This window comes from Cuniculiplasma divulgatum, assembly GCF_900083515.1.
In the GTDB taxonomy this organism is placed as follows: Archaea; Thermoplasmatota; Thermoplasmata; order Thermoplasmatales; family Thermoplasmataceae; genus Cuniculiplasma; species Cuniculiplasma divulgatum.
Genome location: NZ_LT671858.1, coordinates 863880 through 921550 on the forward strand (window position 1 = coordinate 863880; position 57671 = coordinate 921550).

At 36.1% G+C, this 57671-nt stretch carries 65 protein-coding genes and 1 tRNA gene (2 of these 66 cut by a window edge); 33 read left to right on the plus strand and 33 right to left on the minus strand.

Annotated elements, in window-relative coordinates:
* From CSP5_RS04245 to CSP5_RS04260, 4 genes are all read left to right on the plus strand, one after another.
* Positions 1 to 43, plus strand: partial view of an NAD(P)/FAD-dependent oxidoreductase gene (locus tag CSP5_RS04245; RefSeq protein WP_021788697.1) — the 3' end only. The gene continues 1004 nt to the left of window position 1, outside the view; the window shows 43 of its 1047 coding nt (coding positions 1005–1047); the start codon falls outside the window, past its left edge; the stop codon is at positions 41 to 43.
* 121 nt (positions 44 to 164) lie between these two features.
* Positions 165 to 1211, plus strand: a complete 1047-nt coding sequence (locus CSP5_RS04250; RefSeq protein ID WP_021788698.1) for an NAD(P)-dependent alcohol dehydrogenase — start codon at positions 165 to 167, stop codon at positions 1209 to 1211.
* Between the two features lie 77 nt (positions 1212 to 1288).
* Positions 1289 to 1360 (plus strand) — tRNA-Cys (locus tag CSP5_RS04255).
* Positions 1361 to 1409: 49 nt separating this feature from the next.
* The gene (locus CSP5_RS04260) at positions 1410 to 2699 is read left to right on the plus strand and encodes a site-specific integrase (protein WP_148689706.1); all 1290 of its coding nucleotides are present in this window, start codon (positions 1410 to 1412) and stop codon (positions 2697 to 2699) included.
* Between the two features lie 973 nt (positions 2700 to 3672).
* Here CSP5_RS04260 and CSP5_RS04265 read toward each other — a convergent pair.
* The 12 genes from CSP5_RS04265 to CSP5_RS09725 all read right to left on the minus strand — a co-directional run bounded on the left by CSP5_RS04265 (position 3673) and on the right by CSP5_RS09725 (position 9465).
* Entirely contained in the window at positions 3673 to 3978 is a 306-nt protein-coding gene (locus CSP5_RS04265) for a hypothetical protein (RefSeq protein WP_145983970.1), read from the minus strand.
* Positions 3923 to 4105 (minus strand): hypothetical protein, encoded by a 183-nt coding sequence (locus CSP5_RS09720; RefSeq protein WP_077076364.1) that lies wholly within the window; start codon positions 4103 to 4105, stop codon positions 3923 to 3925. Before CSP5_RS09720 ends, CSP5_RS04265 begins: the two co-directional genes overlap by 56 nt.
* Complete coding sequence (locus tag CSP5_RS04270) at positions 4102 to 4413, minus strand: hypothetical protein (protein WP_148689707.1); 312 nt, start codon at positions 4411 to 4413, stop codon at positions 4102 to 4104. Before CSP5_RS04270 ends, CSP5_RS09720 begins: the two co-directional genes overlap by 4 nt.
* 1 nt (position 4414) lies before the next feature.
* Complete coding sequence (locus CSP5_RS04275) at positions 4415 to 4921, minus strand: hypothetical protein (RefSeq protein WP_148689708.1); 507 nt, start codon at positions 4919 to 4921, stop codon at positions 4415 to 4417.
* Positions 4918 to 5142 (minus strand): hypothetical protein, encoded by a 225-nt coding sequence (locus CSP5_RS04280; RefSeq protein WP_148689709.1) that lies wholly within the window; start codon positions 5140 to 5142, stop codon positions 4918 to 4920. The genes CSP5_RS04275 and CSP5_RS04280 overlap by 4 nt, the downstream gene beginning before the upstream one ends.
* Before the next feature lies 1 nt (position 5143).
* Complete coding sequence (locus tag CSP5_RS09965) at positions 5144 to 5266, minus strand: hypothetical protein (RefSeq protein WP_277868670.1); 123 nt, start codon at positions 5264 to 5266, stop codon at positions 5144 to 5146.
* Complete coding sequence (locus CSP5_RS04285) at positions 5250 to 5561, minus strand: hypothetical protein (protein ID WP_148689710.1); 312 nt, start codon at positions 5559 to 5561, stop codon at positions 5250 to 5252. The genes CSP5_RS09965 and CSP5_RS04285 overlap by 17 nt, the downstream gene beginning before the upstream one ends.
* 13 nt (positions 5562 to 5574) lie before the next feature.
* Complete coding sequence (locus tag CSP5_RS04290) at positions 5575 to 5829, minus strand: hypothetical protein (RefSeq protein WP_148689711.1); 255 nt, start codon at positions 5827 to 5829, stop codon at positions 5575 to 5577.
* Entirely contained in the window at positions 5822 to 6103 is a 282-nt protein-coding gene (locus tag CSP5_RS04295) for a hypothetical protein (protein ID WP_148689712.1), read from the minus strand. Before CSP5_RS04295 ends, CSP5_RS04290 begins: the two co-directional genes overlap by 8 nt.
* A complete protein-coding gene (locus tag CSP5_RS04300; RefSeq protein ID WP_148689713.1) occupies positions 6100 to 8112 on the minus strand; it encodes a hypothetical protein in 2013 nt (670 codons plus the stop codon). Before CSP5_RS04300 ends, CSP5_RS04295 begins: the two co-directional genes overlap by 4 nt.
* Positions 8099 to 9115, minus strand: a complete 1017-nt coding sequence (locus CSP5_RS04305) for a bifunctional DNA primase/polymerase (protein WP_148689714.1) — start codon at positions 9113 to 9115, stop codon at positions 8099 to 8101. The genes CSP5_RS04300 and CSP5_RS04305 overlap by 14 nt, the downstream gene beginning before the upstream one ends.
* Positions 9116 to 9306: 191 nt before the next feature.
* Positions 9307 to 9465, minus strand: a complete 159-nt coding sequence (locus CSP5_RS09725; RefSeq protein ID WP_172399402.1) for a plasmid mobilization protein — start codon at positions 9463 to 9465, stop codon at positions 9307 to 9309.
* A 73-nt stretch (positions 9466 to 9538) separates the two neighbouring features.
* Between CSP5_RS09725 and CSP5_RS04310 the strand changes: the two genes are divergently transcribed.
* Positions 9539 to 10456 (plus strand): hypothetical protein, encoded by a 918-nt coding sequence (locus CSP5_RS04310; RefSeq protein ID WP_148689715.1) that lies wholly within the window; start codon positions 9539 to 9541, stop codon positions 10454 to 10456.
* A 208-nt stretch (positions 10457 to 10664) separates the two neighbouring features.
* Here CSP5_RS04310 and CSP5_RS04315 read toward each other — a convergent pair whose 3' ends face one another.
* The 7 genes from CSP5_RS04315 to CSP5_RS04340 all read right to left on the minus strand — a co-directional run bounded on the left by CSP5_RS04315 (position 10665) and on the right by CSP5_RS04340 (position 17028).
* Positions 10665 to 10847, minus strand: coding sequence for a hypothetical protein (locus CSP5_RS04315; protein ID WP_148689716.1), 183 nt, complete (start codon positions 10845 to 10847; stop codon positions 10665 to 10667).
* Positions 10848 to 10901: 54 nt separating this feature from the next.
* Positions 10902 to 12134, minus strand: a complete 1233-nt coding sequence (locus CSP5_RS04320; protein WP_148689717.1) for an MFS transporter — start codon at positions 12132 to 12134, stop codon at positions 10902 to 10904.
* Between the two features lies 1 nt (position 12135).
* A complete protein-coding gene (locus CSP5_RS04325) occupies positions 12136 to 13206 on the minus strand; it encodes a radical SAM/SPASM domain-containing protein (protein ID WP_148689718.1) in 1071 nt (356 codons plus the stop codon).
* Positions 13185 to 14213 (minus strand): radical SAM/SPASM domain-containing protein, encoded by a 1029-nt coding sequence (locus CSP5_RS04330; RefSeq protein ID WP_148689719.1) that lies wholly within the window; start codon positions 14211 to 14213, stop codon positions 13185 to 13187. The genes CSP5_RS04325 and CSP5_RS04330 overlap by 22 nt, the downstream gene beginning before the upstream one ends.
* Before the next feature lie 43 nt (positions 14214 to 14256).
* Positions 14257 to 14379 (minus strand): hypothetical protein, encoded by a 123-nt coding sequence (locus CSP5_RS09970; RefSeq protein ID WP_277868671.1) that lies wholly within the window; start codon positions 14377 to 14379, stop codon positions 14257 to 14259.
* An 861-nt stretch (positions 14380 to 15240) separates the two neighbouring features.
* Positions 15241 to 15573 (minus strand): hypothetical protein, encoded by a 333-nt coding sequence (locus CSP5_RS04335; RefSeq protein WP_021788714.1) that lies wholly within the window; start codon positions 15571 to 15573, stop codon positions 15241 to 15243.
* Between the two features lie 207 nt (positions 15574 to 15780).
* On the minus strand, positions 15781 to 17028 hold the full coding sequence (locus CSP5_RS04340; protein ID WP_021788715.1) for an MFS transporter: 1248 nt from the start codon (positions 17026 to 17028) through the stop codon (positions 15781 to 15783).
* 305 nt (positions 17029 to 17333) lie between these two features.
* On the opposite strand from CSP5_RS04340, the gene CSP5_RS04345 reads away from it, so the two are divergent.
* From CSP5_RS04345 to meaB, 5 genes are all read left to right on the plus strand, one after another.
* Positions 17334 to 18383, plus strand: coding sequence for a glycosyltransferase (locus tag CSP5_RS04345; RefSeq protein WP_021788716.1), 1050 nt, complete (start codon positions 17334 to 17336; stop codon positions 18381 to 18383).
* A gap of 273 nt (positions 18384 to 18656) precedes the next feature.
* Positions 18657 to 19088, plus strand: a complete 432-nt coding sequence (locus CSP5_RS04350; protein WP_021788717.1) for a hemerythrin domain-containing protein — start codon at positions 18657 to 18659, stop codon at positions 19086 to 19088.
* Between the two features lie 99 nt (positions 19089 to 19187).
* Positions 19188 to 20906, plus strand: a complete 1719-nt coding sequence (locus tag CSP5_RS04355; protein ID WP_021788718.1) for an acyl-CoA mutase large subunit family protein — start codon at positions 19188 to 19190, stop codon at positions 20904 to 20906.
* Positions 20875 to 21321 (plus strand): cobalamin B12-binding domain-containing protein, encoded by a 447-nt coding sequence (locus CSP5_RS04360; RefSeq protein ID WP_077076200.1) that lies wholly within the window; start codon positions 20875 to 20877, stop codon positions 21319 to 21321. The genes CSP5_RS04355 and CSP5_RS04360 overlap by 32 nt, the downstream gene beginning before the upstream one ends.
* Complete coding sequence (gene meaB / locus CSP5_RS04365; protein ID WP_148689720.1) at positions 21293 to 22270, plus strand: methylmalonyl Co-A mutase-associated GTPase MeaB; 978 nt, start codon at positions 21293 to 21295, stop codon at positions 22268 to 22270. The genes CSP5_RS04360 and meaB overlap by 29 nt, the downstream gene beginning before the upstream one ends.
* Positions 22271 to 22280: 10 nt before the next feature.
* On the opposite strand, the gene CSP5_RS04370 is transcribed toward meaB, so the two are convergent.
* Positions 22281 to 23207 (minus strand): glycosyltransferase family 2 protein, encoded by a 927-nt coding sequence (locus CSP5_RS04370; RefSeq protein WP_148689721.1) that lies wholly within the window; start codon positions 23205 to 23207, stop codon positions 22281 to 22283.
* A 121-nt stretch (positions 23208 to 23328) separates the two neighbouring features.
* Between CSP5_RS04370 and hsp14 the strand changes: the two genes are divergently transcribed.
* The 7 genes from hsp14 to CSP5_RS04405 all read left to right on the plus strand — a co-directional run bounded on the left by hsp14 (position 23329) and on the right by CSP5_RS04405 (position 28472).
* The gene (gene hsp14 / locus CSP5_RS04375; protein ID WP_021788722.1) at positions 23329 to 23718 is read left to right on the plus strand and encodes an archaeal heat shock protein Hsp14; all 390 of its coding nucleotides are present in this window, start codon (positions 23329 to 23331) and stop codon (positions 23716 to 23718) included.
* Positions 23719 to 23797: 79 nt separating this feature from the next.
* Positions 23798 to 24178 (plus strand): hypothetical protein, encoded by a 381-nt coding sequence (locus CSP5_RS04380; RefSeq protein ID WP_021788723.1) that lies wholly within the window; start codon positions 23798 to 23800, stop codon positions 24176 to 24178.
* 97 nt (positions 24179 to 24275) lie between these two features.
* Entirely contained in the window at positions 24276 to 24878 is a 603-nt protein-coding gene (locus CSP5_RS04385) for a hypothetical protein (protein WP_021788724.1), read from the plus strand.
* A gap of 5 nt (positions 24879 to 24883) precedes the next feature.
* Positions 24884 to 26077 (plus strand): ATP-binding protein, encoded by a 1194-nt coding sequence (locus tag CSP5_RS04390; RefSeq protein WP_148689722.1) that lies wholly within the window; start codon positions 24884 to 24886, stop codon positions 26075 to 26077.
* A gap of 8 nt (positions 26078 to 26085) precedes the next feature.
* Positions 26086 to 26742 carry a hypothetical protein gene (locus CSP5_RS04395; protein ID WP_148689723.1) on the plus strand — a complete coding sequence of 219 codons (657 nt, stop codon included), beginning with the start codon at positions 26086 to 26088 and terminating at the stop codon, positions 26740 to 26742.
* Position 26743: 1 nt separating this feature from the next.
* Positions 26744 to 27343 carry a hypothetical protein gene (locus CSP5_RS04400; RefSeq protein ID WP_148689724.1) on the plus strand — a complete coding sequence of 200 codons (600 nt, stop codon included), beginning with the start codon at positions 26744 to 26746 and terminating at the stop codon, positions 27341 to 27343.
* Entirely contained in the window at positions 27336 to 28472 is a 1137-nt protein-coding gene (locus CSP5_RS04405) for an ATP-binding protein (RefSeq protein WP_148689725.1), read from the plus strand. Before CSP5_RS04400 ends, CSP5_RS04405 begins: the two co-directional genes overlap by 8 nt.
* Here CSP5_RS04405 and CSP5_RS04410 read toward each other — a convergent pair.
* The gene (locus CSP5_RS04410) at positions 28469 to 30631 is read right to left on the minus strand and encodes a YncE family protein (RefSeq protein ID WP_148689726.1); all 2163 of its coding nucleotides are present in this window, start codon (positions 30629 to 30631) and stop codon (positions 28469 to 28471) included. The two genes, CSP5_RS04405 and CSP5_RS04410, sit on opposite strands and share 4 nt — an antisense overlap.
* A 252-nt stretch (positions 30632 to 30883) precedes the next feature.
* Between CSP5_RS04410 and CSP5_RS04415 the strand changes: the two genes are divergently transcribed.
* The 7 genes from CSP5_RS04415 to bgaS all read left to right on the plus strand — a co-directional run bounded on the left by CSP5_RS04415 (position 30884) and on the right by bgaS (position 39105).
* Positions 30884 to 32746, plus strand: coding sequence for an ABC transporter substrate-binding protein (locus CSP5_RS04415; RefSeq protein ID WP_241869839.1), 1863 nt, complete (start codon positions 30884 to 30886; stop codon positions 32744 to 32746).
* A gap of 15 nt (positions 32747 to 32761) precedes the next feature.
* Positions 32762 to 33781, plus strand: a complete 1020-nt coding sequence (locus CSP5_RS04420; protein WP_148689727.1) for an ABC transporter permease — start codon at positions 32762 to 32764, stop codon at positions 33779 to 33781.
* A complete protein-coding gene (locus CSP5_RS04425) occupies positions 33774 to 34736 on the plus strand; it encodes an ABC transporter permease (protein WP_241869840.1) in 963 nt (320 codons plus the stop codon). The genes CSP5_RS04420 and CSP5_RS04425 overlap by 8 nt, the downstream gene beginning before the upstream one ends.
* Positions 34733 to 35530 (plus strand): ABC transporter ATP-binding protein, encoded by a 798-nt coding sequence (locus CSP5_RS04430; protein ID WP_148689728.1) that lies wholly within the window; start codon positions 34733 to 34735, stop codon positions 35528 to 35530. The genes CSP5_RS04425 and CSP5_RS04430 overlap by 4 nt, the downstream gene beginning before the upstream one ends.
* Entirely contained in the window at positions 35531 to 36508 is a 978-nt protein-coding gene (locus CSP5_RS04435; RefSeq protein ID WP_148689729.1) for an ABC transporter ATP-binding protein, read from the plus strand.
* Positions 36509 to 36579: 71 nt separating this feature from the next.
* Entirely contained in the window at positions 36580 to 37596 is a 1017-nt protein-coding gene (locus CSP5_RS04440) for a TrmB family transcriptional regulator (protein WP_148689730.1), read from the plus strand.
* Between the two features lie 54 nt (positions 37597 to 37650).
* Positions 37651 to 39105: a beta-galactosidase BgaS gene (gene bgaS, locus CSP5_RS04445; protein ID WP_148689731.1), complete on the plus strand. Its 1455-nt coding sequence runs from the start codon at positions 37651 to 37653 to the stop codon at positions 39103 to 39105.
* Positions 39106 to 39108: 3 nt separating this feature from the next.
* Here bgaS and CSP5_RS04450 read toward each other — a convergent pair whose 3' ends face one another.
* The 4 genes from CSP5_RS04450 to CSP5_RS04465 all read right to left on the minus strand — a co-directional run bounded on the left by CSP5_RS04450 (position 39109) and on the right by CSP5_RS04465 (position 40961).
* Positions 39109 to 39402 (minus strand): hypothetical protein, encoded by a 294-nt coding sequence (locus CSP5_RS04450; RefSeq protein ID WP_021788739.1) that lies wholly within the window; start codon positions 39400 to 39402, stop codon positions 39109 to 39111.
* 84 nt (positions 39403 to 39486) lie between these two features.
* Positions 39487 to 40017, minus strand: a complete 531-nt coding sequence (locus tag CSP5_RS04455) for a CBS domain-containing protein (RefSeq protein WP_021788740.1) — start codon at positions 40015 to 40017, stop codon at positions 39487 to 39489.
* 66 nt (positions 40018 to 40083) lie between these two features.
* A complete protein-coding gene (locus CSP5_RS04460) occupies positions 40084 to 40404 on the minus strand; it encodes a hypothetical protein (RefSeq protein WP_021788741.1) in 321 nt (106 codons plus the stop codon).
* Positions 40405 to 40433: 29 nt separating this feature from the next.
* Entirely contained in the window at positions 40434 to 40961 is a 528-nt protein-coding gene (locus CSP5_RS04465; protein ID WP_021788742.1) for a TRASH domain-containing protein, read from the minus strand.
* 74 nt (positions 40962 to 41035) lie between these two features.
* On the opposite strand from CSP5_RS04465, the gene CSP5_RS04470 reads away from it, so the two are divergent.
* Genes CSP5_RS04470 through CSP5_RS04480 form a run of 3 tightly spaced genes read left to right on the plus strand, consistent with a single transcriptional unit; the run spans position 41036 to position 44280 of the window.
* Complete coding sequence (locus CSP5_RS04470; RefSeq protein WP_077076208.1) at positions 41036 to 41176, plus strand: YHS domain-containing protein; 141 nt, start codon at positions 41036 to 41038, stop codon at positions 41174 to 41176.
* A gap of 10 nt (positions 41177 to 41186) precedes the next feature.
* The gene (locus CSP5_RS04475) at positions 41187 to 43256 is read left to right on the plus strand and encodes a heavy metal translocating P-type ATPase (RefSeq protein ID WP_021788743.1); all 2070 of its coding nucleotides are present in this window, start codon (positions 41187 to 41189) and stop codon (positions 43254 to 43256) included.
* A 55-nt stretch (positions 43257 to 43311) separates the two neighbouring features.
* On the plus strand, positions 43312 to 44280 hold the full coding sequence (locus CSP5_RS04480; RefSeq protein ID WP_241869841.1) for an alpha/beta hydrolase-fold protein: 969 nt from the start codon (positions 43312 to 43314) through the stop codon (positions 44278 to 44280).
* 23 nt (positions 44281 to 44303) lie between these two features.
* Here the strand turns inward: CSP5_RS04480 and CSP5_RS04485 are convergent, their stop codons facing one another.
* Positions 44304 to 45809: an MFS transporter gene (locus CSP5_RS04485; protein WP_148689733.1), complete on the minus strand. Its 1506-nt coding sequence runs from the start codon at positions 45807 to 45809 to the stop codon at positions 44304 to 44306.
* A gap of 2 nt (positions 45810 to 45811) precedes the next feature.
* Positions 45812 to 46246, minus strand: coding sequence for a MarR family winged helix-turn-helix transcriptional regulator (locus CSP5_RS04490; RefSeq protein WP_021788746.1), 435 nt, complete (start codon positions 46244 to 46246; stop codon positions 45812 to 45814).
* Between the two features lie 170 nt (positions 46247 to 46416).
* On the opposite strand from CSP5_RS04490, the gene CSP5_RS04495 reads away from it, so the two are divergent.
* Positions 46417 to 47082: an O-methyltransferase gene (locus CSP5_RS04495; RefSeq protein ID WP_021788747.1), complete on the plus strand. Its 666-nt coding sequence runs from the start codon at positions 46417 to 46419 to the stop codon at positions 47080 to 47082.
* A gap of 276 nt (positions 47083 to 47358) precedes the next feature.
* On the opposite strand, the gene CSP5_RS04500 is transcribed toward CSP5_RS04495, so the two are convergent.
* On the minus strand, positions 47359 to 47625 hold the full coding sequence (locus tag CSP5_RS04500) for a hypothetical protein (RefSeq protein ID WP_148689734.1): 267 nt from the start codon (positions 47623 to 47625) through the stop codon (positions 47359 to 47361).
* Positions 47626 to 47816: 191 nt separating this feature from the next.
* On the opposite strand from CSP5_RS04500, the gene CSP5_RS04505 reads away from it, so the two are divergent.
* Both CSP5_RS04505 and thpR read left to right on the plus strand, forming a co-directional pair.
* The gene (locus CSP5_RS04505) at positions 47817 to 49484 is read left to right on the plus strand and encodes an MFS transporter (RefSeq protein WP_277868677.1); all 1668 of its coding nucleotides are present in this window, start codon (positions 47817 to 47819) and stop codon (positions 49482 to 49484) included.
* Positions 49481 to 49996: an RNA 2',3'-cyclic phosphodiesterase gene (gene thpR / locus CSP5_RS04510; RefSeq protein ID WP_148689735.1), complete on the plus strand. Its 516-nt coding sequence runs from the start codon at positions 49481 to 49483 to the stop codon at positions 49994 to 49996. Before CSP5_RS04505 ends, thpR begins: the two co-directional genes overlap by 4 nt.
* 42 nt (positions 49997 to 50038) lie before the next feature.
* Here thpR and CSP5_RS04515 read toward each other — a convergent pair whose 3' ends face one another.
* Complete coding sequence (locus CSP5_RS04515) at positions 50039 to 50365, minus strand: methylated-DNA--[protein]-cysteine S-methyltransferase (RefSeq protein ID WP_148689736.1); 327 nt, start codon at positions 50363 to 50365, stop codon at positions 50039 to 50041.
* A gap of 119 nt (positions 50366 to 50484) precedes the next feature.
* Between CSP5_RS04515 and CSP5_RS04520 the strand changes: the two genes are divergently transcribed.
* On the plus strand, positions 50485 to 51222 hold the full coding sequence (locus CSP5_RS04520; protein ID WP_148689737.1) for a carotenoid biosynthesis protein: 738 nt from the start codon (positions 50485 to 50487) through the stop codon (positions 51220 to 51222).
* A gap of 56 nt (positions 51223 to 51278) precedes the next feature.
* Here CSP5_RS04520 and CSP5_RS04525 read toward each other — a convergent pair whose 3' ends face one another.
* The 3 genes from CSP5_RS04525 to CSP5_RS04535 form a co-directional block, all read right to left on the minus strand.
* The gene (locus CSP5_RS04525; protein ID WP_148689738.1) at positions 51279 to 52349 is read right to left on the minus strand and encodes a pyridoxal-phosphate-dependent aminotransferase family protein; all 1071 of its coding nucleotides are present in this window, start codon (positions 52347 to 52349) and stop codon (positions 51279 to 51281) included.
* A complete protein-coding gene (locus CSP5_RS04530) occupies positions 52346 to 53290 on the minus strand; it encodes an NAD(P)-dependent oxidoreductase (protein WP_172399403.1) in 945 nt (314 codons plus the stop codon). Before CSP5_RS04530 ends, CSP5_RS04525 begins: the two co-directional genes overlap by 4 nt.
* An 83-nt stretch (positions 53291 to 53373) precedes the next feature.
* Positions 53374 to 54552 carry a DUF1015 family protein gene (locus CSP5_RS04535; RefSeq protein WP_148689739.1) on the minus strand — a complete coding sequence of 393 codons (1179 nt, stop codon included), beginning with the start codon at positions 54550 to 54552 and terminating at the stop codon, positions 53374 to 53376.
* A 427-nt stretch (positions 54553 to 54979) separates the two neighbouring features.
* On the opposite strand from CSP5_RS04535, the gene CSP5_RS04540 reads away from it, so the two are divergent.
* A complete protein-coding gene (locus CSP5_RS04540; RefSeq protein ID WP_148689740.1) occupies positions 54980 to 56092 on the plus strand; it encodes a diphosphomevalonate/mevalonate 3,5-bisphosphate decarboxylase family protein in 1113 nt (370 codons plus the stop codon).
* Positions 56093 to 56554: 462 nt separating this feature from the next.
* Here CSP5_RS04540 and CSP5_RS04545 read toward each other — a convergent pair whose 3' ends face one another.
* On the minus strand, positions 56555 to 57283 hold the full coding sequence (locus CSP5_RS04545; RefSeq protein ID WP_148689741.1) for a hypothetical protein: 729 nt from the start codon (positions 57281 to 57283) through the stop codon (positions 56555 to 56557).
* Between the two features lie 174 nt (positions 57284 to 57457).
* On the opposite strand from CSP5_RS04545, the gene CSP5_RS04550 reads away from it, so the two are divergent.
* Positions 57458 to 57671 carry the 5' end (the start) of a hypothetical protein gene (locus CSP5_RS04550; RefSeq protein WP_148689742.1) on the plus strand. The gene runs 437 nt beyond the window's last position, so 214 of the gene's 651 nt are visible here — the first part of the coding sequence; the start codon lies at positions 57458 to 57460; the stop codon falls past the right edge of the window.

Here is a 57671-nt window from a genome sequence, read left to right on the forward strand (position 1 = left end):
CATGCCAAAGAAGATTAAGATGAGAGTTTTCGGTGGCTTGTAATTTAATATAACCAAATTACTTTTTTAATTTTCGCTATTAATAATAGAATTGTAATGGAAAAGTAGCTTTCCTAATTAGGACTTAAAAGAATGTTTATAAGTAATTTCGATATTTTGAAGGTATGGAAGCAAAAGGATATGCAGCAGGAGAAGCAGGAGGAAAATTATCACCATATAACTTCGAGAGAAGAGAACTTGGTGAAAAAGATGTCTTAATTGACATAAAATACTGTGGAATTTGTCATTCAGACATTCATCAGGTCAATAATGATTGGGGAGGAGCTTCATACCCCATGGTGCCTGGACATGAGATAGTTGGAATTGTAAGAAATGTTGGCAGTGGTGTAAAAAAGTTCAAGCAGGGAGATAGGGTTGGTGTTGGTTGCATGGTTGATTCGTGTGGACAATGTGGACCATGCAAGAGTGGACTACAGCAGTATTGTGAAAATGGTGCAACATTTACCTACAGTTCAAAGGACAAAGTAAGTGGGGGTGTTACCTATGGTGGGTACTCCGATAAGATTGTGGTCGTTGAGGATTTTGTTCTTAAAGTTTCTGAGAAACTAGATTTTGCGGCCACTGCTCCCCTATTGTGTGCAGGAATTACAACATATTCTCCACTGAAACACTGGAATGTGAAAGCCGGTCAAACAGTAGGCGTGGCAGGATTAGGAGGGCTTGGTCATATGGCAGTCAAGTTAGCCAAATCAATGGGTGCAAATGTTGTTGTAATGACGACATCTGAGAAGAAAAAGGATGAGGCAAAGAGACTTGGAGCAGATAAAGTGATTATATCCAAAAATATAGAAGAAATGAAGAAAAACAGGATGTCGATGGATCTGATAATAGATACAATCCCGGCGCCACATGATATGAATCTTTATATTTCACTTTTGAAAATTGATGGAAGCATAGTTCTTGTCGGATTACCGGAAAAGGAATCTCAACATGTTATATCTGCGGGATCGCTTATCAATGGAAGAAGGTCAATTAGTGGATCAAATATAGGCGGTATAGAAGAAACTCAGGAAATGTTAGATTATTGTGATAAGCATAATATTGTTTCTGACATAGAACTCATACCCATGTCAAAAGTCAATGAGGCATATGTAAGAACAGTTAATTCAGATGTCAAATATAGATTCGTTATCGACATGAGTACATTATAATCATTTCATTTTCCATAATTTTGAAACCGTTCTTATAAAGAAAGGTAAATATGCAATATTCTATTACGGAATTTTATGGATAGGTGGCAGAGAGGTTATGCGTAAGACTGCAGATCTTATTTATTAGGGTTCAAATCCCTACCTATCCTCTACCAGAGATGGTACAATAATTATTATACCATAGATGGATATGCAAGCATGAACCCATTAACAAGACATAGAAAACTGCTGGAAAATAAGAAGGTTGAAAGATGGTATTCGAATCTGAAAGCAAGATCTCAAATCACTTCTGACACTTATATTCGAAATTTTGGGCTGTGGTTGGAGTATCTAAATCTCGATCCTGATTCTATTATTTCTATGGCGAGGGATAACTTTGACGAATTTAAAGGGGCAGTTTCGGATGTTATAAGGGATTTAGAGAAAAAAGGTACTATGGGATCTTCTATATCTACAAGTCTTAAAGCTGTTTTATCCTACCTTAAGTTCAATAACGCATCTGTTAAATTAGGAATAAATATTACTAATGAAAACCGCAATCTGAAGGCAGAAAAGGAAGTTATTCCTACGAAAGATGAAATTGCTAAGGTCCTGAGGATAGCAACCTTAAGGGAGAGAGTTTCGATTTCTCTTATGGCATTTACAGGGTTAAGACCCGAAGTCCTAGGGAATATAGACGGTACCAATGGCCTAACGATAGGAGACATTCCAGATCTAAAGATCAAAGATGGAAAAATAGTCTACGAACACATGCCAGTTCAAATAAGCGTTAGGCCAGAGCTGTCTAAAATTAGAACCGCATATTTTACGTTTCTTGGTCCGGAGGGATCTGAATACCTTAAAGAATACCTTGATGCACGAATGACTTCAGGCGAAAGACTTACGACAAAATCCCCTGTAATATTACCTATAGAAAAGCAGTCATCAGAGAAAAAGAATCGGTTTTTACTTACTACATTGCTTCTAAGAAGGATTAAGAAAACAATCGCTAAGGCGGGTTTTGAATGGAGACCATATATTTTTAGAATATACTTTGGGACTAACCTTGATAGCGCTGAGGCAAAAGGACTTATTTCACATCCATGGCGTCAGTTCATTATGGGGCATAAGGGAGACATTGAGGAAACATATACAAAGAGGGAGGGAAAGGTCGACGAGGGAAGAGAGCAGTATTCAAAATGCCTTAGCTTCATAGAGACTGTTGAACATAGCAAATCGCAAGGAGATATTAAGAAAAGTGTTATGGTTGAAATTCTTTCTCTGGTCCTTGGATATACTCAAGACAAGATAGACCAACTAGACTTAGATAAAATGAGCAATGAGGACTTTCAAAACCTAATTAAAAAAGGACTTCTCGGAAATATGACTGGTAATGGAACAAGGCAAAAGATCGTTAGTGAAAAAGAAATAGAGCAATACATGAATCAGGGATATGAGGTTTTTACAACTCTTCCATCTGGTAAAATAGTTATGAAACTCTCTTTATGATTCATTCTTTATTTTAGTCCTTATCTTATCGCCCTTTCACACTAAGACAATATAATTACATTAAGAAGTTTTAGCAGTTCTTCAAACAAAGTAGATGAAGGCAATATTTTTAAAAAAATAAGTAGATGGATTCATTTTAATTATAATACCTAAGGCATCATGAATTTATATTAAGATCATGGCCAAGAAGATCTCATGGATCCTTACCATGAGATCCTTATAATTCACTCAGATCCTTTTTAAATGCATGTAACATGTCAGTGATATAGGCTTTCGATGAAAGTATCGGGAAATACAGGTTTCCTTTCGGTGTGCCTTTCGGTGTTCTTTCGATGGTTCATGTTATGCATTATATTTTTACTCTTTACCTGGAAGAATCAGGGCTTCTTCCAGAGAAAAAACAAAAATTTAGAGCGCCTTTATATCTATATATGCCCAGGGGGAGGGGGGGGTCATTCCATGGTAATGGCTAATTCAGATTGGTATCAATTCTATCAGCCCTAAGAGTCATGGTTAATTAATAATAGGGTTCGCCGCCACCACCACATGTGATTTTACTGAATTTATTCTTTAATTTACGAGATTTATAACAATGTCATGCCAATGTAACATGACATATAACATGAGATTACGCATTACAGATATGCTGAATATTCCGGTAATTCTGCGAATACAGATTAACATTACAAAATTACTGTACTCAATCATTTCTGAATATACCCTCATTCTATGAGAAGGACCATATAGCAATAACAAAGCCTATGGTTCAGCCTTGGGAAATGATCGGGTTTCATCTTATGTAATACGCCCGTTGAATTAATTAAGGGAGGGGACCCCCATACTAGGGATATTTGAGATATTGCTTCCCTATGCCCAATTTCAGGCAACATAATGACATTTTTAGATGACACTTTTAAAAATTATATCCTTATTTGGGAAGTTTCCAGGAATATAATAGCACGGCTGACCCGGCTTAGTCCTCATCCGTAACGGCATGCTCTATGGCCAGTTTGTACCTGTAAACTCTGCATCCCCTTTCCCTGGTTACAAGTCCCATTCTAGTCATGTTGATCAGGGCCCTGGACACACTATAACTGGGTACATCCATGCCCCTGCCTTCCAGGTAGTAACGGATCTGTTCGGTTGTCTTGCTCCTCTTGGTTAGTGATTCAAGGATCAGCTCCTCCATGTCACTTAACCTGATCTCTATCTTCATGGTCCATCTATTTCCTTCTGGATGGTTTGCCTCTCCTGGATATGGAACTAACAGCAGCTGCAACCATGAGAATAAAACCCAATGCACCAAGCAACAATGGAATAAAAGGATATTCAGGCAACATGCCCTTTACGTCCAGGAAGAATGAAACCAGAATGATTAATAGGCCTGTTACAAAGAGCTTAATCATTCTGCAGCTCCCTCCCTTTCCTCATCATCCCATGGATCTGAGGGTATTTCTCCTGGATCGTCAGGCAGATATGGTTCATCGATTCCTGGCTCCTTATCCCATGGTCTTCCTGGAAGATCCCTTTCAGGTCCAGGAAACATGTGATCTGTTTTGTTGATTATAGTCCTTGTATTGAATATGCGATTTACCACTCTGTTTTTAACCATCTTCAAATTAGGTAATATAATTACACTGGAAAGGTTAAGCATACCTTCAAAGGTAGTAGTTGAAGGTATCATTTTGAAAGAATCAAAGTAGATGGCTTCCATTTTAGATCATCTCCCTGTATCGTTTCAGTGCATCGGATCTCTTCATGCCTTCCTCTTTCATCCTTCTTCTCTGTTGCATGGTAATCTCGGGATGTCCTTTTAGCCATGATTCTTCCCTTTCCCTGTAGAGCGATTCTATAACATTTTGTCCCTTTCGTTCAACACTTCCTGGTATGTCAGGATCAATTCCCTGGATTCCCTTCTTTACGACAATATCCCGGTTAAGCATCTCATATGTAAAGTAACCCTCAGATCCTTTTTTTGAGATCTTCCTCTGAGTTACAACAACATTGTGATCCTTAAACTTGGAGCTGCTGCATACATCCTCATTCGAATACCATGATCTGTGTTTGGCATTGGGATCCATGGGGCATATGGGAGCTGCACATCTTTCATAAAGGGGACATGCCTTAAAGGGTGTTTCTTCCTTATTCTGCAGCCTCTCGATAAATGATCTAACCTTTTCCTGGTCATCCTGGCTAAGCATGTATTCTGAAAGGGTTATCATTGAACCGCCTCCTTTGTTTCCCTCATTTCTGCATACATTCTCTGTACCATTTCCTGAACCTCTGGAAGTGTCCAGGAAAATTTCGCATGTGTGCAGCTGATGGAAGAATCAAGAACACAATACATTCTTATGATTCCATCCTGATCCGGCGCTGCCTCTACGGGATAGGGTGTTTTCCCTTCCCTGACTATTATACATTTTGTTTTGATTTCAGATTGCATTTTAGTTCACCTCATCTCTGAATATTTTGTTTCCAGCCCATACAATGACCCTTATAATGTAATAAGTAAGTCCGTTGTCCAGGATCCTTCTTATTGTTTCTATTCCGTTATTGCTCATTTTCAACTGAAACCACCTCCATCTTTGATCCGCATTCATCACAGTACTTCGCTCCTGGAAGGTTGTAATTTGAACACTCCTTGCAGATCCTCTTTAAAGCACTGCTCCGTTCAATCCTTATCTGTTCATTTCTCATTGCATAAACTATGTGAAAACAACTGTAAGAATTGCAAATCTCACAATGTAAGAGTCTTAGTTCCGGATCTAAAATTAAAGATCCCGTTCTTCCTGTATCGTTTTCATGCAGCGTGCAGATCACTATTTCCTTTCTTTCTTCCACTTTCAGTTTTCCATTTTCCATTTTCATTACCTCCTTAGATCTCCCTGAATACCAGGTAAAGTGATTCCTCATCCTCTATGCTTATCATGGTTAGGGATAATCCTCTTGTTTCAAACTCGGAAAGAAGTATTCTGAATATGCCTCCTGGCAATCCAGCATCATCAACTCCCTGTTTGTATTCCACATCTATTTCCTCATCCGTTCCTTGCTTGACCTCCAGTCCCCATCCATAAAGATGGAATATGCTGTCAGCCACTTTTTTCAAACTTTCTATACTCTGTTCATTCATTCTCTATCACTTCCTCTTTGGAGCATAAGGCCGCCCCTATGCCATCCTGTAAAAATTTTAGGATCTTAAAATCTGAGTCAAGCTCAGCTATAGATATCACTTTATCAAGTGGTATTCTATGGGTTCTTCCTGACTTCAACCCGTCAATTATAATTCTACTGAATGCGATTCTCTGAAACTCTCCTGTAAGTTTGTATGGTGCGTTCTTTGGTCCTATGTAATTTACACTTACAGTTGATCCCTGAAGATCCTTCCATGACATCTGAAGGATCACTGTTGATCGCCTCCTTTCAGTGGCCTGCTAAAAAAGACATTTGCCTCGCTTCCTTTATTGCCCCTTGTAAACCCTAGATCTTTCATCAGTCGATCGACGGTTTCACTGTTCTGGCGGTAGTATGCTCTCGGGATCGCTATGTTGAATTTATCCCCGTAGATGGAAACGCCGGTATCAGATGCGTTAAGATGAACTCCATGCTCTAGTAATAAATTGACCGATTCTTCTCCCTGTTCTTTAGTTAGAGGTAATCCATGGAGTGGTTCTTGATTCAGGTTCCTTTCGTCATTATTAGAGTTTTCATTCTGGACGTCGGGTTTTAAAGGGTCTCCTTGCAGGTCTGGACTAAGAGGACGAAGAGGACTATCATTTTGGAAGGGGGGTAACTGATCATTCTCCTTTTTTGATTGCTGAGGCTTTGATTTATTGGCTTTAATATCGTTTTTGCTGTTACTTTGAGTGTGGGGGCTTCCTTTCTCATCGTCCTCATCGTCCTCATCGTCCAAGATTGACTGCTGAGCCTGTTCTATACTGGATAATTTGGCAAGAACAAATTCAGTGTCATATCTCGATCTCAATTCACTGATCTTTTTTTCATCAGGGATCTTTACCACAGTGTAACGTTTTGTGTAGTCCTGATCGTTACCATCGTTTCCTTTCCTAGTCCTTGTTATTCTCGGTCTGTCTGTTTTTAGGCCTAATGCAGATAATATCTTCCCTGCCTGTTTCGCGTAATCCCTTCCAATTTCATCATAAATTGCGCTAAGATATATTCCGGTATAGCTTCTTCCTCCTATACTGTACTGAGCAGTGGCCTCAGGAGAGTCCATTAGCGTCAGGACTTCATTGGCGATAATCCCGTTAGGAGTTTCAGCTGCAACCTGTGCATTCCTTAGTATCTGAGATTTAAGCACGTCCCCTATTTCCGATTTTAGTTCAGGTATGATCTCAAGAAGATCCTCAAAAAATGAAATAACCTCAAAAAGCCTTGGTTCTGTATGAGACTCATACAATTTCAAAAAATTGCTTCCCTTGATTTCGTTTATTTTATCGTGCCATTTTACCTTGAAATTAAGGAGCATGCCCCTGATTCTTCTGGCATCTCCGGTAAATTGATCCAGCGTTTTTCCTTTGATTTTCCTAGGTACATCTTCTCTGGCAAGTTCAAAGTCCATGTTTATTTGAAAGCTCTTTGATTCGATGGCATCATCCCTGAACGGTGTCCTCCCGGCAAGAACCAACGGCCCAAAGATTCTATAACCTATTATAGCTGAGAATCCCTGCTGGATTTCATTATTTGCGTTGAGTACTAAGGCGTTCGCGTTATATTTTCCGTTGAGTATGGCAGCTAAGTCATTGTCCATCTGCCCTTTTTCATCCACGAAGAGAGGCGCACCGTACAGGTCAGAAATTCGCTTAAGAGCAGCTGATTTTATGTCAATAGAATAAAAGCCAAAAGGCGTTATCTCGCATGTTGTCGTTAGCAGTCTGGATTTTCCTTTACCGTAAGGCGCCAATATGTGAATAAAAGGAAAAGATGTATCCTTTAACGCATCAAATATCGCAGCCTTCATTACATATAGAGAAAGAATTATCTCATCCTCCGGTTTCAATTCCATGAAAGTGTGAATAAATGCTTTTATTTCGCAATATAGTGCATATTCGCTCTCATATTCAACTGGAGCGGGAGGGAATTTAACAGATTCGAACCTATCTTCCTTTAGTATCCGATCACGTTTTGTTTGAGCTATCTGCGGAGCAGGCAATATAGTGATTTCTGAATTTTCAGAATCAGGATCCGGAATTTTTACTTCCGGCACAACTTCCGTTTGTCCGTTCTTATATTTCAAAAACAACAACGATCCCTTTTCGTCGGTGAACTCACAATAGTGCCAGCCACCGTGAGAAAATCGTGTTTTGTATAGTTTTTGTTTCTCTTTGTTATCCTGGTCATTTTTCACTGCATCTCTTAGGTCTTTTCCATCTTTTTTAGTCCTATCGTTTGCCATCGCTTATTTCCCCCATAAGTTTCTCCAAGGTCCGGAATCCTTTAACTGGTCCATTCTTTTTAAATGCGTACTTGGCCCCTGAAATGTGGTCTCCACCCTTTCCTGTGATTCTTGCGAGTTCAGAAATTACAAATACGGCATCTGCCTCAGTGCCTCCAGAATGTGCGAGAAAGCCGGCAATTGCGAGTGTTAATTCGTTTCGTTTACCGTCTCCGTTTTTCCAGTAATATAGTAAAATTTTCACGATCTTATCGCGATCTATCTTGGCCGTACCAGTTGGCAATAGTGGTGATCTAGCACTTTTTGTTTTTCCACTGAATTTCATGACCCATTTTAGAAAGGGCTCTGGAATAGGTCTTATCTTGGTCATATTCAAAAATTCGTATCTGCCATACTGGCCCTGTGAATTCGGCAAAATTACGTAGCCACCATATCCTTTCAGGTCGAGACCTGGCAACGCAGCAACGTGATTGAATGATGGAATTCCTTCCGGCATTTGAAAATAAAAGTGAGTACCGCCAGATTGGGTCCTAACCGAGAGAGTACGCAGATGGTCCCCTGTTATGTTTAGTCCAAGAATAAGTTTCTGAAATGATTCCAGCCCTATGCGCTTGAGTAATCCGTTACTTACTAGCGGGCGCTTCTGCGCATCTTTTTTCACGTCACAGTCTATAACAATTAATTCAGGCGGAATCGCAAAACCAATTGCTGCGTCAGGATACCTGAACCAGGTCTTGGCGATAATTTTTGTGTCGCTTGTTGCATCCTTGACACCATGGATAAACCCAAGGGAAGGATCCACTATCGGGGCCTTAGTTCTATCGCACGGAAAGATTCGCCACCTTTTTCTGGTGTAGTTAACCGCCTTTGCAGCCTGTGTTTGATGCTTGTCAATATCAGTCGTCGAAAATGTAATAAACGATTTCTCACTACTTACATTTGAGGGTTCGTCACCTTGTATTAAGGGCGGGTTGCAGCCCCTCCCTTCTTCATTTAAGATCATTTTTTTAATTCCTCCTTGTCGTTTGATTCTGCAACACTTAGCCAAGTCACAACTTTGGCAACAAAATCTTCCGCACTTACCTGATCTGGTTCGTTGCGAATTATCTCGCAGATAGTGCGTCCGTGGTGTAATGATGATATACGTTCTTTTAACGGTCTGATGTTAATCATATATCGTTCTCCACAAGCTGTTTAGGCAACTTTTTGACTTTCATCGTTAAAATTCCTGATTTTTCCAACTGCTGAAAGAACAAGATACCTAGATGTGCTAATTCCAATTTTCCTAGCTTTCTCAGAGATAATCGCGTACTCTTCATCTGACATGTACAACATAACTTTTCTTGATAACATATATATGACAATATTAGAGTTGTATATTAATATTGCTGTATCTAAACGTTATTATATGCATATAAAATGTACAATGGTGAAAAAAGTAACACTATACTTGGGCGATGATCTCTTTTCAAGTATACAGAAGCTTAGAGCTTTTTATTTATTCGGGGGAAGCCATGTATCCGACTTACCGGACGTTTCAGATGTTATAGAAGCTTGTATCTATTATGAAAGATTCTATTTAGAAAAAGACCCGGAAGAAGCAACTATCCTTAAAAGATATGAATCGGAAGAAAATCCGCTCGAATCTTTAATTAAGCAAGGATCTAAGATCAAATCAAAAGGGGCTGGACGCCTGTTGTTTGCTATTAGAGAAAATACTCAGCTCGATTTAGATTTTATAAGAGATCTGTGGAAATATAAGGGGACAGATCCTCTTTTGATCAGGGATTTACTAGATAGAGTCTTTAATGAATATAATAAAAAAGACATACCCGATTGGGCTAATTTATTTTTAAGAACTTACATTGGCCACTTATACAAACTTAAATTGCGTGAAGCTTTAATCCTTAGTTTATGTAGTAGCGGTAAGTTACCTATCGAGACACTTACTACGTCTCTCACTGTGGATGCACTCGACATAATCAGGGAAATCGCTCTTGATGAAGGTAAAATAGAGAGACTTGAAGCAATTATGGGAGATGGGCAAGTAAAAATGAAAACCTCGGGGATTTTTAGCATAAAATGGCAAGATTTTAACGAATATAGAATTCTACTGTATAACAAGGAATACACTTTCAACTTTATAGATTCTTACTGGGGTTTCGCATTTGTAATGAAAGATCTTATAAAAACTGGTACAACTACCCCCACACCGCCTTCCTTTGTGTTTTTCTTGATAGGGATGATGCTGGATCCAACTGAACACAAATATGTTAAGCAGCTTTTCTTTAGAGAATTGAAAGGTGCCTTAAAAACAAGTATCCAATTCAACAAGCATCTTTAGTAAGTAGAATCACTGATCTATCGGTAACAAAAATATCTTTTTTTTATTTATCTATTAATATATTCTAAAACTACCCCCTGATAGGATAGGTTGTTTTATATACCATGAATTTAGAGTATATAAGACCAATAATAAATAGACCATCTTTGGTAGTGGATACCTACCTATCCTTTTAATTAAATAAACGGATACCTTGGTATTGACAATCTCATGATCCTTTGCATACTCCAAATAATCCCTCATCATCTAAACCAGTTATCTCAGTCTCATCAAGGTTTTTTGATTCCTTGCTGATGTATCTTATTCTGTCAGCACTAATGTGTTTCCCGACAACTAAGTTATCGATGTAATCGAATTTGTGATCATCATGCCTTACACATCGAACAAGCACATCTCGAAGTTCTGGATAAGGTATCGTGATGGTAAAACCCGGGGGTTCAGGTTATTAAGCATCACTTTGAAGTTCTATGTCTGAGCGGAGCGAAATAGATTTGAGCAAAATAAATTCAATGACGGAAATTATCATCGCTGAAAAACCAAAAATAAAGATTGTTAACCACTCATTGTAGTGAGCCAATAGAAATCCAACCAAAGGAAATGCAATAACCATCGGTATTGTTAGAACCAGGTCTTTTATGTTTATCACTTTAGCTCTTTTATCTCTAGGGACAAGTTTCTGGTACCATACTCTCAAAGGTATATTCAATAATTCAGAAAAAATGCCGTTGATAAGTAAAATTATGGCCATTACAACAATTATTATGCCTTCGGCGAGAAGAGAAAGACCCATTATTGACATGACTAGCCCCTCTCCAACCGAACCGACAAGTAAATAAGTTAGCAATTTCCCATTTCTCTTTCCAATTATTATGGACCCGCCAAGAAGCATTCCAACAAGTTCACAAATGTAAAATATGCTAAGAGAAACCGATCCTATAGATGTGTTTTCTACGGCTATAGTTGGTATAATGATTGCCATGCCAGATGTCAAGAAATTGAATGCAAATCCAAAAATAATCGTGTAAAAAATCATTTTTTGACTTTTTAAGAATGCGAATGTTTCTTTCGTCTCTTTCCAAAAGCGTATCTTTTCTATTTTTTCGAAACTGCTGTATTTCCTCAAGCCGATATATATGATTATCGCAGAAAGTAGAAATGAAGTTGCGTCCATAAGCAGTAATATACCCCAAGAAATAGAAGAAAATCCCAGTCCGGCTATTACATATCCTCCGATCATTGATGCATTTATACCCATAGACAGAAGTGCATTGCGTTTGTCAAGATCCTTGTGTACTATGTCTGGGAGTAGTGAAAAATTTGCAGGGTTGTAGAAAGTTTCGCCTATACTTGTTCCTATTACTGCAACCACAATAAAAAGCATAAAATAAGTATAAGCAAAAAAATATGACAGGGAAACGGAAAACATTAGGAGGAACATAATAAAATCTGAAAAGAAGAGTCCCTTCACTCTATTTGTTCTATCTATAAAATATCCACTAACTCCTGTGGATACAATCCAAACCAGAAATTCTGCAGAATAAATCAATCCAAACAGGAAAGTAGACCCTGTCACATACAGGATCACAAGTGGTATGACTAATGTTCTTATGCCATCGCCAATGGTTGAAACGGAAGATGACAGAAACAACGAGTAGAAACCGTGGCTTTCATTATCCATTTTAGATACCAGTTTCTTTCATTATTCTTTTGGTAAGATGGCAAATAAGCGGATCTGGACTGGCCGGTTTTCCTGACAAGATTGAGGTGTACGGACATCCCAAGCTACAGATATTCAGATATGAACATTCCATGCATGAGCCTTTCGTATACCTGGTAACAAGATCCATCCAATCTGAAAAAACAGGGGATAGATACAGTGTTTTAAGAGAATCAACATCTCCTATTGGTTCAGCATAAGGCGGCTCAGAAAGTGCAATGCATGGGGATATATTTCCGTTTGGATGTATTACAATTTGCCCGTCGAATCCTCCACAGTATAATGATGTTCTTCCTTCGAAAATTGGCTTTATAAAATTGTCATAGAATTCGCCTGTCACTAACCTATGTTTTTCAATGAGCTTCTTATTTACATCCATTATTGTATCGGTCAGTTGTTTTAAATTCATGTTTTTTAAGTAGTATGGATAATTTAAATTTACTGTTTTAACACGAAAATGATTCAACAAATATTCAATAGTGTGGAATAAATTATGTATATTATGTTCATCCAGAGTAACAGCGATTTGATAGTTAACGCTTTTAATTTCTAGAAGCCTAATCTTCGGCTCTATAAAATCATAAGAACCGTGTCCATTAGAGAACACCCTCATGGTGTCATTTGTTTCTTTGTCTCCATCTAAGGACACCATTACAGAAATGTTTTCTGCCTTTATGAAATCTACGATTTTATCTGTTAACAGGGTTCCGTTTGTGGCCAACGCAAAATCAGCATCCAATCCAATTTCTTTGGTGTATGCAACAATTTTTTTAATTTTATCAAAATGTAAAATTGGTTCACCACCGTAGAATCTTATACTCAAGTGATGCTTTTCTTTTACGATGAGGTCAAGTAATTTGTAAATCCCATGTATATCCAATTCGGTACTATCTTTCGGCATAAAACAGTATTTACAACGTAGATTACAGTCGTGCCCGAGAATTACATACAGATAATCTCCAAAGTGATTAAATTCATTAAACTTGAATATACTATTTCCGGTTAAGTTATTTATATCCTTGTCGAACTGCATAAAGGATCACGTGCCCCCACATCACCGGTTCTGGCTAAGGCTACAGCTGGACATCCAACGCAAATATCTGAATAGGTACATCCCTCACATTTATTTCTGTTTTGAACTATTTTTCTCCATTCAATTGCAGTTTTTGAACCCCAAATGCACTCTAAGTCTGTGTTCAATAAATTATCTGTCGGTTCTTGAATAAAATTACAGGGTAGTATATTTCCAGCCGGGTCAATGAATATTCTATTCGAAAATATACCACAATTATGTCTATTTTCCCACGTTTTTCTCTGTTCTCGAATTAATGGTACTAATACATTAGGGTCAACGAGAAAAGAAAATGGGTAATTTAAAGAGAGGTTAAAATTCTTCTCGTGAGACCTATAGATATTATAAAACATTTGAGTGAAAGTTTCTAATTGAGATGAAGTTATAAACAAATTTCTATCCAGTAACTTCCCGGCACCTATTGGTTCCAGAGTGGATATAGTCAAACCTTTAGCACCAATATCTTTACACAAATCAATCATTTTAGTCAAATGCTTATAATTATCGGATGTTAAATTCCAATTTATATCAAAATTAATATTTTCATTTTTCAAACTCCTTAAATTATAGATAGTTTTAGCAAAGGTGCCTTTTCCTCTCGTTCGGTCGTGAAATTCTTCATTATAACCATCCAGGCTCACTGATATATTACTTATCTTATCTGCGTATTTTTCTACGACTTTTATTATTCTGTCCGAGAAAAGCGTTCCATTGCTGTTAATACTTATGTCAAAGTCAAGATCACCCAATTTTTTAAGAATATCTTGCCAGTCCTTTGCTAAAAAAAACTCTCCACCAGTTAGCCCAATTTCCTTTATATTATAGGAAGAGAGTCTTTCAGCAACTTTGAACTTCTGATGCGTACTCAACTCTTCAACAGAATTTATATGATTACCCCTGTTGGCACAATAAATACATTTAAGATTGCATTTATTTGTAAAAGTCCAAGTTGCAACAGTAGGGAGCATTAAACATCTCTAACAAAAAAAGAAGAGAAATTTAAAGATGTAATTAAGCAATTTTTTGGCTTTTGCACTTCATACATGCTGTGACAAAACCTATCTCATTGAATTTCCCATATACTTCATGCAGTGTCTTTTCTCCCCATATCTCGTCATCTTTTTGTTTATTCATTTTTCATTACCGAAATATGATTGTAAACATATATATATAATTTTTCTTATGTGACATATGGCGGAAATATATGGCGTCAGAATCGGGTTAGATTTCCTGTCATTTCGTTCTGTAAGTGCACGTTAAAATTGCCTTAATAACGTGGTTTTTAATCGAACTCTCAAGTATATCGGTTGTTTATAATAGTAGTGTACATATAAACTACTACAATGTCATTCAAAAGAAGAATAAAGAGGGGTGACCGGATCTCTCACCGAACGAACTCCTTGACATTATAGAGAAGATGGAGTATCACGTGAGCAGGGATAACCCTAAGGCTCTCGGAATTAGTTACCGTTTTAAAAAAGGATATTACGCCTACCTTAACTAAGCCAGGAAATCGAGGATGCATAAAGATGCAGTGAATGCGAGAAAAACTTAAGAGCCTGAATACGAAGGAGAGGAAGGTAGATAACTTAAACTTCCAGATTAGTGATCTAAACTATATGTGGACTTTCGAACCCGGAAAAGACAAGCACTCTTTTTTTGGAGACAATTTTTGCTTCCATTTGAGCTATGGAAAATTCACTGAAGCAAATGACTTTAGAATCACAGTCTTTAATTGTGGCTGGGATTCAAAAATTAATCCTTGTGATGAATGTTAGAAGGAATAGGTTAATGGAGCATAAGCATTTAGTATCCACTTAATTAAATAATCTGCTCCCTACCTATCCTTTACCAATTAGTATCAAATACCCTTATGCCTAACACAGGTATCTTATATTTAGATTTCTGGAGTGCTGTTGATTCTATCACTAATAGTAATAAGGTGTGAAATCTCGTTTACTACGCCCTTGAAAATTTAGTTTTTTATTTTGTTTCCTAAAGCGATCGTAGGATATGAAAGCGTATGCAATCCATTATACGATCATGATGATTAGAATGATTTAGGGCTACATAGTCTAGAACTTCCCCTTTTAATGGAAGAACATTTGGATGAGCCATTATCTTTTCCCTTACTGAGTTTAGGTCAGGGATTTTTTGCACCTTATGTCCAGATACAGATTCTTTAATGAGATTATCTGTATCGATAATCCACTGTGTTATAATCCGTTCAATTTTCTCTTTATTCATTGCAAGCTTTTTACTAATGAATGCTACCGATTTGTTATCGCACCTTAGATTTGCAACATCTATTTCATTTTTAGTATTCATAATTGCAAAGTTAATGGTAAATAACAAGTATAAAATGATCCATAGCTTTGGTTTTATCTATACCTTCTATTCTTTGTTTACTAGGAGTATTTTTTACTTTCTAATTTCATTGTTAATGACCGATACTAAAAGATGATAAAATCTGTCACTTTGAAATAGAAAATTGTTAGATATACACGTTATTAAGCAAATTTATGGGATTATCATTTATTTAGTTTTATGAGCTAAATAAAGTATAGCTGCCCCTATCAAATAGAAAATTCCAGAAAGAGTGAATAACGCTGTGAACCCTTTGGAAGAGGTTTGACCAAAAAATAAGAGTACACTTCCGTAAATAAGAGGAGAAAAGGAGGAAGCTCCAGCAATTGAAAGATAGAAATATGACATATACTTCCCTGACTCATTTTCAGGTATTAGATCACTTGCGACGGCAAATGAAACGCTATAAAAAGTACCATAGGTTGCCCCAATTATTGACCCCAGAATGAGGAAGATATAGAAAGATCTAAAATAAGGAATAATGAATGTAGGGATCGATGCTGCAATTGCATCAGCTATTATAATATTCCACCTCCCCAATCTGGTTGAGAAATGACCTAGTACCATTGCAGAAGCAGATGATACAATGATGACCACTATTCCCGCAATTCCAACATAAATCGCAGCATTTGAAAAATTAAGAACCTCTTTGAAAAAGTACAATTCAAAGTATGTAAGCCCTGTTATTCCAGAAAAGACAAAAAAGCTTCCTGCAATTAGTTTCCCAAACTTTATCAAGTTAATTGGGAAGTTTCTTATGCTGGATATATGCGGTAAGGAGATACTGGTATAGTTCATATTGATGGATAAAAAAGTGTTTCTCCTGGCATGTAAAGCAAGTAATGTTCCAGTTCCAGTGATTGCTACACCAGCGGCAATGGCGTAAAAATCATAATTCACAAATGGAGATGATATCAGGTATGATGTAAGCCCAAATCCAAGACCTATTCCCATAAGGGAGAAAAGTCCATTTATTCCAGCTGATGTCCCTCTCTGATCCTTATTCTGAATTTCTGCCAACACTGGCTGTGTTGCCCCTATTGCCATGTTTGAAAATGCCTGGAGCAGGATATAACCCGAAAGAATTCCTGGTAAGGAGCCAGATATAAATGGCTCTAAAATTAGTGTAAGAATTACGACAACTACTCCCGCGATTATGTATGGGTATCTCAAGGATTTTCCATTTCTCAATCTGTCGCTGAGTATTCCGGCCAAAAGATTTCCCATCATTCCAAGAGCATTCCCCACAGATGCAGTAATTCCCAGTATAAACCCCACCTGACTTGGATCAACTACCGCTCCTATTTGAGTAGGAAGTATAAGTGATTCAAGTGAAATCCACAGATAATTAGATCCAAGATATAGCATATTATATCCGAACAAAAATCGATTTCTGACTCTTTGTAACGAGTCCATTTAAAAAATCAATATATTATGCTTCTATTAAACATTTTTAAGTATGATACTCAAATGCAATTTCTTAGTGATGATCCATGCTAAAATCAATAAGGAAAGCTGTGGAAAAAATAGAACGTTTTTAGAATTTGTAGTCAAAGAAAACCATTGCAAAGATAGATAATATATTGTACAATCAAATACTAGCATATTACCACTAAAAGGGTTGTAATATCCTTTTTCTATTAACAATAATGATATGAAAGGTTTTAGGGAAGATTAATCTATAAATGAACATAAGTGATCTAGGTAAGTAAAGTGATACTATGATTAAAATTATTACTGATTCTACCATAAAAACTGGGGTTGGGAGATATGCATTAAACCTCTCCATTGCACTTTCGGCAGAACTTATTTCCCTCAGAAAGGACAACAGCAAAAAATTGAGTGATTATGGGGGAACAATAATGAATGGTATAAGGACTGGAGGAATAACTTCTGGTTATTATCTTAATGAAAGATACTCAAAATTGGCGTTTAGAAATTGTGAGAGATACCTTAAAAAGAGTCAGGTCGATGATATGATACTTCACTATTCCAATCCAGGCATTAGGAAATTTGATCTTAAAGTCCAAGAAGTGGTTACATTTCACGATCTTTTTCCTCTGAAAAATAAAGGACCGGGGAAGATTGAGAAAATTAAGGTTAAAAATTTTTTGTCCTTTATGAATTCAGGCAATATATTAACAATTTCTAACGTTGTCATGAATGATCTTAAAAAGTATGGATTCAAAGGAAACATTCAGGTTATACATCATCCAGTATCTCAAAATTTTAGAAAATTATCAGAATCAAAGGAATCCATAAGAAAAAAACTCAATTTACCTATTAATAAGAAATTAATTCTCAGCGTTTCAACCGCGGCGTTGAACAAAAATCTTAATGTAGTTCAGAAAACCCTAAAACTCCTTGGGAACAACTACAATCTGGTAAGAGTTGGACCGGAATTAAATGACTCGATTAACTTCCAAAATATAGATGAAGAACAGTTAAATATGATCTATAACGCGTGTGATGTCCTACTAATTCCATCATCATCAGAAGGATTCGGTTTTCCAGTTATAGAGGCTTTTGCAACTGGTCTTCCTGTAGTTGCCTCAGACATAGAAATATTTAGAGAAATCACACGAGATAGTGCAATTTTATCCAAAATCGACCCAGAAGAACTCAGTCATTCCGTGGTTAATGCTATTGATCAAAGAGAAGCGTATTCAAATAAAGGCCTGGAAACAGCTAAATATTACAGTTTTGACAATTTTAAAAATAATGTTAGAAGTTATTATTCAAAGAACTTTGGGATAAATTTTAATGAATAGTAAGTTTTTATAAAACACATCCAACCTATATAAATTTTGAAGCAAGTACTTTTATTTAGTTTCCAATGGATTTTTACAATCTTCCAGTCTAATATATTTTGTTTGTAAAAATACCAAGTCTAGTGATGAGGTGTATACTTTTTGTAATCGACATGAATTCATTTATAGAGAAATTTATCGATTATAAACATTAGCAGCGATTTTAAATTGATAACTTATATGTACTATAATCAATTTAGATAATCGATAAATACGTAATAAAGATTCAAAGATATGGATACAGGAAACTACTCCAAAGATGTACATAAACAATCAAGGTTATGGTTAAAAAAGATTATGGGTGATTTAGAAGGAGGTACCTTGGATTTAGATCTCTACAATGATTTTCAAACAGAATTAAAGGATCACATTTTTGAGGAGGAAACTTTTATTTTTAAGATGTTTAAAGAAAATGGGAAATTAAAGAATGAAATCTTAGGATTAGAGACGGAACATGCAGCGATGTGGAGATTGACTAATCTCATAAATTCGGAGATTGAAACGAAAAGATTTCAAAAAATAGAGAAATATTTTGATGAATTATTTCGAATACTTACTCAGCATAATGAACGGGAAGAACAGCTAATATACTCAAACCTCGCCGATTCTATACATGTTGCTGCGAAAAGGCCACAGGATTGGGTTTGCAGAAAGTTAATATCGTAATTTAATTAAATTGAAAGCGCATCTAAGAATGCACAAAAAATAATCAATTCCGTTTTAAATTATGTTAAAGCATATATCCATTAATTAAATTAACTTATTATGACCCAGACAAATGACTTCTATAAAAGAAAATTAAATGAAGCTGTTGAGAGAAACAGCAGGAATCAAAGTTCAAAGGAAAAAAAATGGAGAGATTATACGTTAGAACCCTGGAACAAGAAGACTAAATATAAGGAGAAGAAATATGTTAATTCGTCTAATATAAATATAAAAGACCTTTACACAAAAGAAGACGTTCCACAGAATGAGGAATACTTACTGGGCTTTCCGGGAGAATATCCCTTTACCAGAGGAGTCTACCCTAATATGTATCGTGGAAAATACTGGACCATGAGGATGTTTTCAGGATTTGGAACACCGGAAGATACGAATTCCAGACTAAAATATCTCATTTCACATGGGGAAACGGGACTTAGTATAGCTTTTGATATGCCTACTCTTTATGGATACGATTGCGATAATGTTAGGTCAGAGGGTGAGATTGGAAAATGCGGCGTAAATGTAACTTCACTGAAAGATATGGAAGTTGTATTTGATGGAATAGATCTTTCGAAAGTAACAACATCGATGACCATAAATGCCCCTGCGGCAGTTCTTACTGCTATGTATTTTGCAATAGCTCAAAAAAAAGGAATTAGTCTTGATAAAATAGGTGGAACAGTACAGGCTGATATACTTAAAGAATACATAGCACAAAAGGAATGGATTTATCCACCTGAAGCCCACTTGAGAATTATAAGGGATATGATGATTTACTGCACTGAAAATGCCCCAAAGTGGAATTATATAAGCATTTCTGGTTATCATATAAGGGAAGCGGGGGCAAGTGCCGTCCAGGAACTTGCATTCACACTTGCAGATGGTTTTTATTACGTTGACATGGGTATAAAGGCAGGTCTCGATCCGAATAAATTTGCTCCAAGATTGTCCTTTTTCTTTAATTCTTCAATTAACTTCTTTGAGGAAATAGCAAAAATGAGAGCAGCCAGGAGAATATGGGCAACAGTACTAAAAGAGAAGTTTGGAGTAACAGATCCACGTGCTCAGATGCTTCGTTTTCACACTCAAACTTCAGGATATACATTAACCTGGCAGCAGCCCCTCAATAACATCATAAGGACAACTGTAGAGGCTATGGCAGCAGTGCTTGGGGGTACACAAAGTTTACATACAAATTCTTATGATGAAGCCATGGCACTACCATCTGAGGATGCAGTGAAGATAGCTCTTAGAACCCAACAGATTTTAGCCGAAGAAACTGGAATAACTGATACAATAGATCCTCTAGCTGGATCTTATTATATGGAAGCCTTAACCAATAAGGTAGAAGAGGAAGCCTACAGGTACTTTGATAAGATAGAGTCTATGGGCGGTATCCTTAATGCAGTCAAAAATGGTTATATTCAAAGAGAGATAGCTGCAACCTCTTATAGAAGGCAAAAAAGACTCGAATCTGGAGAAGAAATAATGGTCGGTGTTAATAAATATGTTGAGGAAAATGAAAAGCCAATCAATATTCTAAAGATATCAAGGGAAGCCGAAAAGATCCAACTTGCGAGACTAAAAAAAGTTAAGGAACTAAGAAATGAGGATGAGGTAAGAAAGGCACTGGAAGAATTGAGGAATGCATTCAAGGATGAAAACAAAAATATCATGCCTTATCTTATAGAGGCTGCTAAGGAGTACGCCACAATCGAAGAAATATCAAATGTTGGGAGGGAAATATATGGTGGATGGAAAGAACCAGTCATTGTTTAAGGACAAACCCATAAAAGTTCTGCTTGCAAAACCCGGGATTGATGGACATGACAGAGGAATACTTGTTCTAGCAAGGGCATTCAGAGATGCTGGGATGGAGGTACTGTATGCTGGACTTCTTCCAACGCCAGAGGAGGTAATAGATACAGCTGTGAATGAGGATGTGGATGTGGTTGCCCTAAGTTTATTGAATGGTGCCCATATGACCGTTTTCAAAAAGGTTGCTGAAATAATGAAATCAAGGAATATAGACGACATAGCCCTCGTTGGTGGGGGAACCATTCCAGACGAAGATAAGCCTGAACTCGAAAAGATGGGTATAACTGGTAACTACGGCCCCGGAACGCCCCTATCTGTCATCATAGATCATGTAACAAAAAGAGCCAGTGAAGCAAGGGAGCGAAAGATCAGGTGATTTCACGGATATAGACGATCTGATCAGAAGGATTAGGGAAGGAGATAAGCAGGCGATAGCAAGATCCATTTCACTGGTTGAGGGTGCAAATATGATCCTCAAAAAGGAACTTCTTACTAAGCTTTATCCCTACACAGGACACTCTCAGGTAGTTGGGATCACTGGTCCTCCAGGAATAGGAAAAAGTACTCTTATAGGAAATTTATCCTCGCTAATAAAGAATTCTGGGAAATCTGTTGCGGTTTTGGCCATAGACGCATCCAGTCCGTACACTGGTGGCTCATTGCTTGGAAATAGAATCAGGATGCAGGAACAACTCTGGGAAAATAAAATCTATATGAGGAGTCTTGCAAATAGGGGGACAAAGGGGGGACTTGCCGATTCGGCTCTTGGTTCAGTGAGTATTCTTGATGCATCAGGTTTTGATTATATAATTATAGAAACTGTGGGAGCTGGCCAAGCCGATCTGGACATAATGAATCTAGCTGATACAACTATTCTTATACTGGCTCCTGGACTCGGAGATCAGGTACAGGCTATTAAGGCTGGAATTATGGAAATAGCTGATATATTTGATATAAATAAGATGGATAGAGACGGATCCTATTTTGCAATGAAAGACATCGAGGAGACCCTATCACTCGATGAGAATCGAAGCTTTCCAAGGGAGGTTGTAGGTTCCACAAATACAAACCTAGAAAGTTATAAAGAACTTTTTGCCGCCATTAACCGACATAGAAAATACCTTGAGGGTTCTGATCAACTAGGAAAAAAGAGGCTTGATTTTGGGTTGAAGTGGGTTCTGGAATCAGAACTAAGAGAGAAGCTTATAGAGCCCATTATAGAGAGATTTCATCAAAGGGAGAAAAATAAAAGAGGCAACTATTATCAAGATATAGACCATTTAATATCGAATATTAACATAGAAGACCTGATGGAAAAAATTTAGTATTCTGGTTCTAATTGTTTTTGTTTTTATCAAGGTTAAATTGGTGTTCTCTTTTTCTTAAAATTACTGGTCTGAATCTCCTGGGGAAATATTTCAATGCAATATAGGATTTGAATTGTATCCATCTTCTGCTTAACGGTATATATTTACACGTTATGAATGTAAACACGTGATCAGGTCTGATCTCAGGATTAAATTGAAATCTACCCATCTTTAAATCGCATATCATTGCTGCCATATATCGCCTGGCCTTTCTTTTTTCAAGCAGTGAAAGTACCATTTCTGCGTTTTTAAGATAGTTTTGATAAGCCTTATAAGATTTCATTTTATACTCCTCAAAACTCATATTTTCAAAATTTGAAGTACTTGAATGAAGAAGATAAAAAGTAAGTGGAGTTTTATCATCAATTAACTTTCCACCATAATTTAGAGCAAGTGAAAACACTATTGGATCCTGAAAGAATGATATTTTTTCAATTATGTTCTCATTTAATGCAAGTTTTTTAATTGAAATATTTGACATTCCAAAATCTATGGAATCATGTTTGAAATTTGCCGGGCTACCATCTTCCTTTATGGCTGAAATACCATTATGGTAATATGTGAGCTCTTTATTTTCATAGAATTTCCTATAGACTGTTTCTAATTTCATATTCATAAATTGGTCATCATCGTCCAGAAAACATATAACGTTTCCAGCTGAAGCTTTTAAACCCTCCACAATAAGTGACCCTGCTATACCATCCTTAAAGATCACCTTTATACTTTTTGAACTTAGGTAGTTATCGATAATTTCATCTTTCCAGTTCTTAACAACAATTACCTCATAATCTGAAGCCCTAAGGGTTTGGTTAAGCGCACTATCAACTGCCTTTATAAGGAAATCTTTTCTGTTGTAGGCCCTTATTATAACAGTAATAAATTCGCTCTTATGCACGTCAGATAATGCAATAAATCATAATTATCTTTTCACTTCACTTGAAATTAAAAATTATTAACTGTTTCTGTGTATATTTTCTCTAATAAAGCTTTAAATAAGTTATTGAAATATTTAGCGTATGACAACAATATATGGACCGTTGAAATTTATGGCTGATGAATTTATGAAGAACGTAAATGATAGAGCTAAGGAAGTTCTAACTTATCTATACCCTCCAGTAAGGATGTATGAGGATAATGGAGAAATCGTGATTGAAGCTGACATGCCAGGATTTGATAAAAAAGATATTAAGGTAACATCAAGTAAGATGTCTATTGAGATATCCGCATCAAGAAAGTCTCCAGAGAATGTAAACATGTTGCTTGATCAGAGACCAGATAAAATTTGGAAATCAGTTAGGCTTCCAGTTGAACTTGACCATGATGCGGCCATATCAGCAAAATATACCTCAGGGGTTCTTTACGTAAGAGCACCAATTAAAGGGTTAAAAACCGTTAAGATAGAGTAGATATATTAATATATTTTCACTTTTATTTTAATTTCTGACTTTATACAAAATTATTTAAGGTCTGACAATATATACTATTATGGATTTAATGGGGATACTTACTGTTGTCAGTATGACAGCAACAAATTCAACAGGGTCCATTACTGTTTCGTCAGTTCTAAGCAATCCGTTAGTTGAGCTTGCATTAATATTCATAGATGGATTGCTTTTTGGACTGGGTATAAAGAAAGGTGTTTGGTCTGTGATCCTTATAGTGATCGCGGTGTTCCTTTCTGAATACATCAACTTTTCAGTATTGCCTAAAGCTTCACTGTCAACCTTTTATGACGATGTAAAGTCTCACATAGAGTATATAATAACAAATATAAACAAGATAATTCCATTTTCCAATATAGGTGCAATTTCTATATCACTCATCTTGTTTATCGTGGGCTTTATTGTAGGCTACATGAAAGGATAAAAAAAATTTAAACAAATTGTTCAACTATTGAAGATTTCCCTTTTCAATTAAACAAAGGAAAACCTTTTATTCTAATTTAAATTGATTTGATGATCATATGCCTTTATTTAATAGCAGAAAGCCGAAAGGCCTTGAAAGCCTTTCACCAGATGAAATTGAGAGCCTTATTCAGCAGACTAGAACAGAGATTTCCCTTATAGAAAAAGATAATGAGAGAAAACAGGAAAAGTTTAATTCTTTAATGAAAGAGGGTAGTAAAGCTTCTGGATCCAAAAGAGTTCAAATTGCTCAGGAGCTTGAACTATTGGAAAGAAAGATCCATACCAACGAAAATCAGATATTGAACCACACTAAGAAAATTGAGTTAATGCAGGAGGTAAAGGAATCTAAAACTTCGGTTTCACCAAGCAGCGTGGATAATATTATTTCGAAAACCAATTCTAACGCCATTAAAACCAACATACTTCAGTCAAAGACAAAGAATAAGGTAGCACTACAGAAAACCGATGATCTCTTGAATACAGTAAGAGACCTGCAAATAGAAGATGATCAGGGTGCATCTGTTATGGGAAGTAAATACATGGAGATGTTTAAGGAAATGGATAGAAATGATAATTCACTAAAACCAGGCAAGGTCAAAAAGACAGAGACAGAAGAAGATAATGACGAGAATACAGAGAGTGATGTGAAGGGAGAGTGAATTTATTGGATTCAGATTACCTGCAGATTGGTGGATTGAAAAAGCTTATTGCTGACGATATAAAAATTGAAACCAGTATGGAGGAAAAGGGAAATATCAGGGACAGTATCATATTATGCGAGAAGATTATCAACAACCTTCATATGTTAAAGAAACTTGATGGCAACAATCCATCCTATGATGCTCTCATAAAATCCTGGGATAAAAGAAAAACTGAGATCTTGAATAATAATCCTAAAACTTTGAAAAAACATGAAAGTAAGCAGGATAGTAAAAAGACTAGTAATGGACTCATTGGTCAGATGGAAAAGGAATTTAGAAGTAGAATCATGTCTCTCATAAGTGAGTCAAATGTAAAGTGGTCGGAAATCGGTGGATTGGAAGATCAAAAGGAAATTATCAAAGAAGCTGTTTTTTTTGCAATGGCTCAACCCGATCTTGATGTTAAGGTTCCAAACCTTAGAAATATTTTGCTGTTTGGACCTCCTGGAACTGGTAAAACGACTATTGCAAAGGCAATCAGTTCAAATATTGATGCAACATTCTTTAATGTGCCAGTGTCAGAACTCATCTCTCGATATGTTGGTGATTCAGAGAGAATAGTGTCCTCACTCTATACAGTTGCCAGGGAAAAAGCTCCTTCTGTAGTTTTTCTGGACGAAATTGAATCTCTCCTGAGACAGAGAGGTGACGGAAACAAAAATGCGGGTGCGGTTCTCCAGCAATTTTTATCTCAGCTTGATGGATTTTCTACAGATGAAAGTTTTGTAATGACTGTTGCAGCAACTAATGTTCCATGGGAACTTGATCAGGCAATTCTTTCCAGATTTGAAAAAAGGATATTCATAGGATTACCGGATGCGGAAACCAGAAAGAAAATAATTAGTATTCATACTACTGGCAAAGGATACAGGGTAGATGACTCGATAGACGATATAGTGCCCAATACCGAAGGTTTCTCCGGTCGAGATTTGTTTTATTTGTGTGCAGAGGCAATAAGGAATATGCTTAGAAGAACAAATAGGGTGATAATGGAAGATAAGGATAAGGTAATTCTTGGCTCTGAGAAGGTTACTTACAGGATTAATCCAATTACAAGGCAGGATTTTGAGGTTGCATTATCCAAGATTAAACCTGCAGTAAATGAGGAAATGAGTAAGAAATATTACAAATGGAAGGAGGAATTTGCAAATAATTGATGATTTCTATGAAAAAAAATAATGATTTTCAGTCACTTATTGAAAGTCTGGCATATTATCGTGGAGATTCCAGCAAATCAGAGGGTTTCATGAAAAAGTTAGTTGGATTGTGGTCTTCATATGGAGACAAAAAATTCCTGGGAAAAAAGGGGAGTAAGATTTTAAATAAAAGTCTTCAGGAGTTATATGTTATTATGGATGTATCCCGGGAACATATTGTAGAACTTCAGGACCTCATTAACAGGATGAAAGATAATTCAGACGATATGAATCACATAAAGAAAATTAGGGCAACAGACTCTTTGAATGCTGAAATCGCAAAGTATAACCACATGGAAGAAAAATATAAATTCATGTCAATGCTCCAATCAATTAATGAACTTATGTCTGAAAAAGATTCAAAATTCATGAGGAAGCTGGATAAAACCTTAAAGAATCGTCAGATGATAAGGGAATTTCAAAACACAGTAAAGGAAGAAATGAATGATCATGGACGGATAATGGAAGATATGGATAATATTGAACTTTATTTCGAAACTATTACTGAAAAATCTACCTCTAAAGTGGCTAGTAATGAAAATACTATTCATGAACCTCAAAAAACTATTCCCAAGAAGGATAGTGAAGAGAAAGATGATGAGGACGAAAATCCAGAGGTGATATAATTTGAGCGTTTTCAACAGAAAATCTAAGGAAGAGCTTGAAGTTGAAACACAGATGAACATAAAGCTGCTTAAGAAGAAAGCAGAGGACTATGCTGGTAAATGTGATTCGATGGCACAAAAATATGATGCGCAAAAGGAAGCCGCGAGATCCATAGGAAATAAGAGTTTAGAGCAGGCTTTTGAGGAAAAGGCTAAAAATCTAAGAGTTCAGGCTTCGAAGATAAGATCATTTGTTCTTATAGTGGATGATATAGGCATGATGAAAGACCAGTCTGCATTGATGAACAGTTTTGCAGACACAATGAAGACTTATGTAAAGACCATAGGAAAAGGCCAGGCTAATGCCCAATGGATGTCCCAAATGGAATCTCAACTGGATAAGGCAGTTGACGAAAGTGAGCGCGTTGGTGATCTTTTTGGTGGATTGCTCCAGGATGTGGGTTTAAATCTTAATTATGAACTAGATTCTATCGGGAGGGAAAAGAGTAACAATACGAACGCAAACGATAAGGAAAAGGTAGAGGATATAAATGTTGATGAAATGGAAAAGCGGCTAAGAGAAAAGTTAAAAGATTTAGATAAGGTCGACACAAATGAATAACGGTCAGGATGCAGAATGCCTGAAAAAGTATAGGGAAAAGGTAGAAAGTATAATAAAATCAGATCAGCTTAAGAATAAAAAGATAGAGAACCTAAAATTATTAGCCACTGAGATATTAAATTCTTCCAAAAATAGAGAAAATGCTAAAAGAGTCGAGTTCCTAAAACTGGCAGATCTATGTGTAAATATTATTGACAAACTTACCAATGAAATGCCTGAAAATGTTTCCAAAAGCAATTCATTAACCAAATATAAGGAAGTAATCATAGCAAATGACTCTTCAGACTATTTCAGAAGACTCCGCCCCGCCATAGCTTCAACTTCCTTTGATGATATTGCAGGTCTTTCAGATGTTAAAAAAATAGTAATGAATCAGATAATCAAGGCTAGAGAGAATAAAGAAATAGCAAGAATGTATGGCATTACTGGAAGGAATATCCTCCTTTTTGGTCCTCCCGGAACAGGAAAAACAAGTATCGCTCAGGCAATTTCAAATAGGGTGCAATACCCAATGGTGACAATTACCCCTTCAGATATTCTTGATAATAAATTTGGTGAATTCGAGAAAAATATAAGATCCCTCTTTCAGGGAGCAATAGCCAACAAACCGGTAATAATTTTCTTCGATGAATTCGATTCACTGGCTACAAGAAGAACGAATAGTAATTCGTCATACATGAAAAGAGGAGTCCCCGAAATGCTACGTCAAATGACAGATTTAAGGAAGGAATCAGATGGACAAATCATGATAATAGCTGCTACCAATAATCCGTGGGATATTGATGATGCCATGTTAAACCCTGAAAGGTTCGATACAAAAATTTTCGTCCCTCCACCAGACGAAGCTTCAAGATCAGAATTATTCAGAACATTTCTAAGGGAACTCAAGGTATCAGATGCAATAGACTATGAAGAGCTTGGAAGAATTTCAGAAGGATATACAGGCGCTGACATAAAATACATCTGCAAGAGAGCGGCAGAAGAAGTATTTTCTCAGGTTATAGATAGCAATGAAATAAGAGAGATAAACCAGGAAGATCTTGTGGTGTCTATTGAACAGAGTTCCAGATCTATCACCGGTGATCTGCTATCCAAATACACCAAATTCAAGGAAAAATATCACCTTTAATTTTGTTTTTGTTGTTTTCTCCGAATAATAATAACTGCTGCAATTGCAGTTATAGCCAATACTCCAAAAGCGACCAAGGTAAATAATACAATATCGTATTCTGTTAATTTAGAAACCGATTTTTTTGGAATGTAATTTGAATAATAGAATGTAGAAATTACCGAGATTGTACCCGATCTAAGATTGCTAACATAAAGGAAACCGTTAGAGTTGTCATATCCGATTCTGAAGGGAGAATTACCAACCTTAACACTTCCGACTATTGCATTATTCGTGGAATTTACAACTATAGCTATATTTTGGTTCTCATCAGCAATATAAATATAGCTATTTTGTGGATTATAGCTTATACCTTCCGGTCCAGATCCTACATAAATAGATTTAATAATGTTATTTGTTTTTGAACTTAAAACATCCAGGGTTCCTGAGATATAATTAATAACATATAAATCGCCGTTATATGGTGAAAATAAAACACCCTGAGGTCCAGAACCAACACCGATGTTTTCTATTAAATTATTGTCAGATGGGTTTATTACTGAAAGATTGTTAGTAGCAAAGTTACCTGTGTAAATATATCCATTAGATTTATCGAATGTGACGGAAAGTGGACTTTTACCAACATTTAGCGTCGAGACGACTTTATTATTAGTGGAGCTGATAACTGAAAGGGAATTAGATTTTTCATTTACCACGTAAAGTTCATGATTCACTGGATCATAGGCAGCAGCAGATGGTCCCATTCCGACATTTATTGATAAATAATCTTTTTGCGTAGAAGAATTGATCACTGAAATATTATTAGAGTCGTAATTTGTCACATATAAATTCTTGTTGTATCCATCATAGGTAATTGATGATGGCCCAACACCAACTCCAATTTTGGTTAATATCTTATTTCCAGCAGAATTTATCTCATAAATAAAGTTTGAAAATGCGTTAGAAACATAATAAAAGCCATTATACGAATCATAGGTGCCACCTTGTGGACCCGAACCAGTATCTATTGAATAAATTACGGATTCAGTTAGCGGATTTATGATAGATATATTAGCCGTGTACTCATTCATAACGTATACTTCATGATTTATTGGATTGTATGTTACGCCGTAAGGATTTAATCCAACTGCGATTATTTTATTAATAAGATATGTTGATGTGTTTATCGCATATACACTATCTGAGCAGAAGTTCGCCACATAAATTAACTTATTTTCAGGATTATATGAAATTCCAAATGGAGTGTTGCCAAGTTTTACTGTGTTCGATATTTCATCTGAAATGGTGCTAATTACGCTCATATTATTTGACCTTTCATTAACAACAAATAGACTGTGACCTGTGTCATCGAGAGCGAGTTTAGCAGGACCATCCCCAACACCAATAATAGTTCTTATTGTGAGATCTAAATTATAAACTGTCACAGTATTTTTGGCATAGTTGGTAACATAAATCATACTGTTTAAAGGATCATATACTATGGCCGATGGCGAATTTGACGATATTGTATTCATTACATGATTCGTTGAGGTATTAATTACAGATATTGAATTTCCATATGAGTTGGCAACAAGCAGATAATTTTTTGAGGAAATATAAGCAAGAGAATCAGGCCCACCCCCAACACTTATGGATGAGGTAACTCTTTTCTCTTCCGTATTAATTACAGTTATATTAGATGACCCCTTGTTAGCAACATATAGATCGGAATTCATATAGTCAAAGGCTATGGCCTGTGGTGCATCGCCTACATTAAACCAGTTGGCCGGTAAATTTGTTGTTGAATTAATTCCCAAAATATTATCTGTGCAGCAGTTTGTTACAAACATCTCTCTGTCAAGATTGTCATAAACTGCACAGGTAGGTATCAACCCATTATTACTCTGCGAAGAATTACCCTTAATTAACTTATTACTAAATAAATCTAGAGTACAGTTCACCGTTCCGATGTTTGTTGTATTTGGCTTGAGTCCGGAATTTACATGGGACAAATAATCACTAATCTTTTCATCCGAAATATCAGATTGAAATGATGGGAAACTTTCCTTGGGGTTTGTAGACTGATAGTGGATCAAGTTTGTGGGAGAAATGAAAATAATGATGAGAAAAAATACTACAAATCTGAGTATAATTCCTCTTTTATAAACTCTAATTTTCATTCCAAATCAATCCCTATTTTATACTTAATTTTATTCATTTTACTCTCGGTCGTTTTTACGGTGTATATATGTGCACGTATTTAGTTAAATTTATAATGTCATATAAAAAAAGAGTTTAAATATTAGAATTATTTTCAAATGTTATAAACATTGATAAAACTCGCTCAAATAAAGGATTTCCAAGTTTTACTTAAGAAGTTAGTAAGATCAAACTGATTAAATTTAAATATAGAATTACAACTTGCTAGCATTATGAACACTAATTATAGGAGAAGAAGAATATTGATTGCACTTGCGTTAAGTTCCCTTATGGTGCTATCAGGTCTTTCAGTATTTTCTTTTGTAAGTGGCGGAAACTCTACTACTTTAGTTGCCAGAACAGCAGATAGTTCGAGTGCAAATGGAAACAACAGTACGCTTTATCTGTCACCAGGTGCAACGCCAGAGTTTGTAGATAATTTTAATCCATATAATATATGGACAGAGCCCACAGGTATAATGGGGATGATATATGAGCCCTTATTGCAGGTTAATACATATAATGGAACTGTTATTCCATGGCTTGCAACTGGGTATTCGTTCAGTAAAAGTGGTTTGTATTTGAATATGACATTAAGACAGAATGTAACCTTTTCTAATGGTCAGCCATTTAATTCGTATGATGTTGTTTATACTTTTAACATTCAAAAGAAAGCTATTAATGCTTGGGGGGCAATAGAAAATATAAGTGCACAAGGTCTCTACAAGGTTTCATTTAAATTTTACACACCGCAGACAAACTACCTCTTTTACATTGGCTGTCAGGCTATAATGCCTACAAACCAATCATGGGAACAACAGACAGGCAGTAATGGAGTCCCAGATCCCCAAAGCGCAGTTGTAACAGATCCCATAGGCACAGGACCATACGTACTTTCCAGTTTCAGCCCGCAAAAAGTAGTTCTTGTTAAAAATCCACATTACTGGCAGAAAGGTTTACCGAAAATAGATAGATTGGTATATAACGATTATACCAGCAATAGTGCATTGAGTCTAGCTCTTGCAGAGGGAAAAGTTCAGTGGGCATCAGTTTTTGAACCTAATGTTACATCTTTATTTGTTCAAAATAATCCGAAAACAAATCATTACTGGTATCCGGCAGGACAGCCTGTTACTATGATGGTTAATGATCTGATGCCATTTTTAAACGAGAGTTATGTAAGACAGGCACTATCCTTAGCAATAAATAGAACGGCAATCTGTCAGATAGGTGAGTATGGATATGAGAAACCTGCCAATGCAGCTAACATTTTGCAGCAGCAGCTTTCCTATCTAAATAAAACAAACCTAAATCAAGCAAATAGTCTCGCACAATTCAATCCGTCAAAAGCCTTGTCAATGCTTGAAGAACATGGCTTCAAACTAAACAGTAAGAAACAACTTGAATACTCCAACGGAACACTTGTGCCAACTATTTCATTGATGTCGGTTGCAGGATATTCAGACTGGGATACAGACATAACCATAATTGCTGCAGATTTAAAGGCTATTGGCATAAATGTAGTAACTACAACCCCTACCGGAAGTAATCTGGCAAGTGATATAGCTGACGGTGATTATCAGCTGGCTGTAGATACGGTATCTGGTATAGGACCAAATCCATGGTACGATTACAGTGGACTGGTGGGAAGTGTAACACCAATAGGGAAGACTGCTTACGTAAATGAGGAAAGATGGAATGCTACTGGTACCGATTTCATGAGTGCTTATGCAAACTATACATTAACAGGAAACTTAACTCTGCAGGATAAGTACACAAATGAAATGGTTAATGTAATGTTAAACCAGATGCCTATAATTCCTCTTGTATACTCTGGAGACTGGTATGAATACGTGAACAATACCATAGGAGGATGGCCAAACCAGAACAATTCATTCTGGATCCCAATGCCATGGTATCCCCATCCATCAGAAGTTGTTGTTCTGCATCTATATCCGCTTACCAGTGCAAAAGCGGTTAAGGTAACATCCACTGTAACCTATGAATACATAGGAGTAGCAATAGTAGTAGTCGTAATTGCAGCAGTCGCAGGTGTTACATTAGTTAACAAGAGGCAGAAAAAGAGAAATGATTAAAAATCATTTCCTTCCATGGTGATTTTAACGGCTATACCTGTAAAATATATTATTAAACGACTTATAATTTTTGTAAGTGTATTTTTTGGGGCTCTCACTCTAAATTTTGTTTTACCAAGATTGATGCCTGGAGACCCTGCAGAAATTGTTTATGAAGATTTATTAAAAGATTCTGGAGGGACAATAAACATTGCATACTTACATCAGCTCGAGGCAGAATATGGAATTTCAACGAACAAACCTATTTATTTACAGTATTTCTCTTATTTAAATGATTTATTTCACGGTAATCTTGGAATTTCAATCTCTTTTTATCCTGATCCAGTTTCATCCATATTAGCTGAAGCGCTTCCATGGACTTTATTTTTGGTAATATCTGCTGTAACTATTTCATTCTTCATAGGTAACAGACTTGGAAGATATGCAGGCATTAATAGGAATACTGGAAAGGATTTGTTAATTGATTTATTTTCTATGTTCATGGCAGCTTTTCCTGCCTTTGTTCTTGCATTTATACTACTGGATATTTTTTCAGTATACGGAAAGATATTTCCTATCGGCGGTGCATACTCTGATTCTGTGAATATGGGATTTAACATTCCATTTATAATTAGCACGATGTATCACGCTGTTCTCCCCGTAGGTACTATAATTCTTACATCCCTTGGAGGTTGGGTCCTTGGTATGAGGAATAACATAATTCCAAATGTAAATAGTGACTATATCAGTTTTTCCCAAAATCTTGGAATGAAGGACTATCAGATAAAGAGCATTGCATATAGGAATGCACTTCTACCGAATTTAACTGGATTTTCTATGTCTATTGGGTTGTCTGTAAGCGGTGTTATTATAGAGGAATCTATATTCTCGTATCCTGGTGTAGGGATGTATATGATCACTGCCATAGATAACCTCGATTACCCTCTATTGCAGGGAATATTTTTAATGGTTATAATTGCAGTTCTTGTGGGTAATCTTATTGTGGATATCCTACTGGGTTTCCTGGATCCACGAATAAAGCAGGAGGGTGAGTAATATTCAGGAAAATAAGACTAAAGAAGGAATGATTTCAAAAATACGGGAAAACAGAGCATTTGATATAATATTTAAGATATTTAAGCCACTTGGTGTTCTTCTTCAAAACAACAAATCAAAAGCCGGTTTTCTTCTATTGCTTTCTATCATCATTTTTGCTGTTGTTGGAATTTTTTATACACCATACCCTCCAAACGCATATCTTTTCAAGAAAAGTATTCCTCCATCCTATTCCCATCTTCTTGGTACAACGGGTTATGGTCAGGACGTATTTTCCCAATTAATAGGAGGTGCTGCACCAACATTACTCATTGGATTTTCCGTGGGTATACTGGGTACATTGATATCCGTTTTCGTAGGAGTTTTGTCCGGATTTGCATCAAAGGGTGCGAATGAAGTAATAAATGCAATAGTGAATGTGTTTTTGGTAATTCCAGGAGTTTTGTTAATAATGCTCTTTGGTGCGTATTTTCTGGGTATTCATCAGAATCTTGGTTATTTTCCAACAATCCTAATCCTTGTGGTGACAGGTTGGGCATTTGGTGCTAGAACTTTTAGATCTGTTACCCTGTCAGTTGCAAAGAGAGATTACATTCTTTCTTCAATTCTAATAGGTGAAAGAAAAATGAGCATTATATTCAGGCAAATAATTAAATCAATTATGCCTGTAATCGTTTCAAATTTCTTTTTTACCGCCATGTATGGTACCATGGGACTTACATTCGTTGAGTATCTTGGAGTTGGTAATCTACAGCAGGTCAATTGGGGAACAATGCTATACTGGGCCATAAATAACGAAGCCTATCTTGTTGGAGAGTGGTGGTGGATATTGCCACCTGCAATCTTTATAGCAGTTTTAATGTTTGCCTTCATACTATTGAACTTTGGAATGGATGAAATCGCCAATCCAGCGTTGAGAGTTTTTAAGGTTAAGAAAAATAAGGTGAAGTCATGAGTTTGATGGAAATTCAAAATCTCACAAAGGAGTTTACAGTCAGAAAAAGTCTTACAAAGGGTGACATAGTAAAGGCACTTGATGAAGTTAGTCTAGAATTAAGGGAAAAGGAATTACTTGGTATTGTAGGTGCAAGTGGTAGTGGAAAAAGTACACTAGCTAGACTAATGGTTCTTCTATATCGACCAACATCTGGAAAAATTATCTTTAACAATGAGGATGTTTCACACCACAAAGGGCAGAGGCTAAAGGTGTACCGAAAAAATATTCAGATGGTGTTTCAGGATCCATATGCCTCTCTAGATCCATTTCATAATGTGGAATGGCACATAAAGAGACCATTGTTAATCAATCATTACAAGGGCAACGTTAGTGATCGTGTGCAGGAGCTTCTGACACAGGTAAAACTTGACCCTCCATCGCAATTTCTCGATAAATACCCACATCAAATGTCTGGTGGGCAAAGACAAAGAGTGTATATGGCCAGGGCTCTTGCTACAGAACCCAAGGTACTAATTGCGGATGAACCGGTTTCCATGCTGGATGTGTCTCTCAGAATTGAAATCCTGGAACTTCTTCTTTCCCTTAGAGAAAACTTAGGAATTAGTATAATTTATATAACGCATGATCTGAACACAGTTAGTATGATTACCGATAGAATATATGTGCTCAATAAGGGGAAGGTTGTTGAGTCCGGAAACACAAAACAGGTAATTGAAAATCCAGTGGACGAATATACTAGAAGATTAATAAAGGCCGCCCCAGATCCATATAAGAAAATTGAGGTGGACTAAATGCCAAATGCAATCCAGGTAGAAAATCTGACCGTTGGGTATCACTGGGAAAACGGGTTTTCAATAATTATACGAGACTTAAATCTTTCCATTGAAGAGGGCATTATCTTTGGTATAGCAGGAGAATCTGGATCAGGTAAAAGCACATTTGCCCAATCTATCTATAATTCGCTCAGGTATCCTGGAGAAATAGAATCAGGCAGGGTTTATTTTAAGGGTAATGATCTTTTAAAAATGTCAAAAAATGAATTGCGAAGGATAAGGGCTGTCAATATGACATTTATCCCACAGGCAGCAATGAATGCGCTGAATCCAGTTAAAAGAATAGGTGACCAGTTTAACGATATCCTTGAGGCTCATGGGAAAAACATTGTGGAATTTCAGCAGAACATTCAGGACGTATTAAAAATGGTAAGGCTTCCTCAAGAAATATTACATAATTATCCTCACGAGCTTAGTGGTGGAATGAGACAGCGAACAGTCATAGCAATGGCACTAGTTCTTTCTCCAGAACTTGTGATACTGGATGAACCCACCACAGGTTTGGATGTCCTTGTCGAACATGATATACTGGTTGATCTTAAAAAAATACAGAGAAAAAAAGGTTTTACAATGATAATGATCACTCATGATTTATCTATCCTTTATGAAATATCCGACCAGCTTGGCATGATGTATGCAGGTGAATTAACCGAATATGGGGATAGGGAATCTATGATTAAGTCATCTGCTCATCCCTATAATTATCTTTTGTTGAAAAGCATTCCGAGAATAGGAGTTAGGAAATATGATGGAATAAGACTAACGGGGAACCCTTCGAACTATGATGAAAACTTCAAAGGATGTCAGTTTAGTACAAGGTGCCCTTATAAAACTTTTGAGTGTGAATTGACACACCCAGAGTTAAAGAAAGTTCCTAACGAGAATCATTACTATCGCTGTTTAAGATATCCAGACTGGGTTAGAGATGAAAAATAGTCAATTGTACATCATTCTAATTTTTAGTTAACATTCAACTATATTTATAAACTGAAATAACATAAGATAATGTGGAGGAAAAAATTTTTGAGGGATTATCCAAGTTTGGACTTACAGCCTATGAGATCAAAATCTATGAAGTTTTGATACTAAAGGGTCCATTGAATTCCACCAGTATTGTAAAGGAAACCGGTATACCTCAGCCCAGAGTTTATGACCTATTCAGTTCAATGGAGCGTAAGGGTTTCATTGAAAGTAGCTTTGGGAAAAGAAAAACGTACAAGGCAATACCTGTTTCAACCATTATGGAAAGAGAAAAAAAGTGGCTAGACACCTATAGTTTCAATCTTGAACATTTTGTTCAGAATAAAAGGATATATAATCAGAATAACGGATCATTTCTTTCCCTTCTAGAGGGAAATACACAGGTAACTGAAAAAATGGCATCACTTATTTCACACACTGAGGACGAACTAATTTTATCCACAAGCTATGAAAGATTCAAGGAACTTTACCCATATATTGAAAAACTGAGTTCTTCGAACGTTACTATGTGTATTATTATTTTCAAGGAGCAGAGACAGAGACTCACGGAAAAAATAGATGGTAATTGTTTTATTCGCACAATGTCAGGAAAACCGGTTGAAATTCTTATTTCGGATAGGAAATCCTGTACAATGAAAATAGAAACAAGAGAGAGGAAGGATGATTTAGCCCTATATTTTGAGGAGGACAACTTCATTCATGTAGTATCGTATTACTTTAATCAGTCATTGTGGAAATATGCAGATATATATACTGATCAGATCAACGACAACTGTATCAGATTCAGAACCATATGGCTGGCTTGTGATATAATAGAATACTATCTTAACAACGGAGCAAAACTCAAATCTCATCTTGAATGTTATTATAAGGACGATTACAGAGAAATTGATGGTGAAATAGTGAAAGTTGAAAAAATCCCATTTGTCAGGAACACTTTTTTTATAAGGTCAGGAAATGAAGAGTACTCCGTTGGGGGCAAAACTTCCTCAATTGAGAAATTGAGAATGTTATTTCTCAAGATAAATCCTGAATTACTATAAGATAGAGTATAAGCTTTGAAAAAACCTTAAAATAACAATAGAAAATTATAAAAAATGTTTCCAAAAAATTTTAAGTTCGGTTTTTCAGAGGCTGGATTTCAGTTTGAAATGGGTGTCAGTGATATTGATACCAACACTGATTGGTATAAATGGAGTCATGATTCAGAAAATATCAAGAATCACATTGTTTCTGGAGACAGGCCAGAAGAAGGTGTTGGATACTGGGACCTGTATCCCAAAGATCATGATCTTGCAGAATACATTGGAATGAATGCAGCTAGAATAGGTATAGAATGGTCAAGGATATTTCCCGTTTCTACCGAACGTGTCACGGTTGAAGTAATAGAAGAAAATGGGGATATTCTTGAAATTAAAATAACCGAGAAAACCATAAAAGAACTGGACTTATTGAGTGATAAAAATGCAATGCAGCACTACACCAATATTTTTAATGATATAAAAAAGAGGGGATGGTTTCTTGTCATCAATCTCTTTCACTGGTCACTCCCACTATGGATAAATGATCCCAGTAATCGAAATAGTGAGAAAGACAATGCCCTCGGAAACTGTATGAATCGTAGTTCTGTTATTGAATTTGTAAAATATGCAGCCTATATATCATATTACTTTGGTTCCATAGCTGACAGATTTGCAACCATGAATGAACCAAATGAGGTATTTAAGACTTGCAGTGAGGATAAAAGAGTAGAGTCCTATCACATTAGAATGAAATGGTTTGTTGAGGCACACGCAAGATCATACGATGCAATGAAGCAGTTTACTAATAGACAGATCGGAGTGATATACGCGAATGGCGATGTACAATCATTTGAAAACAAGGATCCAAAGTTAAAAGAGGAAGTGGAATATGAACAAAGATATTCATTCTTTGATGCCCTTATTCACGGTGATGTTCACTGGTATGTGGGTGCTTGCAGAAAAACAAATCATGTTCACGGGAAATCGATTAGGCCTGATTTGAGTAATAGAATAGACTGGATTGGGGTAAACTATTATAGCAGAAATGTGGTTAAAAGAAAAGAGGATGGATATGAAAATGTTCGGGGTCTCGGATACGATACAGGATGGGTTTCATATGAGAAGTCTCTTGATGGTAGATCAGTAAGTGAAACAGGTTGGGAAATTTATCCAGAAGGAATATATAATATTGTTATGAGCTACCACAAGAGATATGAATTACCAATGATGATTACCGAAAATGGCATGGCCGATGATAATGATCGATTCAGACCCAGATATCTGGTATCGCACCTTAAAAATCTGGAGAGGGCTATTAATGATGGAGCCAAAGTTGACGGTTATCTTCACTGGGCTCTTACTGATAACTTTGAATGGGGGAGTGGTTTTTCAAAGAAATTTGGGTTGATAAAAGTAGACTATAAAACCAAAAAACGATATTTAAGACCCAGCGCACTCATTATGAAGGAAATTACAAAACACAATGGAATCCCGGAGGAACTTGAATGGTTAGGGGAGGATAAATTCTAAAATTTAAGGTCCAAAAAGAAAACCTACACCGCTCTCTGCAGCCTCTTCCTCATCCTTTATTTTTTTATAGACAACAGAAGCGTCCTTTTCTGAAAGAGGTTTTACTTTGTTTTCAAGAAGACTATCGAGTCTTGAAAAAATTTCAGCCTGCCCTTCAACGACCAGAATTATCTTTTCATCATACCCCAGTGTCGATCCATCTTTCTGAACGATTGTCTGTCTGCCCATAATGTCATCTGACAATATCTTATCTATCAAAGATCTTTGATCCTTATTTAAGGCAAATATCTTGAACATAAACCCTTATTTTCTTGGTGGCTTTAACGTTTTCCATTTAGGCTCGGAAAATGAATTGCAATAACAAAAATTTGGTAATATTATTTACTCCATATGACCACAGCTTTCGTTATTGCACTTGAAGACTGTAATTTCACCCTTTGCATTGTACACTGGCTCCATAGTTCCTACCATACAAACAGGACATCTAAATTTGAACTTCCTGCTCCTGTGCGATAGTAGAACCTCAGAAACGCTTTGTACTGAAAGGTGTCTCGAGAGATCGGTTATTGTAATTATTCCCAACAATTTATCATTCCTGTCGAAAACAGCACATCTGCTTAGTCCGCTATTGGCAAGAAAACTTGCAACATCCTTAACATCATCATCTCCCATCACTCTTGGCAGCGGCGTTCTCATTACTGACTTAACAAGAACTTCAGATGCAGGCACATTTCTAAGGACAAATCTGTTAATTATGCTTCTTTCACTTATTATGCCAACATAATGATTATCACCATTGGTAACCAGAAGTCCATATAGGCCATTTTCATTCATCATTTTGACAGCATCGAACACAGTAGCGTTCTGGTCTATTGTTTTGAAGTTTTTCTGTACTATATTTCCAACTTTCATGAATAAGGATTTTAACTAATATTATAAAGACTATGAATGAAAATTGAACAATTTTAAATAAAATTTCTAAAAGCCCTTAACCTTTATTTTACGATTTAATGATTTATAAAGCCTAACTGTTTTTCTTCCCTTATCAACTGAATCAAGGAAAGTTTTATCAGCTGCAATATTCAATTTGATGTTATTATCTATTATAACCATTCCTTCTAAAGGAGAAACCGATATTTTTACATCAACCTCTTCTATTAACTGGCAAACTTCATCCTTACATGGTCCCTTCCTTTGTGTTACCTGTATGAGTATCCAGAAGTTACCTAAATCTCTCGAAATTGAATCTGGTATCATGAGTTTGCCCTTTCCAATTTTCACTTCATTCTCAACGTTCATTTTTAACACCTCAGAAACTATTCTTCAAATTACTGACTCTCGATCCTCAGCGTTTCTCTCTTTCTAAGGTCCTTCTCACAGTTAGGGCAACATGCATACATCGTTTTACCACCGAGTTCAAATACCACATTTGGTTTATCCATTATCTTTCCGCAGTAGTCACACTTCACATTCAAAACCCTACCAAGAGTATTATTCAGCCTCTTTTCCCTGGCAAATTTGATATCAATAACATCAGCTACTTTTAATTTCGGAAGAGATTCATAATATACTACAACAAAGTAGGTTCCATCAAATAATTCAAATTGCTCCAAAATTAATTCTTCATCTATATTTTCTAGGGTTTTAAGGTGAATTATTACAAGATTTTTTTGATCCTCCTCTGTAAATACTGTAAAATGAGTTATTTTTCCAGAACTAATGAGGTTAGAAAGGGTTTTGCTTGCCGTGATTCTACTTATATTCAACTCATCAGCCAGTTCCAGTATACTGGCCCTTGAGTTTCTTCGTAGTATATTTATCATTCTTTGCTCAATTTCCCTTGCATCTTTATTCATATTGTAAAATTACTAATGAATATTTAATCATTTTGTATAGAATAGCCTTTTAATAAGGGAAGTAATGAGTACGAATGGCAATAGATGTCATTTGTGGAATGAAAGTAAAAGAAGACACCAAATTTGTTAGCGAGTTTCAGGGAAAGAAATTCTATTTTTGCAGCGAAAGTTGTAAAAAAGAGTTTGATAAGAATCCTTTAAAACATAGCAGATAGGCGATAAGATATGCCAACAGATCCTGTCTGCGGTATGTTTGTATCGGAGGACAGTGAACTTTATACAGACATTGACGGTAAAAGATATTATTTCTGTTCAAAATCATGTATGGATAGATTCAAGTCCCCAGAAATAGAAGCTCGTAAATTGAAACGTAAACTTACTGTTGGTTGGGTTTTTTCCATCATAATTATGTCAATGATGTATTTCACTTCAAACTTTCAATACAAGGATTATATCCTCTTATTATTTGCAATACCAGTTCAGTTCTATTCTGGATTGAATTTCTATTCTGGTGCAGCTCAATCAATAAAAAACAAGAGCAGCAATATGGACCTCCTGATAGCAATTGGAACATTGACCGCATTCTTTTTCTCTCTATTTGTAACAATATTTCCTGATGCTATTCATGGAGCATCCGTTTATTACGATGCTTCGTCATTTATAATTACACTTATTCTCACGGGAACATTTATAGAAAATCTGTCAAAGAGGAGAGCAAATGGATCCGCCGTTAAACTTCTGGAATTGATGCCAGACAGGGTTCATGTAATAATCAATGATAAGGAAGTTGAAAAGCACAGAAATGAAGTAGATGTTGGGGAATTAATCCTTGTAAAGCCTGGAGAGATAATCCCTGTTGATGGGGTAGTTCGTTCTGGAGCATCAGAAATAGACCAGAGTATGATTACAGGAGAACAGGACCCTGTGCTTGTTTCAAAGGATAGCAACATTTTCTCAGGGTCAAGAAACCTTAATGGAGCACTTCAAGTTGAAGTTTTAAAGAAATCTTCAGATAGTACCGTTAATAGAATATACGACCTCATTCAGGGTGCAATTTCAGGCAGGGTAAAGATTCAGAAGGTAGCAGATACATTTGCATCTGTGTTCGTACCGGTTGTTCTTTCAGTTGGAGCTGCATCAGGCTTATTCTGGTATTTCTATCTTTCAAGTGTCTCCAATGGCCTCGATATTGAGATAGCTATTCTCGCATTCGTTTCAGTTGTTGTTATAGCATGTCCCTGTGCAATAGGCCTGGCCGGTCCAATTACATTACTCATATCATCTTCCGTATCGTCACAGAACGGAATAGTGGTTAAGAACCCCAGTTCAATTGAGAGGATGTCGAAGGCAACAACTGTTCTATTTGATAAGACTGGCACACTCACAGAATCGCAACCTGAGATTCTGGGAATTGAACCACAATTATCAGTTGATTCATCTGAACTTATTTCCATCGCAGCATCCATGGAAAGATTTTCAACCCATCCAGTTGGAAAGGCGATCTATTCCTATGCGGTTAGGGAAAATATTCCCTTACAAGAAGTACATGATTTTATGGAAACTCCTGGAACTGGCGTTGAAGGTACAATTAATGGTATAAAGGTTAAGGTCCAGAGGTCTAAAGACTCAGGTATTTCGTCGGTTTTAGTAAAACGTGGTGATGAGGAAATAGGCAATATAAAATTATCCTATTCAATTAGAAAGACTGCAAAACAGGCAGTAAGCGATTTAAAAGGTCTCGGCCTTAAAGTAGGAATGGTTACCGGTGATTCCGTAAATGAGGCAAAGCGTGTTGGAAGCCTACTTGGTTTGGATCTAATACATGCAGAGCTTAAACCAGACGAAAAGTCAAAGGTTATATCTGAATATCAGGAGAGAGGAGAATATGTAGTCTTTGTTGGGGATGGAATAAACGATTCTATTGCCCTGGAGACAGCAGATGCGGGCTTTGCCATGTCAACTGGAAGTGATATTGCAAAGGATACAGGAGATATAATTTTAATAAACGATGATCTGACAAATGTTCCAGCCTCAATTGTGATCTCAAGGGATACAGTATCCAAGGTCAGACAAAACATAGGCTGGGCAATTGGATACAACACAGTATTAATTCCCGTAGCCGCTGGAGTTCTAGTTCCCTTTTTTTCCCTTTCGATATATTCTTTCTTACCAATACTCAGTGCACTGGCCATGGGTCTTAGCTCCACTTCAGTAGTTATGAATTCTCTTCTCTTAAAAGGGAAAATCGGAAAGGACCTCAATGCTAAGCTACAAAAAAAGCTACCAGAGGTTTGAAAAAATTCATTATATAGAATGATAATATTTTTAATCTTTAACATATTGGTTCATAATGACTATGAAAGTCGTTGAAGATGAAATTGAGGCAGTTTCACTTAAAAACAATTATCTCAATGATCCCTGGAAGAGAAAGATCACAATAATAGAGCACAATGTAAATGATACCACACCCATACTCATAGGTCTTGCGGGATTTTATGGTTCATCCTCAAGCTTTTTTAACCGAAGTTTTACATCTATAGATTTCATGGGCGTGTTAAATAAGATCATTAATCACGATAGAGTTAATTCATTTATAATAGCCTTGCCTGATTCGATGACATCACTTGGTGGAAATCAGTATCTTAATTCTATTGCCGTTGGTAATTATGAGGATTATATAGTTAATGATGTAATGGGATATCTCGAAACCAGGTATGGAATAAGGAATACGGGCCTTTTTGGGAAGTCCTCTGGAGGCTTTGGTGCGTACAATCTCACCATAAGGAATCCTGAAAAATTTCAGGGTTTTATCGATGTATCCGGTGATTGCGGATTTGAATATTCATATATAAGAGATTTTCCAGATGCGATCAGGATGATCAGAAACAATGGGCTCTCTGAAATAATCAGGCAATTCAAGGAAAAGGACTTTCACACTATGGCAGAACTAAATACCATGAATATTATAGCAATGGCTGCGTTTTATTCTCCAGATAACGGAGAGGAAAGAAAAATTTCATTGCCCTTTAATGTGAATACTGGTGAGATTAAGAGTAATATATGGTTTAGGTGGAAAGCTTATGATCCTTTAGTAAACGTTTATGACCATTTTGAGAAACTGAGGGAGAAAAAGATAATCCTGCAAACTGGAAAAAATGATGAATTCTCTCTTAATTTAGGTATTGAGGGATTGAGCAAGATTCTGTTAATGCATTCAGTAGATCATGTTAGTCAAACATATGAGGGCGGTCATTTTGGTATTGATTACCTATACCTGGATTCAATTCCAGAGCTAATAAGTTATTTAAGGGAATTTTAAAAATAATAGTAAGGAGGTTTTTCTTACTCTGACTGCCCTGCAGATTCTACAAAGCCGGTTTCCCCTTTTGCAACATGCTTTAACCCCTCCGCTACTTCTGTTCCAACAGAACGTTTACCGAGTATTTCCCTGGCAAATATAACCAGAAATGCTGATACAATGAAAGATACACCACCAATTAGGAACGCATAGAAATACGCTGTATTTGTTGGAAAAGAGAAACTTACAGTACTGCTGACAGCAGATGTCACCACAAATGCAGAAAGTACTGCTCCTGCTATTGGTGCCCCTACACTGCTTCCAAGGTACCTGAATGTACTGTTCATTGATGTTGCAAGTCCCATATTTTTTGCTTCAACAGAAAGAACTAGAAGATTTATCAGTGAAGCATTCATTACGGACATTCCTGAACCAATGATAAATTCATCTATCAGTGTCATGTCATAACCAGGTGCCATTGCAAGAAGGAAGAATCCGAGTCCTGAAACAATTGAGCCTATAATGGCAAGTGGCTTTATCCCAAATCTTGAGATCACCTTTCCGGTTACTACTGAAAATACGATCATGCCCAGGGCAAAAGATACCATAGATAGTCCTGTATCAAGAATAGAAAGCCCGAACCCATATGGTGCCGGTGTTTCAAATTTATATGAAAGTGCCTGCATTGAAAGATACATCCCAAGACCGGCTATTGTAAGTGTGACGTTGGTAACCAGTACATTCCTATTTGACAGGAGTTTAAGATCAAATATTGCCTCGCCACCTTTTCTGTGATATCTGGCTTCATACAGGAACATAGGAACGAAAAGGAATACACCAAGAATGGACATTCCAAGTGTTAGAGGAGATGTCCAGCCCCATTGAGAACCCTCAGAAAGAGCAAGTACTATAAGTGTCAACGGGGTTGCAAGGGCTATGGCCCCTATGTAATCTACCTTAACCTCTGGTCTTCTATATCTTGACTCCTTTACCTTGACGATTGTAAGTATGGCCAGGATCACAATAAATGGTATAGCAGAATGGTAAGTCCATCTCCATCCGTAGGTATCAGAGATAAGGGAACCAAGTGGAAGGCTGATTGCAAATCCTGCTCCAAACATACCGCTTATCAGTGCCTGAGCTTTTGGCACCATATCTCTTGGAAACTCCTCCCTAATGAGTGCCATACCCAGAGGCATAATCGTAAGTCCTACACCCTGTACCGCCCTGGAAATAACCATAAATGTGAAATTGGGGGAAAAACCCGTTACCGAAACTGCTGCTGCGTATATGAGCATTACCATACCCATCATCTTCTTTTTTCCATATATATCCCCAAGCTTTCCAACGATTGGACTAAGTGCAACTCCAGTTATCAGATATGTGGACAGAACAAGACTTACCTGACCTACGGTTACGCCAAATCCCTCTGCAATTGATGGTAATGATGGTGTTAGCATTCCCTCAACATACATTACCGCAACTATAATCATTGCGAGAAGAATCATAACAAAGTTAGCATATTTTTTATCATAAATTTCATTTTCCACTATTAATCACTTCTCTCTCTAATTTCATGAACATTTTTGGCCAGCATATTTACAAATTGCAGGAAACCTTCTATTGTTTGCTGATCCATCTCTCCCATAGCCTTAAGAGCCATTGACTTTACATTGTATAGCTTTTCAAGCATGAGTTTACCTTTTACTGATAGGTCTATATATATTGCTCTCCTGTCATCCATTCCATACTGCCTGATAACCAGGCCTTTACTTTCAAGATTATCAATTATGTGCGATATGGATGGTTTTGTGACACCCAGTCTAAGTGCCAGATCAGAAGATTTCATTCTTCCGCCCTTTGAAAGAGTTGAAAGAACGAAGAATCCCGTAAAGGAAAGATTCTCTTTCTTCATGATTTCTTCCCTGTAAAGCATCAGTTCATAGGTCAATCCCTCTAATGCATTTTCAATGCTTTCAATGTTCACAATAGGTAATTATAGATCAGTATTTAATAGTTAACAATAGTTAATCATTTTTTACTATATTAAATACAAAGTCTAATTATCAAACAAATTAAGTTTAAAGAATAAATGATTAATTGACGTTTATCTTATTTGGTAAGAAAACTTAAATATAGCACTTTGAATGTTTATTTATGAACAATGAAAAGAAATGGGAAAATGTGGAGGAATTTATTAATAAGAAGGTTGTAAAACCATCATTATTTCTCTCCGACACATTAGAAGTTAGCCAGAGAGAAGGTTTACCATCAATAAATGTCCAGGCACCTGAAGGAAAACTTATGTCAATTCTTGTCAGATCGATTAACGCTAAACGGGCACTGGAAATTGGGGTTCTTGGTGGATATAGCGGATTGTGGATTCTTTCAGGAATGAAAAATGGAAAGCTCGTTGGTCTTGAAAAGAGTGAAAAACACGCCACGATAGCGACCGAAAATTTCATAAGAGCTGGATATGGGGAGGACGTTAACATAATAGTAGGTGAGGCCTTAACTTCACTCAACAATATGATCAAAGAACACGTTCAGGCATTCGATTTTATACTAATAGATGCAGACAAGAAACCCTATCTTCATTATTTTGAGAGAGCAATGGAGCTTTCACATCCTGGAACGATTATCTACATTGATAATATGGTTTGGAACGGAGAAATAATAAATTCTGAGAACGAAAGTGACGATAATGCTGGTATAAAAAGACTCTATGATCATCTTGAAATAGAGGAGAGGGTCGAAGCTACGGTAATCCAAACAGTGGGATCAAAAGGTTACGATGGATTTGCTGTTTTGAGAGTCCTGTGACAAAATAATTTTTGAAAATTTTCAATATTTTCACCTATTTATTAAATAAGTTTCATTTTACTTCAATTTTCATGGAAGCCATCGTTTCATTTCAATCCTTGTAAATTATATTAATGCAGCCAGAAATGAAACACCCGCTCCAAGGAATATTATAACTATAAGTATGGTTACCACCTGTTTCGCATTTGGCATTTTCATATGGTATTATTACATCCAACACTTAAAGGATTGCTTTCGTTTTTTATGTTTTTTCTAAATAGGTTTAAAAATTTTCAATTATATCATTCGTTTGGCAGCTGCTTTTTTAACTAAATTATACGTATGGTCCATTGCTTCCTCGCTCATATTTCCAATAGTACCGATTAATATTCTTTCTTCGCCCACATCTGCATAGATCTGACCTGAATCAGAATGAAAATGCAATATCCCCAGACCTTTATAGTAGAAATGATTTTGAGTACGCTCTTTAATGCCTTCTATTGACCTTACTTTATCCAGTAATTCTTCGAGTTCCTTAAGTTCATCTTGTTTTGCATGCCTCATATTAAAGACTTATATGAAATAGCCAGTATGATTTAAACCTATTGTACTGGTAAATTTCAACCATATTAAATTGAAAATCTACAATACTTTTGTACTAAATAATTCTTTAATAAATTTCTTATAACAAGCTTCAATTCCTAAGTATGGTAGAACAGAAGTGGATTGCACTATAGAACACCACACTGGGACAACTGGTGGCAACAATTAATACCAGTATAATCATTGTTGCATTACCTCCCATATTTCGTGGAATTCATTTAAATCCTTTATTACCGGACTCCTTCCCATATCTTCTATGGGTAATTATGAGCTATATGATTGTAGTATCAGTTCTTCTTCTTACAATAGGGAAACTTTCAGATATATTTGGAAGGGTAAGATTATTCAATTTAGGGTTTCTGATATTCACCTTAGGTTCAATTCTCCTATATCTGACTCCTAATACGGGTGATATAGGTGCTCTGGAACTCATTTTATTTAGAATAATTCAGGCAGTAGGTGGTTCTTTCATAATGGCTAACAGTTTTGCCCTAATAACCGATAATTTTAAGGAATCAGAAAGGGGTTTCGCAATATCAATAAATAGCCTGGCTTCGGTTTCAGGGGTAAGCATAGGAATTGTTGTTGGAGGTGTCCTTTCCGTAATATACTGGAGGGACATATTCCTCTTGAGCGTTCCTCTGGGTATATTTGGTACAGCATGGTCTTATCTTAAGCTTAAAGAAACCTCACCCAGAAAGAAACAAAAAATAGATGTGATGGGAAATGTTTTAATGGCTGCTGGGTTGATCTCTTTGCTTATTGGTGTAACTTACGGAATAACTCCATATAAGCAATCCCCAATGGGTTGGACAAATCCCATGGTAATTCTGGCACTCATAATTGGCACCCTTCTGATTGTATTCTTTATTCTTTGGGAAGGAAGGATAGAAAGTCCTATGTTAAACATACATCTGTTCAGGAATAGAACTTTAGCCATTGGATCATTTACTGCCTTCATATCAGCGATGGGAATGATGGGTCTATTATACATGCTCACACTTCTATTTCAGGGAGTCTGGCTACCACTTCACGGATATAGCTTTTCTATAACTCCTTTGTGGGCAGGCATTTACATGCTTCCCTTAACTGTAAGTATGGGTATATTTGGAATTATTGCTGGTCGACTGGCAGATCGCTCTGGTGCTAAGTGGCTTGTCATTTTTGGATTGCTACTGAGCGGGGTATCTCTTTTCATTTTATCATTTCTTTCCTATAACTTTCTGTATTACAAAATGATGATTCTTCTCATTTTATTTGGTTTAGGCTATGCTTTCTTCAATTCTCCAAATATTGCGTCAGTTATGTCCACAGTACCACCTCAGGAACGTGGTTCCGCCTCTGGTACCTTAAATAATATGAGAAATACAGGATATGTTGCAAGTATGGGCATATTTTTCAGTATTCTTATTGCGGGCATTTCAACCACCCTTCCCTCTGCAATTACTTCCGCGATAAATAGTGCGGGAGCATCATCACTTGATAAAACGGTTAGCAACATGCCACCTACAGTCGCCATATTCGGTTCATTTCTTGGAATTAATCCAATTCCGTCTTTCATTCCGAATGGCATAAATCTTCCCGCATCTACTATTTCCATAATTGAAGGAAACACATGGTTTTCAGAGGTTTTTTCAGGACCATTTATGTCTTCGCTGGATGTAGTATTATTCTTTGCATCCGGAATTACTATTATTGCTGCACTGATCTCTATCTTGAGAAAAGACAGAAGGTATGAAGATTCTCTAGAAACTATTGCAAGGACCAAAAAAGAAAGCGAGAACAACAGTAATAAACTGGATAACCATGGTAAACTATGAGATCATTCATTGGTTCACCCATAGAAAATAGTGAGGACTTTAGCAAACTTTTGGAATCTCTAAGTTTCCATAGAGAAATTAATCCCGTACCAGTGAATAATCTTCACCTTACCTACCTTTTTCTCTCAGATATTAACGATTCTAAGAAAAATATTGCCATAAAAAGACTTCAGCAATTAAAATTCAGGGCTCTGACATGCAAGGTAAACTCCCTCAAAACGCTCCCTGAAAGATCTACACCAAGGGTAATAGTTGTGGTTTTAGATTGTCCTGAATTAAGTGATATAAGCAATGCATTAAAAGAAACCTTCTCAGTAAATATTAACCGTACACAAAGTTTCTTACCTCACATTACCGTAGGAAGGTACAGAAAGCACAGTAATCCAATTTCACTGGAATCGGTAAAACTTGATATTTCTGCAGTAAAGCTCAGGCAGATCTGCCTTTATAAAAGTACGCTTACGGAAAGTGGTTCTATTTATGAGAAACTATACTGCAAAGAACCTGTCTAGTTAGTATTATCGCTAATACTTTCAATCTAATTAATTCATTTTTCATTTTAGTCTTTCTACGTCAATACCCTCTTCTTTGAGCATCTTTCTCTTTTGTTCCCTTCCACCTTCTCCTGAATAGTTCCCAATTTTTCCATCCTTTCTAACGACTCTGTGACATGGAATAAGCGGTGCAAAAGGATTCTTTCTTACTGCACTTCCCACTGCCCTGCTTGCATTCCTGTGTCCGATTGTCTCTGCGATTTGTGAATATGTTCTCGTTTCTCCCATGGGAATTCGGTAAACTTCCAAAAGTACATTAATCTCAAAATTACTGAATCCTAAAGCCTTCAGCTTACTTTCCATTTCTGCTTCGTTAAGAACGTTCATAAGTGAAAGTAGGTCAGGTATTAAAAATTTATCCGGTGACTTTATTGAGGAGGTTTATACTTTGTATAAATCAAATGACCTGCAATAGTTTTTTATAGTAACTGTGATATGCAAAATAGTTGAAAAAAAGTGATGCTGCATGGATTATTTCCTTTATTTACATAGCTTATCTATTTATAGGACAAATACCGTTCCTAAAAAATAACTCAATTTTCTCTTCCTTAACCGTTTCAATTTTATTAATTATTGTTTATTTCATTTCATCGTTTTCCATTATGGGGGAAAAAAATTCTGCGTATTTCTTTATAATAGCTGCTGTAGTAGGCTCCTTGCTTGAGCTGCTCAGTCTGAATACTGGTATACCATTCGGTAAATATGTTTATACTGGAGAGTTAGGTCCAAAAATCGGCCAATTGCCAATCTTCATTCCTTTACTCTGGGCATCATTAAGTTTTTATTCATACCGTGCTGGAGGAAAATTCCTTATGCCCATATTTATGGTTGTTTTAGATCTTTCATTTGATCCGAGATATTCCGGTCATCTCTGGATCTGGATTTCAAAAACACAATATTTCGGAGACCCATGGACTAATTTTCTTGGCTGGTTCATAACTTCTGTTATTATTATTGCCCTTTATTCACTCATCTCCGGGGGCAAGGATATTCCAGACGTAAGAGCAGTAATATTTTTTATCCTATTTGGAATCGATAACTGCATTTCTGATATATACGATAAATTGTTCATTCCAGCTTATGTATCTCTATTAATATTTCTGATTCTGGGAGTTTCTCTGCTGTTCATAAGCTTCAGAAATATGCGCTCGGTGAAACTGAAGACTAAAACAATTTCATCATAAAATGGTTAAAAATTTGTTCACTCCAGTAGAGCCTTTACCTTTTATAAAAGGGGAGGTTAGTTTAAAGTAATACCTTCCGAAAGGATTTCCTGGTAGGTGTTAATAAATTCAGCTGCGATCTTTTCCGAAACCAATCCCATATTGCCCACTCTTAAAATTTTTCCATTAAGTTCACCCATTCCATTTGCTACCTCAATATTTCGTTTTAACAGTTCAGCTCTTAATTTTGTTGCTGGAATAGAGGGCTCAAAGGCTATTACAGTGTCTGAATAATTTAACTCGTTTCCGTATATTTTTGAACCTGATTCCTTGAGTTTTCCTCTTAAAAAAGATGCAATTTTAGCATGCCTTTGATTTCTTGCATCTATGGTCTCACTTTCCAGTTCATTCAATGCATTATGTAATGCATTAAATGCACCGGTAGAAGGTGTAAATGCGGTTTCACCCTTATTAAGAAAATCAATTCCTATTTTAGCATCCAAATATTTTGGAATGTCATTTGATTGAATTAAAGATTCATTTGCCTCTTTGCCTATAAAAACAATTCCAATACCTGGAACAGAGGCAATTCCTTTCTGACTACAGGAAGCCATTACATCTATACCCCATTCATTGATCTTCACCGGTAAACCTGCAAAACTTGAAACCCCATCGACTAAAACTTGCAATCCATTTTCCTTACTTTCTCTGACAACATTCTTAAGGTTCTTTATAGCAGTCCCATTTCCTGTTTCGTTATGAATTATGAAAATTGAACCTATTTCTCGATGAGATGAAACATAATCTGTTATTTCTCCGACCTCTAAATGCTCACTAATAGATTTATTAATTCTATGAACCTTAAGTCCCCTCCTCTGGGAACTTTCAATCAGTCTATTTCCGAATTCTCCAAAGGTAACTGCCAGTACATTATCCTTTGGCTTTGTAAATGAATAAATCATTGATTCAACTGCAAGTGTTCCTGACCCAGTGATCATTAGTGAATGTGTAGAATCTGAAAATTTATTAAGCAATTTTTCTGAATTTCTCACAATGTTCTTAAAGGACTCAGATCTGTGGTTGGTTACAAGCCTGGATGCTTCCATTGTCTTTTCTGACACCTCTACAGGTCCTGGTATTAACATCATATTCCCATCTCACTAATTTTGGCAAAAAGGTTATTCAATGTATATTCGGCCACACGTTTCTGTGCCTCAACTGTTTGTGCTCCTATGTGTGGTGTCACAATTACATTTGGTTTTGATATTAGAGTCTTTTCCCATTCTTCTGTAGGAGGTTCGTTCCAAAGCACATCTGTAGCATATCCCTTAATTCGACCACTCTCAAGATAATTTAGCAATACTCTTCCATCAATCACTTCAGATCTGCTTGTATTAATCAGGAAAGATCCACTCTTTACCATTTTCATCTGTTCTTCGCCTATTATATTGGACGAGGAGTCGCTGAGAGTGACGAGGATGAAAATAAAATCTGAGTTTGAAAGAAGTTCGTTCATTGAAACAAAGTGACCTCCCACTTCCTTAATGGCTTCTTGGTTTTCAAAAATATCGTAGGCTAAAATTTCCATACCAATAGATTTTAGTATTTTTGCAGTGCTCAGTCCTATCCTTCCAAAGCCTATTATGCCTGAAGTCTTTCCACTGAGTTCAAAGCCTGTATCCTTTATCCAAATTCCATTTTTAGAATTTATATCCAGAGGGATAAGATTTCTCGCAAGACTCACAGCCAAGGCAACATTTAATTCAGCCACAGAATGAGTAGAGGAACCTGCTGCAGTTATTACCTGAATGTTTCTGGATTTAGCATACTTCGTATCTATGTTATCAACACCGATTCCAGCTCTGGCTATAATTTTAAGGTTTACAGCTTTCTCAAGAATATCCTGAGTTAATTTTGTTCTACTCCTTAAAATGACAATATCATATTTCTCAATTGAGTCCTTTAATTTCATTGAGGTAATTTCAGGTTCGTAATTAACATCAAATTCTCTTTTATTAAGTTCATCGAGCATCAAACTGTCCACCTTATCGCATATAAGAACTTTTTTTTTCTTGGTTATTCCTTTCATTGCTGAGGAATTGATGCTATGGTATATATGCTCTATGTGACCAAAAGAGTTCATTATGACGAAAAATACCCTCTTTTTAAAATTTACCTGTTAATGTTCATTACAATGCCAGAACAGACCTTAGGAAAGAAATAGGTTGATTTTTGAGGTAGAAAGCCATTTTTCACTATGAGATTAAATAATTTTTCCTTATTCCAGGGAGGCATGACAAAAACGATTGAGCTCTCACCAGAATCTATCATCCTTTTACACTCTTTTATGTCGTGGGTATAATATATCATGGCATCTAATTCTTCATCTGATAAACCGAGTATTTCTTTTAGGACTACGTTTTGAATAAGATGTATAGCAGAAATTGCAGATATACCTCTCTTCTTTATCTTCTCCTGATCAATAATCATATTATCCTCTTGTGATAAAATAAGAACATTTTCATCCTTTGGTCCTTCTGAATCTGCTTTTACAGAATTACATACTGACCGTAAGTTGTTTAGTTTCTCATTATCAATTCTGCACTTCAAAGCCCTGTGAATACCATTAATTAGGAGTGAATCTGAATCTATATTAGTTGTATACGCCATTATTGAAGACCAGAATACCTCATCATTTTTATTTGATGATTGAGCCATTTGCATTGTTGCAGCCAATCTGTGATGGCCATCTGCAACAATTGCCACATCAGTTTTTAGTATCTCCGAAATTGTATGAGAATCATTTAGTGGTATCTTAAAGATTTTGTATTTTACACTATCTGTATCAGTAAATTCTAACCATGGTTGTAGTTTACTGGAGAGGAGAATCAATTTCCGGTCAAACTGTTTGTTATTTACCACAAGGAAAATCGGTTCGAGCTGTGCATTCGTATCCTTCAAAACTTTGACCCTATCGGAAACTTTACCAGGAAAGGTTTTTTCATGAGGCTGTAACAAACCATCTTCTGGATATATATCTACAAGTGAAATAACTCCAAACCTTTCTCTAATCCTACCGTTAATCCAGGATTGTTGGTTAATTAAAATCATACCTGCTTCCTCCTTTTTTTTAAGTACGCCTGAATCAATCCATTTATCTATTAACATAGTACCCTGTGATTCTTTTTCTGGTAGAGTCAAGTGAGTTATGTTAAAGGGAAATGACTTCAATTCAGATTCTAATGATTTTGAGATTGAATCAAATGGTGGAGATATGGATTTTTCTACATTATCACAAAAATAATAAGGTTCAAATTCCCGAAGTCTGACCATTCTAACACTCCCTTTCAATAGAAGGATAGATTTCTTTAATGATTGCACTCTGAATATTTTGTTTCTTCATAACCTGAATCACATCCTCATACCAACTACCCACCATATAAATTTTGATTCGCAAATGGCAACATATTGAATACTAGTATTACTGCAAATTTAATATTCATACTTCAATTCTAAAACTTTAATGAAACATAGTCTCAGTCTTGTCAGAACGGGGTTATCTATTTTAATGGAAAGAATTAATTCGTCGAAATCTGTTCATAGATCGTTCTGCCATATTTCCATTGAACTAAATTATAAAAATGTAAATTAAGGTAACTGTCCATAAGGCGTTTCTCGCTCTATTTATAAAAAAATGAGGGGAAATAAGTTTATATGAAGTAACAACCTGACAGCCAATGACTTTAATACAATCAAGAAATGACATTATCTGTCAGTTATGGATACAAAGAGAGTTTTTACCATAGGCGAAAAAATTAAATCAACTCTTGAAAAAGAGGGACTGTATCAGCAGATAGAATATCCTGAACCATCACCGGATGATGGAAATATTTCTTATGGTTTAAGTTACCCTATAAAAGCCTTTGAGAAATTTCTGGGATATTATGATTCAGCTGAAAAGATTGCGTTTAATCCATCTATTTCATTCAACACAGATTTTTCCTTTTGTCTTTCTGCGTGTAAATATACAAAGACTGCAAAAACAGACTCTGTTGTTCTCGATGGTGTTACAAATGACAGCTATACCCTTAAGGCTACATCTGCGCTGCAGAGCTTCAAGAAAAAATTTAAGATAGAAGGAAGTTTTCAATTTTATCTAAAGAGATACAGGAAATATACTGAAGCAAAAGGAATGAGTGAATCCTCTGCGGTTGCCTCGGCAGCTTCAAGATCCCTGATTAACAATCTGTTTAACGAAAAGAAACCTGTCATGGATCATCTCACTTCAAGATTTGCACGACTTGTATCAGGATCAGGTACAAGGGCAAGCATAGAAGGCCTGTCCATCTGGTTATCATATCCCGGTTTGGATAGTGACCAGTCCTTTGCAGTTAAGATCAGGGATAATCCAAAGGAAATTTATTATGGGATTTTTCCAAAAAGGAATTCCATAAAAACCGATCAGGCCCATAATAATGTAAAAAATTCAATCTTCTATGATACCTGGATATATGATAAGATGGATGCTGTCAAGAATGCTACTGAGAATAATTTTAACACTTCGTTTCTCATAGAACGTGGTCAGAAGGATTCTTTGAACCTTCATTCAGTGCTCATTTCATCTGGTATGTTCGCTCAAACCGGGGAAAGTATAGAATTGCTGAGAAAAATAATGAAGTTTCAATCTGATAGTGAAGGGATATATTTTAACGCCGATACTGGTCCTTCCATTATGATTTCCTCTCTTGATAGAAATTTAATTCTTGAATGCAAATCATATGTTAATGAGAATTTCCTTGAAGGTGGAATGAAGTACGATGATCATGTTAAAAAAATGAACGACTTTAAAAAAGAGAGTGAGGCATATTTTAATTCAATAAGTAGAGAATAATGTTAAATTAACGCATAAACTCGAAGCTCGCTTTAGCATTTAGAAAATGAGAGTATTAAACTATTACACATAGATAAGGCCGTAGATTTCATTTTTTTAGCCATAAGAAGTTCTAAAAAATGCATATTAGTTTACTACTCATTTGAAGAGTTATATAAGAATTAAATTTAAATAGCGATTGCTTTACTTTAAATAACAAATGGTTCAGCATGATTAAAATACCTGGAATCGAACTTAATGAGTCCTTTTTTGGTGCAGGTATCAGGTTTCTTTGTGGGAGGTAAAATCAAAAATCGAAATAAATATCTGTGTTATATAGTTACTTGTGAAAAACACTATGTGTTAACAGTAAAGATTCGTAAAATATAATATTAGTCATATGGGTTTAAATTTATAATTATAATATATTTCTAAAGAGTTTTCTGGTAGGTGGTTTGATCACCATTTTTTTCACCTTGGAAACTAGTACAATCCATAATCGTTATCAGATTTAGCATAATTTTGTGGATTGGTAAGAAGTTCATGACCACTGTAGAAGAATAGAACTAAAAGAATGATAGCACTAAGAATAGAAAACAAAGAGTATAGATTAATGGAGTGGGCCTTTATTAGGTTTATAGCGGATTCAGCAGAAGACAAAGTTGTAATTGAGGATAAGGTAGCAAAGACAGTTTCCATTTCACCAATAAATCCGATTAATGTGAACGCAAGTGATGTTAAAAGGGCAGCGATAAGTAATTTAAACTTATTATTCTTAAAAAATTGGATGTTCAATAAGTAGTAGGAAATATAATATAAAAGCGAGGGGATAACCGTAATAATTACTGTATTTACTATAAGGGAGGAAATAACACCGTCAGGTATGTTTCCAGATGGATATTCCGTTACTATTGAAAAAGCAACCGATACAACATAGATAGTAGCGCCTAAAATTGCTATTATTGCAAATAGTATATAAATGCTAATTCCGTTAATTAAATGTCTTCTAAAATCATGTTTAAGTGACTTTCTTGATACTATTACAATTACAAGACCAGCGAAGCCTATTAAAATTGAAATATATGAAAGGAAACTGATTTCAGTTAGAACACTTATTATGCTTATCAAAAAAGTAAGGCTGAATAGTATGTACGCATATCCAACGTTTCTAACTCCCTCATTTCTCAAATTATTTGATTGTTCTGGATTCACTTATTATTAATGTATTATATATAATAAATATTTTGGTGTTGAATATCCTTAGTATGAAAACTGTTACAAATAGATGATTGAATCGTCTATTATATTTTTCCTGCAGTCATTAAATATTATAATACTTGGAGATAAAGATAAGTATAAGTTATTACATTTAAGACTGGGAAAAAAGTGATAAGACCAAATCCCTATAGAAATGAAGGTGACCCAGACATCAACTTTATTATGGCCGGTGCTGTTGAATTTAATCCTTCCCCGATTCTTCTTAAGAAAATCAGAATGAACAAAATAGAGGGCTTCTTTTTTGGATTATTTTTTACTTTCCTGAGTATCTTTATTTCCATACTTACTTCCAATATATATTATCTATTTCTTGCCTTAATCC

Coding starts and splice junctions, on each gene's coding strand:
- CSP5_RS04395 (WP_148689723.1), top strand. CDS start 26,086: ATGAAAAAAAATAATGATTTTCAGTCACTTATTGAAAGTCTGGCATAT.
- CSP5_RS04450 (WP_021788739.1), bottom strand. CDS start 39,402: ATGTTCAAGATATTTGCCTTAAATAAGGATCAAAGATCTTTGATAGAT.
- CSP5_RS09725 (WP_172399402.1), bottom strand. CDS start 9,465: ATGTTATCAAGAAAAGTTATGTTGTACATGTCAGATGAAGAGTACGCG.
- CSP5_RS04275 (WP_148689708.1), bottom strand. CDS start 4,921: ATGATAACCCTTTCAGAATACATGCTTAGCCAGGATGACCAGGAAAAG.
- CSP5_RS04460 (WP_021788741.1), bottom strand. CDS start 40,404: ATGAACGTTGAGAATGAAGTGAAAATTGGAAAGGGCAAACTCATGATA.
- CSP5_RS04335 (WP_021788714.1), bottom strand. CDS start 15,573: ATGAATACTAAAAATGAAATAGATGTTGCAAATCTAAGGTGCGATAAC.
- CSP5_RS04300 (WP_148689713.1), bottom strand. CDS start 8,112: ATGGCAAACGATAGGACTAAAAAAGATGGAAAAGACCTAAGAGATGCA.
- CSP5_RS04405 (WP_148689725.1), top strand. CDS start 27,336: ATGAATAACGGTCAGGATGCAGAATGCCTGAAAAAGTATAGGGAAAAG.
- CSP5_RS04380 (WP_021788723.1), top strand. CDS start 23,798: ATGGATTTAATGGGGATACTTACTGTTGTCAGTATGACAGCAACAAAT.
- hsp14 (WP_021788722.1), top strand. CDS start 23,329: ATGACAACAATATATGGACCGTTGAAATTTATGGCTGATGAATTTATG.
- CSP5_RS04455 (WP_021788740.1), bottom strand. CDS start 40,017: ATGAAAGTTGGAAATATAGTACAGAAAAACTTCAAAACAATAGACCAG.
- CSP5_RS04290 (WP_148689711.1), bottom strand. CDS start 5,829: ATGAATGAACAGAGTATAGAAAGTTTGAAAAAAGTGGCTGACAGCATA.
- CSP5_RS04475 (WP_021788743.1), top strand. CDS start 41,187: ATGCCAACAGATCCTGTCTGCGGTATGTTTGTATCGGAGGACAGTGAA.
- CSP5_RS04325 (WP_148689718.1), bottom strand. CDS start 13,206: ATGCAGTTCGACAAGGATATAAATAACTTAACCGGAAATAGTATATTC.
- CSP5_RS04350 (WP_021788717.1), top strand. CDS start 18,657: ATGGATACAGGAAACTACTCCAAAGATGTACATAAACAATCAAGGTTA.
- CSP5_RS04435 (WP_148689729.1), top strand. CDS start 35,531: ATGCCAAATGCAATCCAGGTAGAAAATCTGACCGTTGGGTATCACTGG.
- CSP5_RS04385 (WP_021788724.1), top strand. CDS start 24,276: ATGCCTTTATTTAATAGCAGAAAGCCGAAAGGCCTTGAAAGCCTTTCA.
- CSP5_RS04280 (WP_148689709.1), bottom strand. CDS start 5,142: ATGCAATCTGAAATCAAAACAAAATGTATAATAGTCAGGGAAGGGAAA.
- CSP5_RS04540 (WP_148689740.1), top strand. CDS start 54,980: ATGGATACAAAGAGAGTTTTTACCATAGGCGAAAAAATTAAATCAACT.
- CSP5_RS04515 (WP_148689736.1), bottom strand. CDS start 50,365: ATGAACGTTCTTAACGAAGCAGAAATGGAAAGTAAGCTGAAGGCTTTA.
- CSP5_RS04530 (WP_172399403.1), bottom strand. CDS start 53,290: ATGAAAGGAATAACCAAGAAAAAAAAAGTTCTTATATGCGATAAGGTG.
- CSP5_RS04500 (WP_148689734.1), bottom strand. CDS start 47,625: ATGAGGCATGCAAAACAAGATGAACTTAAGGAACTCGAAGAATTACTG.
- bgaS (WP_148689731.1), top strand. CDS start 37,651: ATGTTTCCAAAAAATTTTAAGTTCGGTTTTTCAGAGGCTGGATTTCAG.
- CSP5_RS04260 (WP_148689706.1), top strand. CDS start 1,410: ATGAACCCATTAACAAGACATAGAAAACTGCTGGAAAATAAGAAGGTT.
- CSP5_RS04420 (WP_148689727.1), top strand. CDS start 32,762: ATGGTGATTTTAACGGCTATACCTGTAAAATATATTATTAAACGACTT.
- CSP5_RS04495 (WP_021788747.1), top strand. CDS start 46,417: ATGAACAATGAAAAGAAATGGGAAAATGTGGAGGAATTTATTAATAAG.
- CSP5_RS04250 (WP_021788698.1), top strand. CDS start 165: ATGGAAGCAAAAGGATATGCAGCAGGAGAAGCAGGAGGAAAATTATCA.
- CSP5_RS04285 (WP_148689710.1), bottom strand. CDS start 5,561: ATGGAAAATGGAAAACTGAAAGTGGAAGAAAGAAAGGAAATAGTGATC.
- CSP5_RS04270 (WP_148689707.1), bottom strand. CDS start 4,413: ATGGAAGCCATCTACTTTGATTCTTTCAAAATGATACCTTCAACTACT.
- CSP5_RS04415 (WP_241869839.1), top strand. CDS start 30,884: ATGAACACTAATTATAGGAGAAGAAGAATATTGATTGCACTTGCGTTA.
- CSP5_RS04320 (WP_148689717.1), bottom strand. CDS start 12,134: ATGGATAATGAAAGCCACGGTTTCTACTCGTTGTTTCTGTCATCTTCC.
- CSP5_RS04310 (WP_148689715.1), top strand. CDS start 9,539: ATGGTGAAAAAAGTAACACTATACTTGGGCGATGATCTCTTTTCAAGT.
- CSP5_RS04340 (WP_021788715.1), bottom strand. CDS start 17,028: ATGGACTCGTTACAAAGAGTCAGAAATCGATTTTTGTTCGGATATAAT.
- CSP5_RS04470 (WP_077076208.1), top strand. CDS start 41,036: ATGGCAATAGATGTCATTTGTGGAATGAAAGTAAAAGAAGACACCAAA.
- CSP5_RS04410 (WP_148689726.1), bottom strand. CDS start 30,631: ATGAAAATTAGAGTTTATAAAAGAGGAATTATACTCAGATTTGTAGTA.
- CSP5_RS09720 (WP_077076364.1), bottom strand. CDS start 4,105: ATGATTAAGCTCTTTGTAACAGGCCTATTAATCATTCTGGTTTCATTC.
- CSP5_RS04480 (WP_241869841.1), top strand. CDS start 43,312: ATGACTATGAAAGTCGTTGAAGATGAAATTGAGGCAGTTTCACTTAAA.
- thpR (WP_148689735.1), top strand. CDS start 49,481: ATGAGATCATTCATTGGTTCACCCATAGAAAATAGTGAGGACTTTAGC.
- CSP5_RS09970 (WP_277868671.1), bottom strand. CDS start 14,379: ATGAATAAACAAAAAGATGACGAGATATGGGGAGAAAAGACACTGCAT.
- CSP5_RS04330 (WP_148689719.1), bottom strand. CDS start 14,213: ATGCTCCCTACTGTTGCAACTTGGACTTTTACAAATAAATGCAATCTT.
- CSP5_RS04430 (WP_148689728.1), top strand. CDS start 34,733: ATGAGTTTGATGGAAATTCAAAATCTCACAAAGGAGTTTACAGTCAGA.
- CSP5_RS04305 (WP_148689714.1), bottom strand. CDS start 9,115: ATGATCTTAAATGAAGAAGGGAGGGGCTGCAACCCGCCCTTAATACAA.
- CSP5_RS04465 (WP_021788742.1), bottom strand. CDS start 40,961: ATGAATAAAGATGCAAGGGAAATTGAGCAAAGAATGATAAATATACTA.
- CSP5_RS04355 (WP_021788718.1), top strand. CDS start 19,188: ATGACCCAGACAAATGACTTCTATAAAAGAAAATTAAATGAAGCTGTT.
- CSP5_RS04360 (WP_077076200.1), top strand. CDS start 20,875: ATGGTGGATGGAAAGAACCAGTCATTGTTTAAGGACAAACCCATAAAA.
- CSP5_RS04525 (WP_148689738.1), bottom strand. CDS start 52,349: ATGATGTTAATACCAGGACCTGTAGAGGTGTCAGAAAAGACAATGGAA.
- CSP5_RS04345 (WP_021788716.1), top strand. CDS start 17,334: ATGATTAAAATTATTACTGATTCTACCATAAAAACTGGGGTTGGGAGA.